Source organism: Dermacoccus sp. GAS27A (assembly GCF_044909235.1).
Lineage (GTDB): Bacteria > Actinomycetota > Actinomycetes > Actinomycetales > Dermatophilaceae > Dermacoccus > Dermacoccus nishinomiyaensis.
Window position 1 is genome coordinate 173,015 of the sequence record NZ_JBIYDW010000001.1, and the last position, 57,671, is coordinate 230,685.

The 57,671-nt window shown below is 69.0% G+C and carries 49 protein-coding genes (2 of these 49 running past the window's edge); 29 read left to right on the top strand and 20 right to left on the bottom strand.

Annotation, left to right across the window (positions count from 1 at the left end; all coding sequences use genetic code 11):
- From lspA to ABH936_RS00755, 4 genes are all read left to right on the top strand, one after another.
- A protein-coding gene (gene lspA / locus ABH936_RS00740; RefSeq protein ID WP_404602114.1) for a signal peptidase II crosses the window boundary here: on the top strand, positions 1–502 show its 3' portion. 101 nt of this gene lie to the left of the window's left edge; only the last 502 of its 603 coding nucleotides appear in the window; its start codon lies beyond the left edge, outside the window; the stop codon is at positions 500–502.
- Positions 499–1,428 (top strand): RluA family pseudouridine synthase, encoded by a 930-nt coding sequence (locus ABH936_RS00745; protein ID WP_006946614.1) that lies wholly within the window; start codon positions 499–501, stop codon positions 1,426–1,428. The genes lspA and ABH936_RS00745 overlap by 4 nt, the downstream gene beginning before the upstream one ends.
- A 102-nt stretch (positions 1,429–1,530) precedes the next feature.
- Complete coding sequence (dnaE, locus tag ABH936_RS00750; RefSeq protein WP_404602116.1) at positions 1,531–5,079, top strand: DNA polymerase III subunit alpha; 3,549 nt, start codon at positions 1,531–1,533, stop codon at positions 5,077–5,079.
- 29 nt (positions 5,080–5,108) lie between these two features.
- Positions 5,109–7,265, top strand: coding sequence for a S9 family peptidase (locus ABH936_RS00755; protein WP_404602118.1), 2,157 nt, complete (start codon positions 5,109–5,111; stop codon positions 7,263–7,265).
- Between the two features lie 165 nt (positions 7,266–7,430).
- Here the strand turns inward: ABH936_RS00755 and ABH936_RS00760 are convergent, their stop codons facing one another.
- Both ABH936_RS00760 and glnA read right to left on the bottom strand, forming a co-directional pair.
- On the bottom strand, positions 7,431–7,898 hold the full coding sequence (locus ABH936_RS00760; protein WP_404602120.1) for an SRPBCC family protein: 468 nt from the start codon (positions 7,896–7,898) through the stop codon (positions 7,431–7,433).
- Positions 7,899–8,148: 250 nt separating this feature from the next.
- Positions 8,149–9,573, bottom strand: a complete 1,425-nt coding sequence (gene glnA / locus ABH936_RS00765) for a type I glutamate--ammonia ligase (protein WP_006946569.1) — start codon at positions 9,571–9,573, stop codon at positions 8,149–8,151.
- Positions 9,574–9,819: 246 nt separating this feature from the next.
- Here glnA and ABH936_RS00770 point away from each other — a divergent pair, with 246 nt between their 5' ends.
- Positions 9,820–10,245, top strand: coding sequence for an RDD family protein (locus tag ABH936_RS00770; protein ID WP_404602123.1), 426 nt, complete (start codon positions 9,820–9,822; stop codon positions 10,243–10,245).
- 220 nt (positions 10,246–10,465) lie between these two features.
- On the opposite strand, the gene ABH936_RS00775 is transcribed toward ABH936_RS00770, so the two are convergent.
- From ABH936_RS00775 to lipB, 3 genes are all read right to left on the bottom strand, one after another.
- On the bottom strand, positions 10,466–11,275 hold the full coding sequence (locus ABH936_RS00775; RefSeq protein WP_006946616.1) for a DUF4191 domain-containing protein: 810 nt from the start codon (positions 11,273–11,275) through the stop codon (positions 10,466–10,468).
- Between the two features lie 4 nt (positions 11,276–11,279).
- Positions 11,280–12,305, bottom strand: coding sequence for a lipoyl synthase (lipA, locus tag ABH936_RS00780; protein WP_006946581.1), 1,026 nt, complete (start codon positions 12,303–12,305; stop codon positions 11,280–11,282).
- 115 nt (positions 12,306–12,420) lie between these two features.
- Positions 12,421–13,062 (bottom strand): lipoyl(octanoyl) transferase LipB, encoded by a 642-nt coding sequence (lipB, locus tag ABH936_RS00785; RefSeq protein ID WP_006946636.1) that lies wholly within the window; start codon positions 13,060–13,062, stop codon positions 12,421–12,423.
- A 143-nt stretch (positions 13,063–13,205) separates the two neighbouring features.
- Here lipB and ABH936_RS00790 point away from each other — a divergent pair, with 143 nt between their 5' ends.
- Positions 13,206–14,891 carry a serine/threonine-protein kinase gene (locus tag ABH936_RS00790; protein ID WP_074041239.1) on the top strand — a complete coding sequence of 562 codons (1,686 nt, stop codon included), beginning with the start codon at positions 13,206–13,208 and terminating at the stop codon, positions 14,889–14,891.
- A gap of 68 nt (positions 14,892–14,959) precedes the next feature.
- Here the strand turns inward: ABH936_RS00790 and ABH936_RS00795 are convergent, their stop codons facing one another.
- The 3 genes from ABH936_RS00795 to ABH936_RS00805 form a co-directional block, all read right to left on the bottom strand.
- On the bottom strand, positions 14,960–15,868 hold the full coding sequence (locus ABH936_RS00795) for a TIGR01777 family oxidoreductase (RefSeq protein ID WP_404602127.1): 909 nt from the start codon (positions 15,866–15,868) through the stop codon (positions 14,960–14,962).
- 23 nt (positions 15,869–15,891) lie between these two features.
- Entirely contained in the window at positions 15,892–17,742 is a 1,851-nt protein-coding gene (sucB, locus tag ABH936_RS00800) for a 2-oxoglutarate dehydrogenase, E2 component, dihydrolipoamide succinyltransferase (RefSeq protein ID WP_404602129.1), read from the bottom strand.
- Positions 17,743–17,930: 188 nt separating this feature from the next.
- The gene (locus ABH936_RS00805; protein ID WP_006946582.1) at positions 17,931–19,415 is read right to left on the bottom strand and encodes a leucyl aminopeptidase; all 1,485 of its coding nucleotides are present in this window, start codon (positions 19,413–19,415) and stop codon (positions 17,931–17,933) included.
- Between the two features lie 101 nt (positions 19,416–19,516).
- Here ABH936_RS00805 and gcvT point away from each other — a divergent pair, with 101 nt between their 5' ends.
- Positions 19,517–20,620 (top strand): glycine cleavage system aminomethyltransferase GcvT, encoded by a 1,104-nt coding sequence (gene gcvT / locus ABH936_RS00810; protein ID WP_404602131.1) that lies wholly within the window; start codon positions 19,517–19,519, stop codon positions 20,618–20,620.
- A 122-nt stretch (positions 20,621–20,742) separates the two neighbouring features.
- On the opposite strand, the gene ABH936_RS00815 is transcribed toward gcvT, so the two are convergent.
- Positions 20,743–21,372 carry a DUF3043 domain-containing protein gene (locus ABH936_RS00815; protein ID WP_404602133.1) on the bottom strand — a complete coding sequence of 210 codons (630 nt, stop codon included), beginning with the start codon at positions 21,370–21,372 and terminating at the stop codon, positions 20,743–20,745.
- A 72-nt stretch (positions 21,373–21,444) separates the two neighbouring features.
- On the opposite strand from ABH936_RS00815, the gene ABH936_RS00820 reads away from it, so the two are divergent.
- The 8 genes from ABH936_RS00820 to ABH936_RS00855 all read left to right on the top strand — a co-directional run bounded on the left by ABH936_RS00820 (position 21,445) and on the right by ABH936_RS00855 (position 28,959).
- Positions 21,445–22,812 carry a dipeptidase gene (locus tag ABH936_RS00820; protein WP_404602135.1) on the top strand — a complete coding sequence of 456 codons (1,368 nt, stop codon included), beginning with the start codon at positions 21,445–21,447 and terminating at the stop codon, positions 22,810–22,812.
- A gap of 126 nt (positions 22,813–22,938) precedes the next feature.
- Positions 22,939–23,622, top strand: coding sequence for a M50 family metallopeptidase (locus tag ABH936_RS00825; RefSeq protein ID WP_404602137.1), 684 nt, complete (start codon positions 22,939–22,941; stop codon positions 23,620–23,622).
- 94 nt (positions 23,623–23,716) lie between these two features.
- Positions 23,717–24,079 (top strand): iron-sulfur cluster assembly accessory protein, encoded by a 363-nt coding sequence (locus ABH936_RS00830; protein WP_006946562.1) that lies wholly within the window; start codon positions 23,717–23,719, stop codon positions 24,077–24,079.
- A 78-nt stretch (positions 24,080–24,157) separates the two neighbouring features.
- On the top strand, positions 24,158–25,144 hold the full coding sequence (locus ABH936_RS00835) for a carbohydrate kinase family protein (RefSeq protein ID WP_239303840.1): 987 nt from the start codon (positions 24,158–24,160) through the stop codon (positions 25,142–25,144).
- The gene (gene aat, locus ABH936_RS00840) at positions 25,141–25,842 is read left to right on the top strand and encodes a leucyl/phenylalanyl-tRNA--protein transferase (RefSeq protein WP_239303839.1); all 702 of its coding nucleotides are present in this window, start codon (positions 25,141–25,143) and stop codon (positions 25,840–25,842) included. The genes ABH936_RS00835 and aat overlap by 4 nt, the downstream gene beginning before the upstream one ends.
- Before the next feature lie 65 nt (positions 25,843–25,907).
- The gene (coxB, locus tag ABH936_RS00845) at positions 25,908–26,837 is read left to right on the top strand and encodes a cytochrome c oxidase subunit II (protein ID WP_241724662.1); all 930 of its coding nucleotides are present in this window, start codon (positions 25,908–25,910) and stop codon (positions 26,835–26,837) included.
- Positions 26,837–28,561: a cytochrome c oxidase subunit I gene (ctaD, locus tag ABH936_RS00850; RefSeq protein ID WP_239303837.1), complete on the top strand. Its 1,725-nt coding sequence runs from the start codon at positions 26,837–26,839 to the stop codon at positions 28,559–28,561. The genes coxB and ctaD overlap by 1 nt, the downstream gene beginning before the upstream one ends.
- Positions 28,558–28,959 (top strand): cytochrome c oxidase subunit 4, encoded by a 402-nt coding sequence (locus tag ABH936_RS00855; RefSeq protein ID WP_038567787.1) that lies wholly within the window; start codon positions 28,558–28,560, stop codon positions 28,957–28,959. Before ctaD ends, ABH936_RS00855 begins: the two co-directional genes overlap by 4 nt.
- 96 nt (positions 28,960–29,055) lie before the next feature.
- Here the strand turns inward: ABH936_RS00855 and ABH936_RS00860 are convergent, their stop codons facing one another.
- From ABH936_RS00860 to ABH936_RS00880, 5 genes are all read right to left on the bottom strand, one after another.
- Positions 29,056–30,306, bottom strand: coding sequence for a transposase (locus tag ABH936_RS00860; RefSeq protein WP_404602142.1), 1,251 nt, complete (start codon positions 30,304–30,306; stop codon positions 29,056–29,058).
- A 1,011-nt stretch (positions 30,307–31,317) separates the two neighbouring features.
- Positions 31,318–32,979: a cytochrome bc complex cytochrome b subunit gene (locus ABH936_RS00865; RefSeq protein WP_404602144.1), complete on the bottom strand. Its 1,662-nt coding sequence runs from the start codon at positions 32,977–32,979 to the stop codon at positions 31,318–31,320.
- Positions 32,976–34,085, bottom strand: coding sequence for a ubiquinol-cytochrome c reductase iron-sulfur subunit (locus tag ABH936_RS00870; protein WP_006946571.1), 1,110 nt, complete (start codon positions 34,083–34,085; stop codon positions 32,976–32,978). The genes ABH936_RS00865 and ABH936_RS00870 overlap by 4 nt, the downstream gene beginning before the upstream one ends.
- Before the next feature lie 50 nt (positions 34,086–34,135).
- Positions 34,136–34,915 (bottom strand): c-type cytochrome, encoded by a 780-nt coding sequence (locus ABH936_RS00875; protein WP_006946652.1) that lies wholly within the window; start codon positions 34,913–34,915, stop codon positions 34,136–34,138.
- Positions 34,916–34,976: 61 nt separating this feature from the next.
- The gene (locus tag ABH936_RS00880) at positions 34,977–35,630 is read right to left on the bottom strand and encodes a heme-copper oxidase subunit III (RefSeq protein ID WP_006946553.1); all 654 of its coding nucleotides are present in this window, start codon (positions 35,628–35,630) and stop codon (positions 34,977–34,979) included.
- A 246-nt stretch (positions 35,631–35,876) separates the two neighbouring features.
- Between ABH936_RS00880 and trpD the strand changes: the two genes are divergently transcribed.
- Both trpD and ABH936_RS00890 read left to right on the top strand, forming a co-directional pair.
- On the top strand, positions 35,877–36,962 hold the full coding sequence (gene trpD / locus ABH936_RS00885) for an anthranilate phosphoribosyltransferase (RefSeq protein ID WP_006946543.1): 1,086 nt from the start codon (positions 35,877–35,879) through the stop codon (positions 36,960–36,962).
- Positions 36,959–37,240, top strand: coding sequence for an Lrp/AsnC family transcriptional regulator (locus ABH936_RS00890; RefSeq protein WP_038567799.1), 282 nt, complete (start codon positions 36,959–36,961; stop codon positions 37,238–37,240). The genes trpD and ABH936_RS00890 overlap by 4 nt, the downstream gene beginning before the upstream one ends.
- On the opposite strand, the gene ABH936_RS00895 is transcribed toward ABH936_RS00890, so the two are convergent.
- Complete coding sequence (locus ABH936_RS00895) at positions 37,189–38,844, bottom strand: DEDD exonuclease domain-containing protein (protein WP_240742484.1); 1,656 nt, start codon at positions 38,842–38,844, stop codon at positions 37,189–37,191. The two genes, ABH936_RS00890 and ABH936_RS00895, sit on opposite strands and share 52 nt — an antisense overlap.
- 503 nt (positions 38,845–39,347) lie before the next feature.
- On the opposite strand from ABH936_RS00895, the gene ABH936_RS00900 reads away from it, so the two are divergent.
- Both ABH936_RS00900 and ABH936_RS00905 read left to right on the top strand, forming a co-directional pair.
- Positions 39,348–39,515 carry a hypothetical protein gene (locus tag ABH936_RS00900; protein ID WP_006946593.1) on the top strand — a complete coding sequence of 56 codons (168 nt, stop codon included), beginning with the start codon at positions 39,348–39,350 and terminating at the stop codon, positions 39,513–39,515.
- 20 nt (positions 39,516–39,535) lie between these two features.
- A complete protein-coding gene (locus ABH936_RS00905) occupies positions 39,536–40,390 on the top strand; it encodes a hypothetical protein (protein ID WP_006946609.1) in 855 nt (284 codons plus the stop codon).
- A 35-nt stretch (positions 40,391–40,425) separates the two neighbouring features.
- Here ABH936_RS00905 and ABH936_RS00910 read toward each other — a convergent pair whose 3' ends face one another.
- Positions 40,426–42,231: a long-chain fatty acid--CoA ligase gene (locus tag ABH936_RS00910; RefSeq protein ID WP_074045446.1), complete on the bottom strand. Its 1,806-nt coding sequence runs from the start codon at positions 42,229–42,231 to the stop codon at positions 40,426–40,428.
- A 107-nt stretch (positions 42,232–42,338) separates the two neighbouring features.
- Here ABH936_RS00910 and ABH936_RS00915 point away from each other — a divergent pair, with 107 nt between their 5' ends.
- The 4 genes from ABH936_RS00915 to ABH936_RS00930 all read left to right on the top strand — a co-directional run bounded on the left by ABH936_RS00915 (position 42,339) and on the right by ABH936_RS00930 (position 45,574).
- The gene (locus ABH936_RS00915; protein ID WP_006946556.1) at positions 42,339–42,827 is read left to right on the top strand and encodes an SRPBCC family protein; all 489 of its coding nucleotides are present in this window, start codon (positions 42,339–42,341) and stop codon (positions 42,825–42,827) included.
- Between the two features lie 121 nt (positions 42,828–42,948).
- Positions 42,949–43,914: an ROK family glucokinase gene (locus ABH936_RS00920; protein ID WP_062258365.1), complete on the top strand. Its 966-nt coding sequence runs from the start codon at positions 42,949–42,951 to the stop codon at positions 43,912–43,914.
- Positions 43,911–44,897, top strand: a complete 987-nt coding sequence (locus ABH936_RS00925) for an ROK family glucokinase (protein ID WP_006946529.1) — start codon at positions 43,911–43,913, stop codon at positions 44,895–44,897. The genes ABH936_RS00920 and ABH936_RS00925 overlap by 4 nt, the downstream gene beginning before the upstream one ends.
- Positions 44,894–45,574 (top strand): endonuclease/exonuclease/phosphatase family protein, encoded by a 681-nt coding sequence (locus ABH936_RS00930; protein WP_006946560.1) that lies wholly within the window; start codon positions 44,894–44,896, stop codon positions 45,572–45,574. The genes ABH936_RS00925 and ABH936_RS00930 overlap by 4 nt, the downstream gene beginning before the upstream one ends.
- Before the next feature lie 71 nt (positions 45,575–45,645).
- Here the strand turns inward: ABH936_RS00930 and ABH936_RS00935 are convergent, their stop codons facing one another.
- The gene (locus tag ABH936_RS00935; RefSeq protein WP_136788331.1) at positions 45,646–46,206 is read right to left on the bottom strand and encodes a hypothetical protein; all 561 of its coding nucleotides are present in this window, start codon (positions 46,204–46,206) and stop codon (positions 45,646–45,648) included.
- 175 nt (positions 46,207–46,381) lie between these two features.
- Between ABH936_RS00935 and ABH936_RS00940 the strand changes: the two genes are divergently transcribed.
- Together ABH936_RS00940 and ABH936_RS00945 are read left to right on the top strand one after the other, a co-directional pair.
- On the top strand, positions 46,382–47,407 hold the full coding sequence (locus tag ABH936_RS00940) for a 1-acyl-sn-glycerol-3-phosphate acyltransferase (protein ID WP_074045443.1): 1,026 nt from the start codon (positions 46,382–46,384) through the stop codon (positions 47,405–47,407).
- Between the two features lie 190 nt (positions 47,408–47,597).
- Complete coding sequence (locus tag ABH936_RS00945; protein WP_074045442.1) at positions 47,598–48,938, top strand: class II 3-deoxy-7-phosphoheptulonate synthase; 1,341 nt, start codon at positions 47,598–47,600, stop codon at positions 48,936–48,938.
- Positions 48,939–49,015: 77 nt separating this feature from the next.
- Here ABH936_RS00945 and pknB read toward each other — a convergent pair whose 3' ends face one another.
- Both pknB and ABH936_RS00955 read right to left on the bottom strand, forming a co-directional pair.
- A complete protein-coding gene (gene pknB / locus ABH936_RS00950) occupies positions 49,016–51,037 on the bottom strand; it encodes a Stk1 family PASTA domain-containing Ser/Thr kinase (protein ID WP_404602152.1) in 2,022 nt (673 codons plus the stop codon).
- Positions 51,038–51,086: 49 nt separating this feature from the next.
- Positions 51,087–52,001, bottom strand: a complete 915-nt coding sequence (locus ABH936_RS00955) for a transglycosylase SLT domain-containing protein (RefSeq protein ID WP_404602154.1) — start codon at positions 51,999–52,001, stop codon at positions 51,087–51,089.
- A gap of 86 nt (positions 52,002–52,087) precedes the next feature.
- Here ABH936_RS00955 and ABH936_RS00960 point away from each other — a divergent pair, with 86 nt between their 5' ends.
- A complete protein-coding gene (locus ABH936_RS00960) occupies positions 52,088–52,462 on the top strand; it encodes an Rv2175c family DNA-binding protein (RefSeq protein WP_006946890.1) in 375 nt (124 codons plus the stop codon).
- Between the two features lie 15 nt (positions 52,463–52,477).
- Here the strand turns inward: ABH936_RS00960 and ABH936_RS00965 are convergent, their stop codons facing one another.
- A complete protein-coding gene (locus ABH936_RS00965; RefSeq protein ID WP_404602157.1) occupies positions 52,478–53,572 on the bottom strand; it encodes a polyprenyl synthetase family protein in 1,095 nt (364 codons plus the stop codon).
- A 166-nt stretch (positions 53,573–53,738) separates the two neighbouring features.
- On the opposite strand from ABH936_RS00965, the gene ABH936_RS00970 reads away from it, so the two are divergent.
- The 3 genes in view from ABH936_RS00970 to ABH936_RS00980 are tightly spaced (at most 51 nt apart) and all read left to right on the top strand, a layout consistent with a single transcriptional unit that may run on beyond the window.
- Positions 53,739–54,044 carry a DUF6504 family protein gene (locus tag ABH936_RS00970; RefSeq protein WP_156444987.1) on the top strand — a complete coding sequence of 102 codons (306 nt, stop codon included), beginning with the start codon at positions 53,739–53,741 and terminating at the stop codon, positions 54,042–54,044.
- Positions 54,045–54,095: 51 nt separating this feature from the next.
- Positions 54,096–54,572, top strand: a complete 477-nt coding sequence (locus ABH936_RS00975; protein WP_062258230.1) for an SAV_6107 family HEPN domain-containing protein — start codon at positions 54,096–54,098, stop codon at positions 54,570–54,572.
- 3 nt (positions 54,573–54,575) lie between these two features.
- On the top strand, positions 54,576–57,671 hold the 5' portion of the coding sequence (locus ABH936_RS00980) for a DNA polymerase III subunit alpha (protein WP_115296325.1). It continues 651 nt past the right edge of the window; 3,096 of the gene's 3,747 nt are visible here — the first part of the coding sequence; the start codon lies at positions 54,576–54,578; its stop codon lies beyond the right edge, outside the window.

The window sequence follows — 57,671 nt, forward strand, 5'->3', positions numbered from 1 at the left end:
GCTCGGCGTCATCGCGGCCGACCAGGCCAGCAAGCAATGGGCGCAGGACGCCCTGAGTGACGGCCGCCCGCGTGATCTGCTCGGCTCGTTCCTGCGGCTGCGGTTGACGTACAACCCCGGCGCCGCGTTCAGCCTCGGCACGAATTCGACGCTCTTCATCACCGCGATCGCGGTGGTCGTGGTCGTCGTGCTCGCCGTGACCGCGCGCAAGCTGCGTAGCCTCCCGTGGGCCCTCGCCTTCGGGCTGATCATCGGAGGAGCCGTCGGCAATCTGATCGACAGGTTCTTTCGTGAGCCGGGTGGGGGGCGTGGCCACGTCGTGGACTTTCTCGAGCTGCCGCACTGGCCGATCTTCAACCTGGCCGATTCGGCGATCTGCGTCGCCGCGGCCCTCGTCGTGTTGCTGACCTTCCGCGGTATCGGTCTCGACGGAACGCGCGAGGGCGCCCACGACGGCGCAGATGATGGCGCGTCGCCCACCACCGAGGAGGCTCAGCGATGAGCGAGGTCAAGTCGTTGTTCGTCCCCGAAGGGCTCGAGGGAGAGCGCGTCGACGCGGCCATCGCCCGCCTGCTGGGTTTCTCCCGCACCCGCGCCGCCGAACTCGCGGCCGAGGGCGCCGTCAGCGTCGACGGCAAGCGGGTTGCGAAGTCCGAGCGCGTGAGCGCCGGCGCGTGGCTCGAGGTCGCGATGCCGGAGCGTACCGGGCCGCGTGAGGCGACGCCCCGCGTCGAACCCGTGCCCGGCATGAACATCGTGCACGACGACACCGAGATCGTCGTCGTCGACAAGCCGGCCGGCGTCGCCGCGCACCCGAGCGTCGGCTGGGACGGCCCGGATGTCGTCGGTGGCCTCGCCGCTGCGGGGTACCGCATCTCCACCTCGGGCGCACCGGAGCGTCAGGGCATCGTGCAGCGCCTCGACGTCGGCACGAGCGGTCTCATGGTCGTCGCCAAGAGCGAGCGTGCGTACACCCTGCTCAAGCAGGCATTCCGTGACCGCACGGTCGACAAGACGTACCACGCGCTCGTGCAGGGCCTGCCCGACCCGATCGAGGGCACGATCGACGCGCCGATCGGGCGCCATCCCAACCACGACTACAAGTTCGCCGTCATGGATTCCGGCCGCGCGTCGGTGACGCACTACGAACTGCTCGAGGCGTTCCGGTCGGCGTCGCTGCTCGAGATCCATCTCGAGACGGGGCGCACCCACCAGATCCGTGTCCACGTCTCAGCGATGCATCATCCGTGCGTCGGCGACCCGCTGTACGGCTCCGACCCGACGCTCGCGAAGAAGCTCGGGCTGGAGCGTCAGTGGCTGCACGCCGTCGAGCTCGGATTCGACCACCCCGGTAGCGGCGAACGTGTGACGTTCACCTCGCCGTACCCGGCCGACCTGCAGCGCGCGCTCGATCGCATCAGCGCCTGACGCGGAATTCCGCGACGTTCCGCCCGGCTCCCGGCTCGCCCCGGGAGCCGGGCGTCGCGCATCCGGCGGGGTTGTCGGTGGCCGGTCGTAGACTTCTGGGCGATGTCCAGTCAGTCGAAGAGCTTCGTCCATCTGCACAACCACACCGAGTACTCGATGCTCGACGGTGCAGCCCGTATCGATGACATGTTCGCGCGTGCGCAGGAGTTCGGCATGCCCGCGATCGCGACCACCGACCACGGGTACCTGTTCGGTGCCTACGAGTTCTGGTCGAAGTCGCGCAAGTATGACGTGAAGCCGATCATCGGCCTCGAGGCGTACATGACGCCGGGCACGCACCGCACCGACAAGACGCGCACGACGTGGGGCGAGCGCGGCCAGGAGGCCGACGACGTCTCCAACCGGGGTCTCTACACGCACATGACGCTGCTCGCGAAGAACAACGAGGGCATGCACAACCTCTTCCGCATGGGCTCGCAGGCCTCGCTCGACCAGGTGTACTCGAAGTATCCGCGACTCGACCGAGAGCTGCTCAACACGTACGGCATGGGCATCATCGGCACGACGGGGTGCCCGTCGGGGGAGATCCAGACGCGCCTTCGTCTGGGGCAGTACGACAAGGCGCGCGAGGCCGCGGCGGAGTTCCGCGACATCTTCGGTGACGGCAACTTCTACTGCGAGCTGATGGAGCACGACCTCGACGTCGACATCGAGCGGCGCGTGCGCAGTGACCTGCTCAAGCTGGCGAAGGACCTCAACCTGCCGCTGCTCGCGACGAACGACCTGCATTACACGAACAAGGAGGACGCGGTCCACCACGATGCGCTGCTGTGCATCAACTCGGGTTCGCGCCTGACCGACCCCAGCCGCTTCAAGTTCGGCAGCCACGAGTTCTACCTCAAGTCGGCCGACGAGATGCGTCACCTCTTCCGGGACCACCCGGACGCGTGCGACAACACCCTGCTCATCGCCGAGCAGTGCGAGGTGTCCTTCACCGAGGGCGAAGGGCGCTACATGCCCCGCTTCCCCTGCCCCGAGGGTGAGGACGAGACGTCCTGGTTCATCAAGGAGGTCGAGACGGGGCTGCGCCGTCGCTTCCCCGAGGGCGTGCCGGACTACGCCGTGAAGCAGGCGAAGTACGAACAGGACGTCATCATCGGCAAGGGCTACCCGGGCTACTTCCTCGTCGTCGCCGACTTCATCAACTGGGCGAAGCGCAACGGCATCCGCGTCGGGCCGGGGCGTGGTTCGGGTGCCGGTTCGATGTGCGCGTACGCGATGGGCATCACCGACCTCGACCCCGTCCCGCATGGTCTGATCTTCGAGCGCTTCCTCAACCCCGAACGTCAGTCGATGCCCGACTTCGACGTCGACTTCGACGAGCGTCGGCGCTCGGAGGTCATCCGGTACGTCGTCGACAAGTACGGCGAGGATCGCGTGTCGTACATCGTCACGTACGGCACGATCAAGGCGAAGCAGGCCGTCAAGGACGCCTCGCGCGTCATGGACTTCCCGTTCGCCATCGGCGAGCAGATGACGAAGGCGATGCCGGCCGACGTCATGGGCAAGGGCGTTCCGCTGGCGAAGATGTACGACGAGAGCCACCCGCGCTACGCCGAGGGCGGCGAGTTCCGTGAGCTCATCGCCTCCGACCCGACGTTCAAGAACATCTTCGACGCGGGCGTCGGCCTCGAGGGGCTGAAACGTCAGTGGGGCGTGCACGCGGCCGGCGTCATCATGTCGAGCGAACCGCTCATCGACGTCATCCCGATCATGCGTCGCCTGCAGGACGGCGCCGTCATCACGCAGTTCGACTACCCGAGCTGCGAGACGCTCGGCCTCGTCAAGATGGACTTCCTCGGCCTGCGCAACCTGACGATCCTCGACGACGCGCTCAAGAACATCAAGGCCAACCGTGACGAGGACATCGACCTCGACGCGCTGAGCAAGGACATGACGGACGCGAAGACGTACGACCTGCTCGCGCGAGGTGACACGCTCGGCGTGTTCCAGCTCGACGGCGGCGGCATGCGCCAGCTACTGCGTCTCATGCAGCCCGACAACTTCGAGGACATCTCCGCCGCTCTCGCGCTGTACCGTCCCGGCCCGATGGGCGCCAACGCGCACACCAACTTCGCGCTGCGCAAGAACGGCAAGCAGCAGATCGACTACATCCACCCCGAGCTGACCGAGGCGCTCGAGCCGATCCTCAACATGACATACGGCCTGATCATCTATCAGGAGCAGGTCATGGAGATCGCGCAGAAGCTCGCCGGGTACACCCTCGGCAACGCCGACCTGCTGCGGCGCGCGATGGGCAAGAAGAAGAAGGAGGTGCTCGACGCCGAGTACGTCAACTTCGAGAAGGGCATGCTCGACAACGGCTTCTCGAAGGAGTCGGTGCAGACGCTGTGGAGCATCCTGTTGCCGTTCTCCGACTACGCGTTCAACAAGGCGCACACCGCGGCGTACGGGCTCGTGTCGTACTGGACGGGCTATCTCAAGGCGAACTACCCGGCCGAGTACATGGCGGCGCTGCTCACGTCGGTGCGAGACGACAAGGACAAGTCGGCGCTGTACCTCAACGAGTGCCGTCACATGGGCATTAAGGTGCTGCCGCCCGACGTCAACGAGTCGATCGGCAACTTCGCGGCCGTCGGCGAGGACATCCGTTTCGGGCTCGAGGCGATCCGCAACGTCGGTTCCAACGTCGTCGCGGCGATCATCGCGGCGCGTGAGGAGAAGGGCCGCTTCACCTCGTTCGAGGACTTCCTGCGCAAGTGCCCCGCGACGGTGCTCAACAAGCGCACGGTCGAGTCACTCGTCAAGGCGGGCGCGTTCGACGACCTCGGCCACCAGCGTCAGGGGCTCGTGCAGATCCATGAGTCGTACGTCGATGCGCTCATCGACGAGAAGCGCAAGGAGGAGCACGGGCAGGATTCGCTGTTCGCCGGTTTCGGTGACGACGCGCCGGGCATCGAGTTCGCCGCGCTACCGCAGATTCCGCCGATCGAGTGGGACAAGCAGACGAAGCTCGCGTTCGAGCGCGAGATGCTCGGCCTGTACGTCTCCGACCACCCGCTGTTCGGCATCGAGGCGGCGCTCGCGCAGTTCTCCGACACATCGGTCGCGCGCCTGCTCGCCGAGGACGCGCTGCCCGACGGCGCGACGGTGACGATCGCCGGGCTCATCACGGGCCTGCAGATCAAGCGCACGAAGAAGGGCGATCTGTGGGCCATCGCGACCGTCGAGGACATGGACGGCGCGATCGAGTGCCTGTTCTTCCCCTCGACGTACGCGACGGTTTCGACGATGCTGAGCCAGGACGTCGTGTGCGCTGTCAAGGGGCGCGTCAACCGTCGTGACGAGTCTGTCGCGCTCAACGCGATGGAGCTGACGCTGCCCGAGCTGACGGACGGCCCACGCGGCCCGGTGCTGCTGCACCTGCCGTACGCGCGGGCGACGCAGGGGTTGGCCGAGCGGCTCAAGGAGGTACTGGGGGAGCACCCCGGCATCACCGAGGTGCACCTCAAGCTCTCGCGGCCGGGGCGCACCCTCACCGTCAAGCTCGACGACAGCCTGCGCGTCAACGCGACGCCCGCGCTGTTCGGTGACCTCAAGGCCCTCCTGGGCCCCTCGTGCCTCGGCTGACGCACGACGACCGTTCGGAAGGAACACCCATGACCGACACCACGGCGACTCAGCCGAATCAGCCGATGCCGCCGATCGCTCGTCGCGTGCCGACGCAGCGCACCCACCACGGGGACGTCTTCGTCGACGACTACGAGTGGCTGCGCGACAAGAGCAACCCCGACGTCATCGCTCATCTGAACGCGGAGAACGCCTACACCGACGCCGTGCTCGCGGCGCAGGAGCCGCTGCGCGAGCGTCTCTTCGACGAGATCAAGTCGCGCACCAAGGAGACCGATCTGTCGATCCCGGTGCGCGACAAGGACTGGTGGTACTACACGCGCACCCTCGAGGGAAAGCAGTACGGCATCAGCTGCCGCGCACCGTACCGTGACGGTGAGGCCCGTCCGACGCCGCGGCCGGGGGAGGCGCTCGTGGGGGAGCAGGTGCTGCTCGACGGCAACGTCGAGGCCGAGGGCAAGGAGTTCTACTCGGTCGGCGCACTCGCGCTGACGCCCGACCAGAACCGGCTCGCCGCGCTCATGGACTTCGCGGGTGACGAGCGCTACGCCGTCACGGTGCGCGACATCGCCACGGGCGAGACGATCGAGGAGAGCGTCACCGACGTCGGGTACGGCCTCGTGTGGTCGGCTGCGGGGGATGCGTACTTCTACACGCGCGTCGACGAGTCATGGCGCCCGCACCAGGTGTGGCGCCACGTCGTCGGCACCGACCCGAGCGAGGACGTGCTGCTCTACCAGGAGGACGACGCGGCCTTCTGGCTCGGCATCGGTGGCACGCATGACGATCGGTGGCTCATCCTGTCGATGGGGTCGAAGAACACCTCCGAGTTCTACCTCATGGATCTGCACGACGAGGCCGCCGGCTGGCGCGTCGTGCAGCCGCGCACCGAGGGGCTCGACTACGACATCGAGATCGACGGGGACCGGCTCTACATCGTGCACAACCGTGACCGCGTCGACTTCGACGTGGCCGTGGCGCCGCTCGCCGACCCCGGCGTCGACAACTGGCAGCCGTTGCTCGTGGGCGCCGAGGGCGAGCGCATCCTCGGGGTCTCCGCCTACCGCGACTTCATGCTCGTCGGGCTGCGCGCCGGCGGCCTGCCGACCGTGCGGCTCTTGCCCAAGGAGGGCGATGGTTTCGGGGCGGCGCGCGAGCTGCCGTTCGCGGGGGAGCTCACCGTCGTCGGTGTCGGGGCGAACCCGACGTACGAGGCGACGACGCTCATGGTCGCAACAGAGTCGTTCATCGAGCCGCGCGCCATCTACGACTGGGACACGACGACGGACGAGGTGACGCTGCTCAAGCGTCGCGAGGTGCTGGGCGGCCACGACCCGGCCGACTACCAGCAGCACCGTCTGTGGGTGACAGCTCCCGACGGCGCCCAGGTGCCGGTCTCGCTCGTGGCGCACCGCGACGTCACGCCCGACGGGACGAACCCCGTGCTGCTGTACGGGTACGGCTCGTACGAGTCGTCGATCGACCCGTATTTCTCCGTCCTGCGGCTCAGCCTGCTGCAGCGCGGCGTCGTGTTCGCCATCGCGCACGTGCGCGGTGGCGGTGAGATGGGCCGATCCTGGTATCTCGACGGGCGGCTCGAGCACAAGAAGAACACGTTCACCGACTTCGTCGCGGCGGGGCGTCACCTCGTCGAGACGGGGTGGGCGGCCCCCGATCGCCTTGCGGCCGAGGGGGGTTCGGCCGGTGGCCTCCTCATCGGCGCGGCGCTCAACGAGGCGCCTGAGCTGTTCTGCGCCGTGCACGCGCAGGTGCCGTTCGTCGACGCGTTGACGACGACGCTCGACCCGTCGCTGCCGCTGACGCAGGGGGAGTGGGAGGAGTGGGGCAACCCGCTCGCCGACCCGGACGTGTACGCGTACATGAAGAGTTACACGCCGTACGAGAACGTCCGCGACGTCGACTACCCGTCGGTGCTCGCGACGACGAGCCTCAACGACACGCGCGTGTTCTACGTCGAACCCGCGAAGTGGGTGCAGATGCTGCGCCGCACCGTCACGAGTGACCAGAACGAGCGGCCGATCCTGCTCAAGACCGAGATGGTCGCGGGCCACGGCGGCGTCAGCGGGCGGTACGAAGCGTGGAAGGAAGCGGCGTTCGAGACCGCGTGGATTCTCGACCGTCTCGGCGCGTCCGAGATCGTGCACCCGGCGTCCGTCAACGTCTGACTCACGCCCTGAGGAAGCGACACCCTGGGGAAGTGAACCCCGTTCTTGCGCCCAAGTGCACGCGGGTGCACTCGGGCGCAAGAACGGGGGCTGCGTCTCTTGGGCACGACGCGAGTCGCGCCGGCTCGGGTCGAGGACGGGCCCGCTGCGCCGAGCCGTCGGCTGTCACTCCTGAGCTGAGCGCGCCTCGACGGCTGCGCGGATGCGCTGCAGCGTCGTGTTCATGCCAGCGACGAGGTTGGCCTCGAAGTGGTCCTCACCGCCGAGCACCTTGTCGACGAGCAGCGCCGACACCTTCGACGTACCGCTCGGCGGCACGTCACGTCGCTGCGTCAGCACGGTGCCGCCGTCCTGCGGCGTGAGCGTGAAGCTCCACGTCGTGCCGTTGTCGAGCACCCGGAAAGCGACGCGCTGCAGGTCGTGAAAATCAGTCACCTTGGCACGCGTCGGCCACCACAGATTGCCGTCACGATTGACGTTGAGCATGAACGTGCCACGGCGGATCGGGCCCCGCGCAATCACCTTGCGACACTGCGGTGACCACTGCGGCATCCGCCGCAGGTCACTGACGAGCGACCACACCTGCTCCGGGGGAGCAGCGATGAAGATCTCAGATTCGAGGTTGTCAGCCATGACGCCCACCGTAGCTGGCCGTTGGTCATCCTCCTCGGCTACGGCGGGGCTGGCGTTGAGGATCGGTTCAGATGACCATTTTTTCTCCGGCATCTGAACCCGCTCGGCCACGACAGAGGGCCCGGGGGGACAGCTCGCTCACGCTCGCTGCCCGCCTCGGGCCCTCAACCTTCGCCTCCAGATGCAGAGGTGGTTCAGATGACCATTTTTTCTCCGACATCTGAACCCGCTCGGCCTTTGCCTCCCAGGCTCAGATGTCGTAGTACATCTCGAACTCGTGCGGGTGCGGACGGAAACGAATCGGGTCGATCTCGTTCAGACGCTTGTACTCGATCCACGTCTCGATGAGGTCCTCCGTGAACACGTCACCCTCGAGCAGATACTCGTGGTCGGCCTCGAGCGCGTCGAGCACGTCACCGAGCGAACCCGGAACCTGCTGAATGGCCTCGTGCTCCTCGGGCGGCAGCTCGTACAGGTCCTTGTCGACCGGCTCCGGCGGCTCGATGCGGTTCTTGATGCCGTCGAGGCCCGCCATCAGCTGCGCCGCGAAGCACAGGTACGGGTTCGCCGACGGGTCCGGGACACGGAACTCGACACGCTTCGCCTTCGGCGATGTGCCCGTGATCGGGATACGCACGCACGCGGAACGGTTGCGCGCGGAGTACACGAGGTTCACCGGCGCCTCGTAACCCGGTACGAGACGGTGGTAGGAGTTGACCGTCGGGTTCGTGAACGCGAGCAGCGACGGCGCGTGCTTGAGCAGACCACCGATGTACCAGCGAGCGATGTCCGACAGGCCACCGTAACCACGCTCGTCGTAGAACAGCGGCTCGCCGTCCTTCCACAACGACTGGTGCGTGTGCATACCCGAACCGTTGTCGCCGAACAACGGCTTCGGCATGAACGTCGCCGAGCGTCCGTTCTGGAACGCGACGTTCTTGATGACGTACTTGAACTTCATGACGTCATCACCCGACTGCAGCAGGGTGTTGAACTTGTAGTTGATCTCCATCTGACCGGCCGTGCCGACCTCGTGGTGGCTGCGCTCGACCTCGAGGCCGACCTCGTGCAGCTTCAGCACCATCTCGTCGCGCAGGTCGGCGAAGTGGTCGACGGGCGGGACGGGGAAGTAACCTCCCTTGTACCGGGTCTTGTACCCCAGGTTGCCGCCCTCTTCGACGCGGCCCGTGTTCCAGGCCGCCTCGATCGAATCGATGTAGTAGTAGCCGGCGTTCTGCTTCGTCTCGAAACGCACGTCATCGAAGACGTAGAACTCGGCCTCGGCGCCGAAGAACGCCGTGTCGGCGATCCCCGTCGACTTCAGGTACGCCTCGGCCTTCGCCGCGATGTTGCGCGGGTCGCGCGAGTACTGCTCGCCCGTGAACGGGTCGACGATCGAGAAGTTGATGATGAGCGTCTTGTACTCACGGAACGGGTCCAGGTAGGCCGTCTGCAGGTCCGGGATGAGCTTCATGTCGGACTCGTGGATGGCCTGGAAACCGCGAATGGACGAGCCGTCGAACATCTGGCCGGTCTCGATCGCCTCAGCGTCGAAGCTCTCGGCCGGGATGTTGAAGTGCTGCATGACGCCCGGCAGGTCGCAGAAGCGGATGTCGACGAATTTGACGTCCTCATCCTCGATGAACTTCACGACCTCTTCAGCGGTCTTGAACATGGATCCTCCTGACTGGGGTGTGCGATGCCGGTCGACACCACACCACGTGTTGCCCATGATGCTAGGACCCCCCGATTACCCGGGCATGGCCCTCATGTTTCGTCGGTGTTACGAAACATGTGAACAGTTCACGCCGGTCGGCGCACGGCGCGCGACCACCCCTCCAACCTATCCAGGCACCTCACCTCTAGTCTTGGAGGGCGCGCTACTACTCACAGTGCGAGACACCACCGAACGGAAACGAACGTGCCCCCAGCTGCCCCCCTCGCCGATGCCGACCCCGCCGAGAACCGCCCCGTCGAGGGCCCCGGCTCCATCGCGCGGCTGGCCCCGCGCGCCGTCGCGCTGCTCATCGACTGGGCGCTCTGCTCCGTCATCGCCATGGGGTTGCTGGGCTACCGCTGGGGCGGGAGCGGCGCCGAGGGCTTCAAACCGCTCGCCGTCTTCGCCGTCGAGAACCTCCTGCTCGTCAGCACCCTCGGGATGACGCTCGGGCACCGCGTCATGGGGATGCAGGTGCAGCGCGTCAGCGACGGCGCCGCCCCCGGTCTGCTCGCCGGCGCCGTCCGCACCGTGCTGCTCTGCCTCGCGATCCCCGCCGTCGTCACCGACTCGAGCGGACGCGGGCTGCACGACAAGCTTGCCGGCACCGTCATCGTCCGTACGCGCTGAACTCGATGCGACATTGACGCTCGCCGCGCGCACGCCCCAGGCAGCATGACCTTCATGGCACGACCCATGCGGGTTGCCCCGCCTCACGCCCCGTCACCCGGATGGGACGACATGCATCGCCGCGTCGCACCACGTGGGCGCGGGAACAAGCGACAAGCCCCAGAACACACGAGAGCCCGCCACCTCGAGGTGGCGGGCTCTCGTGTTCGTGCGTGGAGGCTCAGCGGCCACGCATCGCGGCGCGGTTGACGCGTGCCTTCGTGGGGTCGATACCGGCCGGAGCTGCGGGGCGGCCCGACCCAAGGGCGCGCAAGCGCTTGGTGATGCGAGCGGCCTCGTCGTCGGTGAGCACCTTGGGCATCTTCTGCATGTCCTTCTGCAGACGCTCGACGGGGACGGAGCCCTCGTCGGTGCCGACGCGCAGCGTGTGCACCGGAACCTCGGGGCCGAGCACCCGCGTCGTGCGCTTGTTCTCACTGGAGAGCAAACGCTCGGCCATGCCCTTGGGGCCTTCCGCGACGAGCACGACGCCCGGCTTGCCGACGGCGCGGTACACCATCGCGGCACCCGAGAGGTCGCGCACCTGGCGGTTGCGGCCCATGTCGACGCCGACGGGCTCCTGCTCGACGAACCAGCCCTTGCGCAGCGACGACATGACGGCGACGCTCGCGCCCGGCTGACCCGAGATCGACTTGTAGATCGCGGTGTTCGCGCGGCGGGCGAGCACGAGCAGTGCGGCGAGCACACCCAGCAGCACGCCGATGATGCCGAGGTAGATCGGGTGGCCGATACTGAAGCCGATGATGAGCAGCAGCACGAACACGAGCGCGAACGCACCGATCATCCACGCCAGCAGCGCGGGGTCGTTGGCGCGCGCCGTCTCGAACACCTGACGGAACTGAGCGGAGCGGCCCGGCTCCTTGGCCTCGCCTCTCGTGCTCGACGCACCGTCGGCCTTCGTGGCGCCGCCGCTCGAACCGCGGCGGAACCGCGACTTCTTGGGCTCGTTGGTGGGGGAGGTTGATGCCATGGGGTCAGGATACGCGGGTCTCGGCGCGGGCCACCAAAGACGCAGCTTCCTGACGCGCCGGCGACGACGCCGCCTCCGCGAGGTGCAGCAGGTTCTCCGGCAGCTCCTGGCCGCGCTTGGCCATGACCTGGGCGTACAGACGGCCGGCTCGGTAGGAGGAACGCACGAGCGGACCCGCCATGACGCCGGAGAAACCGATCTCCTCGGCACGCTCGGACCAGTGCACGAACTCCTCCGGCTTGACCCACCGGTCGATCGGGTGGTGCAGCTTCGAGGGGCGCAGGTACTGCGTGATCGTGATGATGTCGCAGCCCGCCTCGTGCAGGTCGACGAGCGCCTGGTCGATCTCGTGCTCCTCCTCACCCATGCCGAGGATGAGGTTCGACTTCGTCACGAGCTCCTGTTCGCGCGCCATCGTCAGCACCTTGAGCGACTTCTCGTACGTGAACGCCGGGCGGATGCGTCGGAAGATGCGCGGTACCGTCTCCAGGTTGTGGGCGAACACCTCGGGGCGGGCGTCAAAGACCTTGCCGACGAGCTCGGGGACGGCGCCGAAGTCGGGCGGCAGGATCTCGACACCCGTGTTCGGGTTGAGTTCGTGGATGAGGCGCACGGTGTCGGCGTACAGCTGCGCGGCACCGTCGGGCAGGTCGTCGCGCGCGACGCCGGTGACGGTGGCGTAGCGCAGGCCCATCTCACGGACGGACTCGGCGACGCGGCGCGGCTCGTCGAGGTCGAGGGCGGACGGCTTGCCGCTCGCGATGTCGCAGAAGTCGCAGCGTCGCGTGCAGGTGTCGCCGCCGATGAGGAACGTGGCCTCACGGTCCTCCCAGCACTCGAAGATGTTGGGACAGCCGGCCTCCTGGCACACGGTGTGCAGGCCGCCACCCTTGACGAGATTCTGCAGCGAGTTGTACTCCGGGCCCATCTTCGCCGTGGTGCGGATCCAACTCGGCTTTCGTTCGATGGGCGTTTCGGCGTTGCGCGCTTCCACGCGCAGCAGTCGACGGCCTTCGGGCGCGACGGTCACAGAAAAGCACTCCTCAGCTTGGCGATTGAGGGCGACACGGCGCGAAGATGCGCGCCAGCGCTCAGAACAACAGCGTACGCGGGTGAAAACTTCCCGGCGAGTACGCGGACGGCGCTCACGCCGCCTTCGACGGGGCGACGATCGCCGACAGGTGACGCTCCACGACAGGGAGCACCTCGGCGACGGTGACGTCACGACCGACCTCGCGGCTCAGTGTCGTCACCCCGGCATCGGCGATGCCGCAGGGCACGATCGTCTGCGTCCACGACAGGTCGCAGTCGCAATTGAGCGAGAAACCGTGCATCGTCGCGCGCTTCGAGACGCGCACGCCGATGGCGCCGATCTTGCGGTCGGGGCCCTTGTCGTCGGCGAGCACCCAGGTGCCGGAACGTCCCTCCACGCGGTCGGCGTCGACGCCGAACTCGGCGCACACGTCGATCATGAGCTGCTCGAGGCGACGCACGTGCGCGACGACGTCGATGGGGATGGGCAGCGCCATGATCGGGTAGCCCACGAGCTGACCTGGACCGTGCCACGTGATCTTGCCGCCGCGGTCGACGTCGACGACGGGCGTGCCGTCGAAGGGACGCTCGTGCGCCTCGGTGCGCTTGCCCGCCGTGTAGACGGGGGAGTGCTCGAGCAGTAGCACCGTGTCCTCGCCGCCCGCGACGACGTCGGCGTGGACCTGACGCTGCACCTCCCACGCCTGCTCGTAGTCGACGAAGTCAGGGGCGAAGCCGAGGTGCTGGATACGCATCCCCCGAGCCTACTCTCCGACACGCCGCGACGGCCGCCGGCCTGCCTGTGGATAACTCGACGCACGCTTCGGCCCGCCTGGGCGATGGTGGAACCAGTGACGCCGACCGCGGCGCCCCTCGCACGCCGAACCCAGGAGTCACCATGCCCGACGCCACCGCACCCACGATCGCCGGATACACCATCGAAGCGCGCATCGGGCAGGGCGGCAGCTCGTCGGTGTGGCGCGCCACCGGGCCGCAGGGCACCGTCGCGATCAAGGTCAGCACGGAACCCGCGATCACCGCGCGTTCGGAATGGCGGATGCTGCGGCGCCACGCGGGGCCCCACGTCGTCGAGGCCCTCGATCTCACGACGAGCGCCGAGGGCCACAGCGCGCTCGTGCTCGAGTACATGGCCGGCGGCAGCCTCGACGACGTCGTGCGAGGACGCGGCGGACTCACCGTCGGCGAGTGCGTGACGGCGCTCGCTCCGGTCGCGGCGACCATGGCGGGTTTCCACGACCGAGGATGCGTGCACGCCGACCTCACCCCGTCCAACATCCTCTTCGATCACCAGGGACGCCCTGCGATCGCAGACCTGGGGGCCACGCGTGTCGCGGCACGCGCCGACGGGGCCGACTGGGCCACCTACGGGTTCGTCGCACCCGAGATCGTCGACGGTGAACCGCCCAGCGCTGCGGCCGACGTGTACTCCTTCGGGGCGCTCGCCTGGTTCTGTCTCCTGGGGACGCCGCCGCCCGTCGCAGCCCTGCGGCCGCACCTCGTCGACGTCCTGCCCGACGCGCCGGACGCGCTCGTCGACCTCATCACGGCGTGCCTCGCACAGACGCCGTCGTCGCGCCCGCACGCCGCGGAGCTGGCGACCCGGCTGCGCGGTGTCGCCACCGCACGCCCGGTGCCCGTGCCGACCGCCGTGCCGATCGGAGAGGGGAGTGACACCCCTGCCGTTGGTGAGTCGATCACGCGACGACTGCGGGACGAGGCGCAGCGGCGGCAGTTCCTCGAGCCGGCCGACGCGGAGCGCCATGGGTCGTCACTCAGGGGCGGACGTCGTGGGCGACGGGGGCGTCGTGGCGCTGAAACCCGCGGCGAGGTCGGGGGAAGACGGACGTGGCGTCCAGGGGCCGTCGACGCTGGGCGACGTGCTGACGCGGCGGGCGCGCGCTGGAGAGCTGGTCGCTGGGTGCCCGCGGCGCTGCTGGGGGCGTGCGTCGTCACAGCAGCAGCGATGTGGCCCGTTCACGCAGGCGGAGACTCGGCGAATGACGCCGGATCTTCGACGAGCGCGGCCTACGCGCGCGCCAACCCTGGTGTGACACCGGCGAACTCGACCTCGTCCTCGACGACGGTGACGCCCGCACCGCCGTCGAAGACGATGCCGAACGCGGTGTCGCCCTCGACCAACCCGGAGGCGGGGACGGCGGTGCCCGCGTCCGGTGCGAAGACGCCCACGATGACGGCTCCGACGCGTCAGGAGGTCGTCGCGCTGCTCGACTGCCGGGCCAAGGCCTGGTCGACGTTGGATCGAGAAGGCCTGGGCCGGTGCCTCGTGCCGGGCTCGGCTGCTCACACGCACGACCTGCAGGCCTTCACGCGGGCGAGCGCGCAGGGCGCGTCGTACGACGGCCTCGGCTACGCGATCGGCGCGCTGACGCCGACGTCATGCAGCGGTGGCCAGGTGTGCCTGACGAGCCGAATCACGACGTCGGGGTACGACGTCCGCACCAAGACCGCGAGCGAGCGTGTTGCTGCGCGTCACGATGACGTCCGGCTCGTCCTCAGCCACGACGGCACGGGCTGGCGCATCTCGTCCTGGTCAGCGAGCTGAGGCGCATCTCCGCCATGAACCGGACGAGAGCGCGCCACGCGCCCGATCAGCCTCCCGACGCGCGCCGGTCAGAGCGCCGACGCGACGAGCCGGTCGAGCGCCTGGTCCTGGTTCTCGTCCTGCCAGTCGAACCCGGCAGCTTCGAGCACGTGGGGGCGTACCCGCGTCGACGCGGTCACCTGGTCGGCCATCTCACCGAGGACGAAGCGCAGTGCCCCCTTCGGTACGCGCAGGGCAGCGGGGCGCCGCAGCGAGCGCGCGAGTGCCTGTGCGAGATCGGCCTGCCGACTCGCGCGCGGTGCGACGAGGTTGACGGGCCCGACGACGTCGGGGTGGTCGAGAAGAAACACCAGCGCGCGCACCTCGTCACGCAGCGTGATCCAGCTCCACCACTGCCGCCCCGAACCCAATGGGCCCCCTGCGCCCAGCCGCGTCGTCGTCAGGAGGGGAGCGAACGCTCCGGCCTCGCCCGTCATGACGAGACCGGTGCGCGCGAGGGCGACGTCGTGGCGCTTCGCAGCCCTCATCGCCGCAGCTTCCCACTCGATGCAGACGCGAGCGAGGAAGTCTTCCCCGGGTGCGCTCGTCTCGTCGAGCACCTCGTCGCCGCGATCGCCGTAGAAGCCGATCGCCGAAGCCGAGACGAGACGAATCCGTTGGGGCACCTCCGCCAGTGCGTCGGCGAGCCTCGACGTCGTCTCGATCCGCGACTCGCGAATCGCGTCCTTGTACGCGCGGCTCCACCGATGATCCCCGACGCCCGCCCCGGCCAGGTTGACGACCGCATCGACGGTGGCGAGCGTCTCGACCAATCGGCTGTTCGGGCTGCGGGCCTCGGGCAGCGTCACCTCGCCGGGTGTGACCGCCGGTCGTCGGACGATCCGGATGACGGTGTCGCCGCGGCGACGCAGACATGATGACAGCGCACCGCCGATCACTCCGGAGGAACCGGTGATGGCGATGCGCTGTCCAGTCATGCGGTCAGACTAGCCCGCGACGATCACACCTCGAAGGCGCCCTCTTCCAGGCGAGCCTTGATGGCCGAGAGGAAGCGACCGGCGTCGGCGCCGTCGACCACGCGGTGGTCGTAGGTGAGGACGAGGTTCATCATCTGACGGATCGCGATCGAGTCGTTGCCGAACTCATCGGTGACGACGACGGGACGCTTGACCATCGCGCCGGTGCCGAGGATGGCGACCTGCGGCTGGTTGATGATCGGGGTGTCGATGAGCGAACCGTTCGAGCCGATGTTCGAGATCGTGAACGTGCCGCCACCCAGCTCGTCCGGCGTCACCTTGTTGTCACGCGTGCGAGCTGCGAGGTCGGCGATCTTCTTCGCGATGCCGGCGATCGACAGGTCACCCGCGTCCTTGATGACGGGCACGAGCAGGCCGCGCGGCGTGTCGACCGCGATGCCGATGTGCTCGGCGTTGTGGTAGACGATGTTGTCGCCGTCGACCGAGGAGTTGACCTGCGGGAACGCCTTGAGCGCCTCGACGACAGCCGTCGTGATGAACGGCAGGTAGGAGAGGTTGACGCCCTCGCGAGACTTGAAGCTCTCCTTGTTGCGCGCACGGATGCTCGCGACCTTCGTGAGGTCGACCTCGACGACGGCCGTCAGCTGCGCCGAGACGGCGAGCGACTCGACCATGCGCTGCGCGATGACCTTGCGCAGACGCGACATCTTCTCCGTCGTGCCGCGCTTGGCCTGAGCCTCGGCGGACGGCTGCGGCGTCGTCGTCGACGCGGCCGGGGTGGAGGATGCTGCCGGAGCCGCGGCGGAAGCCGCCGGGGCGGCCTCCTGCTTCGGCTCCTGGGCCTTCTTCGCAGCGTCGAGGACGTCCTGCTTACGGATGCGGCCACCGACGCCGGTGCCCGTGATCGTCGACAGGTCGATGTTGTTCTCGGCCGCGATCTTGCGCACGAGAGGCGTGACGTAGGTGCCGGAGTTGTCGACCTTCGTCGACGTCTCCTGCTGCTTGTCGGAGCCGGCGCCGGCCTTGGGGGCCTCGTCCTTGGGCGCCTCGCTCGCCGACGACTCGGCCGTCGGGGCTTCCTTCTCGGCGGCCTCGTCGTCCTTGACCGGGGCCGGCGTCTCGTTCTTCGACTCCGCGGCCTCGACGGCCTCGTCCTGCTTCTTCGAGTCGACCTCGTCCTGGTTCTTCTGCGCCTTCTCGGCCTCGGCCGAGTCGTCGGAGGAACTCGAGCCGGCCGAGCCGCCGATGACGGCGAGGTCGGCGCCGACCGGCACCGTCTCGTCCTCGGCGACGAGGATCTTCGTCAGCTTGCCCGCGACGGGGGAGGGAACCTCGGTGTCGACCTTGTCCGTGGAGACCTCGAGCAGGGGCTCGTCAACGGCGACGTCGTCGCCCTCGGACTTGAGCCAGCGCGTGATCGTGCCCTCGGTGACGGACTCGCCGAGCGCGGGCATCGTCACCTTCTCGCCGCCGGAGACCTCAGCGGCGGAGTCGTTCGAGGAGTTCGAGCTCTCGGACGCCTGCCGCGCGCTCTCGGCGGCCTCGTCCTTCTTCTCGTCGGCCTCGGCCTGCGGCTCGGCCTCCTGCGAGTCGTCGGAGGAGGAGTCGGAACCGGAGTCGGACGACGCGGGAGCGTCGCCGTCACCGATGACGGCGAGGTCGGCGCCGACCGGCACCGTTTCATCCTCTTCGACGAGGATCTCCTGCAGCGTTCCGGCGATCGGCGACGGAATCTCCGTGTCGACCTTGTCCGTGGAGACCTCCAGCAGCGGCTCGTCAACGGCGACGGTGTCGCCGACGTTCTTCAGCCAGCGGGTCACGGTGCCTTCGGTCACCGACTCGCCGAGGGCCGGCATGGTCACGCGGTCAGACATGGGTGGAGGTCTCCTCAATCCAAAATTCACTTTGGTTTCGCGGATGAAGTTGTGAACTCCGGGGCACTTCGCAGCGAGCGGATCTCCCCGATCAAGGCCATCTTGTCACTCGCGGACGGGGTTGCGGAAACCCGCCCCGAATACCCGCGGGTAGGAAAACGGCCGTTCCCACCCGCGGGCCTGCTCGATCAGGCGCGAGCCAGCTCGACGAGGGTGCGGACGGCGAAACCGGTGCCGCCCTTGGGGTTGACGCCGTAGGGGCTGCCCTCGTTGAACGCGGGCGCCGCGATGTCCATGTGGATCCAGTCGATCTGCTCGCCGTTCTTCTCGCCGACGAACTCCTTGAGGAACATCGCCGCGGTGATGAGCCCACCCATGCGCTCGCCGGTGTGCTTGAGATCGGCCACCTCGGAGTCGATGCTCGGGCGCAGGTGCTCGAGCAGCGGCATCGGCCACATGTGCTCGTCGACGCGCTCGGAGGCCGCGATCAGTTCGTCGCGCACCTCGTCGTTGTTGCCGACGATCGCCGCCGTGCGGTTGCCGAGCGCGAGCACGGCCGCGCCGGTGAGCGTCGCGATGTCGATGATGAGATCGGGCTCCTCCTCGGTGGCGTAGCACAGGCCGTCAGCCATGACGAGGCGCCCCTCGGCGTCGGTGTTGTCGATCTCGACGGTCGTACCGTCGTGCATGCGGATGACGTCGCCGGGACGCTGCGCGTCGGCGCCCGTCATGTTCTCGGCGAGGCACAGGTAGCCCGTGACGGCGACCGGCAGCTCGAGCGCGGCGACGGCCTCGAGGAAGGCCGCGACGGCGGCGGCGCCGGCCATGTCGCACTTCATCGTCGCCATGCCGTTGGCGGGCTTGATGCACAGGCCGCCGGAGTCGAACGTGATGCCCTTGCCGACGATGGAGATGTGCTTCGTCGCCTTCGCGGGTTTGTACGTCAGCGTCACGAGGCGCGGCGGACGCGCCGAGCCGCGGCCGACGCCGATGAGGCCGCCGCACTCGGCCTTCGCGAGGGCCTTCTCGTCCATGATGTCGACCTTGACCTTGGTGCCCGACATGCGCTTGCGGACGATGTCGGCGAACGAGGCGGGGTTGAGGTCGAGCGGCGGCATGTTGACGAGGTCGCGCGCCCAGTTCTGCGCGGTCACGACGGCCGCCGCGGTCTCGACGCCCGCGAGGGCGCCGGACGACTTCGCGTCGGTGACGAGCAGCGTTGCCTTGGCGAGGGCGTCCTTCGGCTTGCTCTTGTACGCGGTGTAGGCGTACGCGCCGAGGGCGATGCCCTCGCAGATGGCCTGGACGAGGTCGTCGGCGACCGCGGGGAAGGCGAAGACGGCGCTCGAGGTGCCCGTGAGCGAACGCGCGGCGGCACCGGCGGCGTCACGCAGCGCGGAGGCCTTCGTAGGCGCCTGCTCGGCGTCGACGCCCGAGCCGACGGCGATGACGAGGCCGCTCAGGTCGCCGGCACCCGACAGGCGCAGCACCTCGTCGGCGCGACCCTTCGCCTCGAGCGTCGCGAGAGCCTCGTTGAGCGCCTTGACTGCGGCGGGGGAGACTCCGACGGGGTCGATGACGCGGGCGCCGTCCTTCGTCGGTGCGGTGAGGACGACGGTGGCGTCGGCTGCGATGGCGTCCGCGCTCTTGTCGCTGAGGGTGATGTCGACCATGTGGGGCCCCTTTCGTGGGTGATGCCGAGGTCATCGGCGTGCGTGCTGCTGGGGCGAGCTTAACGGCCCGTAGGACGTGGTGGGCGCGGTAGGTTCGAGGCATGACTGAGAACAAGCTCTCGCCCCTCGACGAGCGTCACCGCGCCCTCGGGGCGAAGATGGCCGACTTCGGAGGATGGGACATGCCCATCGAGTATCCGGGCGGAGGTGTCGTGCGCGAGCACACCGCGGTGCGTGAGCGCGTCGGCATCTTCGACGTGAGCCACCTGGGCAAGGCGACGGTGAAGGGTGCCGGCGCGCTCGACTTCGTCAACTCGTGCCTGACGAACGACCTGCGCAAGATCGGGCCCGGCCAGGCCCAGTACACGATGTGCTGCGACGAGAGCGGCGGGGTCGTCGACGACCTGATCGTCTACGTCAAGGCCGAGGACGATCTGTTCCTCATCCCCAACGCCGCGAACACGGCCGAGGTCGTGCGCCGCCTGAAGGAGGCCGCGCCGGAGGGTATCGAGGTCGCCGACGCGCATGAGGAATACGGCGTGCTCGCCGTCCAGGGTCCCAAGTCCGACGAGGTCGTCTCCGCACTCGCTCTGCCCGTCGACCACGACTACATGAGCTTCGACGAGGCCGACTGGCAGGGCCGCCCCGTCACCGTGTGCCGCACCGGCTACACCGGTGAGCGCGGCTACGAACTCGTCTGCCGCTGGGACGATGCCCTCGCGCTGTGGGACGCCCTCGTCGAGGCCGCGGCCCCCTACGAGGGTCTGCCCTGTGGCCTCGGGGCGCGCGACACCCTGCGCACCGAGATGGGATACCCCCTGCACGGGCAGGATCTCTCGCTCGACATCACGCCCGTGCAGGCGCGCTCCGGCTGGGCCGTCGGCTGGAAGAAGGACGCGTTCTGGGGCAAGGACGCCCTGACCAAGGAGAAGGCCGAGGGCCCGCGCCGCATCTCGCGTGGCCTCAAGCTCACCGGCCGCGGCATCCCGCGCGCGCACTGCATCGTGCGTGACGCCGAGGGCGCTGAACTCGGCGAGGTGACGTCCGGGACGTTCTCGCCGACTCTCGGCATGGGCGTCGCGCTCGCGCTCGTCTCGCCAATGCTCGCCGAGGGCGACCAGGTCGTCGTCGACGTGCGTGGTCGCATGCTCGAGGCCGTCGTCACGAAGCCGCCGTTCGTCGAGGTGCAGACGCGCAGCAGCTGACGCGATGAGCGTCTCCCGCCTCGGCGGCGTCTCCTCTGACGGCATGACGAAGGGGGCTCGCACCGGATGGTGCGAGCCCCCTTCGTCATGCGTTCGTTCTGGACGTGCCGAGGTGAGGCGCGTCAGGCGACCGTGTCGCCCCGCTGCACCGTCGGACGGGGGAAGCGCAGGCGGCGCATCTGCATCGAGCGCGTCACCGCATAGAGGGCGCCGCCGCGCGGCACGGCACCGAACTTGGCGATGAGGTCCTTCTTGATGCGGCGCCACAGCAGGGCAGAGTCGATGAGGCCCGCGAGGACGATGACCCACACGAGCGCCAGGGTGATGGCGGCCAGCTTGGGCAGCAGGAACCACGAGAAGATCAGGATGAACATGAGCGGCATCGCGACCTCGCCGAGGCTGAGGCGGGCGTCGACGCGGTCACGGATGTAGCGCTTCTCGGGGCCGCGGTCGCGCAGCGGCAGCGCGGATTCCTCGCCACGACCGGCGGCTGCGCGCTGCTGGGCGCGCGCCTCGCGTGCGCGCTCCTTCTCTGCCGCCTTGGCTGCCTTGCGGTCGGTCTCGACGAGGGGGCGCCGACGAGCGGCCTCCTGGTCCCTGCGCTTAGGCGTCGGGCGGTTCTTCGCACCGGGGCGCGGAGTGTGCGCCGCATCATTCGTCGGGGCGGCCAGCTCGCGCGTCGCATCCTTCTCGACCGCGGTGGCTCCGACGGCGGTGGCGCCGCTGCTCGTCTTCTTCTTCACTGCTCGCACCCGCGCCACTTTACGTCACGCCCGCGCGCCTCCCATCCCCGACGCGGGCGCGCGGGGGATACCGTGGCGGCTGTGACTGCCACCGTGAACGCGGGCGCCCCGGAGGATCTCCGCCAGCGCATCGCCACCCTCATGCCCGGCGTCGTCGAGGACCTCAAGGCCCTCACGCGCATCCCCAGCGTCTCCCTCGGATCGTTCGACCAACAGCACGTCGACGACTCCGCGCGCGCCGTCGCGAAGCTGCTCGAGGCCGAGGGGATGGACGTCAAGGTCGTCTCCGAGGGCGGCCGCCCGGCCGTCATCGCGCACAAGGAAGGACCCGCAGGGTCGCCGCGTGTCCTCATGTACGCCCACCATGACGTCCAGCCCCCCGGTGACGACGCCGACTGGCAGAGCCCGCCGTTCGAACCGACCGAGCGCGACGGTCGCCTCTACGGCCGCGGCGCGGCAGACGACAAGGCCGGTGTCATGGCGCACATCGCCGCGATCCGCGCCTGGGGTGACGACCTGCCCTGCACCGTCACCCTCTTCATCGAGGGGGAGGAGGAGGTCGCCTCCGACTCCCTGCCCGCGCTGCTGCGCACGTACGCGGACGAGCTGACGTCCGACGTCCTCGTGCTCGCCGACTCAGCGAACTGGGCCGTCGGCACGCCGGCGCTGACGACGACCCTGCGCGGCACCGTCCGCGCCGTCGTCACCGTCCGCACCCTGGCGCACTCGGTGCACTCGGGCATGTTCGGGGGCGCCGTCCCCGACTCGCTGACGACGCTGTGCCGCCTGCTCGCAACGCTTCATGACGACGCGGGCAGCGTCGCCGTCGCCGGGCTCGACTCCGACGAGAATGTCGACATCGACTACACGCCCGAGGAGCTGCGCCGCGACGCCGGCATGCTCGAGGGCACGCAGCTCATCGGCACGGGCCCGCTGACCGCGCGGTTGTGGCGTGGGCCGAGCATCACCGTCATCGGGCTCGACGCGACGGGCGTCGACGTCGCGAGCAACACGCTCGCGGCGAGTTCGCGAGCCAAGCTGTCGCTGCGCGTCGCCCCCGGGCAGGACCCGCAGGCCGCCTACGAGGCGCTCGCCGAGCACCTGCGCTCCCACGCACCGTGGGGTGCGCAGGTGGAGGTGGAGCTCGAGGAGATCGGTTCCGGTTTCGACGCCGACGCCACCGGCCCGCTCTACGACGAGGCCCGCGCCGCCTTCCGTGACGCCTGGGGCAGCGACCCCGTCGACGTCGGCATCGGCGGCTCGATCCCGTTCGTCTCCTTGTTCGCGGAGATGATGCCCAACGCCGCGCTGCTCGTCACCGGTGTCGAAGACCCCGACACCCGCGCGCACGGCGCGAACGAATCGCTGCACCTCGGCGAGTTCGCGAAGGTTTGCCTCGCCGAGGCGGTTCTCCTGCAGCGCGTCGCGAAGGCCTCGGACGGCGCGTGACACCGGGCGCTCGACGACGACGGGTGAGGCCTGCGTGATGGCGCGTGGCCTCACCCGCTGTCGGGTGCCTGTGGTGGAGGCCGGGGGTCGAGAGCCTCATCCATCCCGAGGGGGCGATGTCGGGACATGAATGACGACCTCATGCTGCTGAGTGCCGTCGTCGGTGCCGTGTGCGCGCTGGCAGGCTGGTTGTTCGGCCCGTTGCGTCATGCCGTGACCGCGGTCCACGAGGCGGGGCACACCCTCGTCGCTCTTCTGGCGGGGCGCAGCGTCCGCTCGGTGCGGCTCAACCGTGATTCGTCAGGTGAGGCGGTAAGCGTCGGCCGACAGGGTGGGCTCGGCGTCGTGCTGACCCTCCTGGCCGGGTACCCGGCGCCCGGGATCGTCGGGCTCGGGGGTCTGATCGCCCTGCGCGCCGACCAGGCGCGGATCTGGCTCGTCGCCGGCGCCGTTGTCGTCGCACTCATGGCACTGCTCCTGCGCAACGCGTTCGGCGTCGTCGTCATCGCGTGCGTCGGGGCGTTGCTCGTCGCGACGCTACGTTGGGCCTCCGATCCCGTCACGAACGTCGTCGTGGCGAGCGCGTCGTGGTTCCTGCTCGTCGGCGGGCTGCGCTCCGCGCTCGAGCTGTTCCGCCCCCACGTCGGGCGTGACGACGCGATGGAGCTCGCGCGCGTCGGCCACGTCCCTGCGTTCGTCTGGCGGTTCGTGTTCTTGCTCGCCGCCATCGCGTGCCTGACGGCGGCTGCCGCCGTCGTCGGAGTGCTCGAGCCGGTCCGCTCGTCACTGGCGCGCCTCGGCGGCGCGTAAGGTGGGGCGGGAACACGGCGGGCCGCCGCGGTGTTGCACGAAGAACGGCCTGGAGACCACCAGGACCGAAGACGTGAGAGAGGATCGATCCACGATGACGGTGGAGACGAACACCCAGGCCGAGACGGCCACCCACGGCGTCATTCTGACGGACGTCGCCGCAGCCAAGGTGAAGAGCCTGCTCGAGCAGGAGGGCCGTGACGACCTTCGCCTGCGTGTCGGCGTGCAGCCGGGCGGCTGCTCGGGCCTCATCTATCAGCTCTACTTCGACGAGCGCACCCTCGACGGTGACCTCGTGCGCGACTTCGGTGGCGTCGAGGTCGTGGTCGACCGGATGAGCGCGCCGTACCTCGACGGCGCCTCCATCGACTTCGCCGACACGATCGAGAAGCAGGGCTTCACGATCGACAACCCGAACGCGGGCAGCTCCTGCGCGTGCGGTGACAGCTTCAGCTGATCCGATCGGCTCCGCCTCGGCGCCCACTGCTGCGATGGCAGCGTGGGCGCCGAACGCGTTTCACGGTAGGTTGATGCGGTGAAGATCGCAGTGACGGGTTCCATCGCAACCGACCATCTCATGACGTTCGACGGGCGTTTTGCTGATTCGCTCGTCGTCGAGCAGCTCGACAAGATCTCGGTCTCGTTCCTCGTGAACGACCTGCAGATCCGCCGCGGAGGCGTGGCGGGCAACATCGCGTTCGGCCTCGGCAACCTCGGCCTGCGCCCGATTCTCATCGGGTGCGTGGGCGCCGATTTCGCCGATTATGGCTCCTGGTTGGAGCGTCATGGCGTCGACACCTCTGAGGTGCGCATCTCGCAGACGCAGCACACCGCGCGTTTCGTCTGCACGACCGACAACGACATGGCGCAGATGGCGTCGTTCTACCCGGGTGCGATGTCGGAGGGGCGCGAGGTCGAACTCGGCCCGATCGCCGAGCGCCACGGGGGTTTCGACCTCGTCCTCATCGGCGCGCACGACCCGGAGGGCATGCGTCGCAACACGCAGGAGTGCCGCCGTCGGGGCATCCCGTTCGTCGCGGACCCCTCCCAGCAGCTGGCCTTCGGCGACGGCGCGTTCATCCGCGACATCATCGACGGCGCGCAGTACCTGTTCACCAACGAGTACGAATCGCACCTCACGGAGCAGAAGACGGGCTGGAGCGCCGACGAGATCCTCGACCGCGTCGGGGTACGTGTCATCACCCGCGGCAAGGACGGCGCGAGCATCCACCGCCGCGGTGAGCCGACGATCGACGTGCCCGTCGCCCAGATCGCGCAGGCGGTCGACCCGACGGGCGTCGGCGACGCCTTCCGCGCTGGATTCCTGGCCGGGTTGTCGTGGCAGCTCGAGCTGGAGCGCTGCGCCCAGCTGGGTTCGGTGCTCGCCGCTCACGTCATCGAGACCGTCGGCACCCAGGAGTACGTGCTGAAGGCGCCCGCCTTCCTCGACCGCTTCCGCGCGGCTTACGGTGACGCCGCGGCAGGCGAGGTGGCGGCGCACCTGCGTGATCGGCGGTCGTGAACCCGCTCGAGCTCGAGTGCCGGTGGAACTTCGCCGACGCCGACTTCGACGCCGATGACGACCTCGTCGCCCTCGGCGCCGACCTCGAACCGGCGACGATCGTCGGGGCGTACGCCCAGGGCGTGTTCCCGATGGGCCTGGGGGAGGGCGGCGGCGAACCGCTCGGCTGGTGGTCGCCGCTGGAGCGTGGCGTCCTGCGTCGCGATGCGTTCCACGTCTCCCACAGCCTGCGTCGCTCGTCCCGGACGATGGAGGTGAGCATCGACACCGCGTTCGACGACGTCGTCGCCGGCTGCGCCGACCCGAGCCGTGACGGCGCGTGGATCACCCCCGCCGTCGCCTCGGCCTACGGCGCCCTCCACCGCCTCGGGGTGGCGCACTCGATCGAGGTGAGGAAGGACGGCGAACTCGTCGGCGGCCTCTACGGGCTCGCGCTCGGTGGGTTGTTCGCCGGCGAGTCGAAGTTCCACGTCGCGACTGACGCATCGAAGGTGGCGCTGTGGGCGCTGAGCGAGATCGTCTTCGCCGAGCCCGGGCCGCGTCTGATCGACGTGCAGTGGCGCACGGACCACCTCGCGAGCCTGGGCGTCACCACCATGGAGCGTCCGGCGTACCGCGACGCCGTCGCGCACCTCGTCGCCTCACCGCCGATCGCCGGTCTGGTGCCGGGCGCGCGCGTGCCGTTAGGCAATCGTTAGAGCCAGGAGACACCCCCGACCCTTGGCGAAGTCTGAGCCTGGGATAAGGTTTGAATGTGCCTGGTATGGATCTGAGGAAGGTGGACGCTGTGCGTCGGCCCTTACGGAAGACGAGCCCCTCGTGGCGTCGTCGAATTGCTGCTGTCGGTGTCGGTGGAGCGGTACTGCCGCTTACCGCGTGCTCCGGAGAGGTCAGCCGCGGCTGGCTGCCCGAGGGCGTCACCGAGAACTCTCACCATGTGATCGATTTCTGGATGGACACCTGGTACTGGGCGCTCGCCGTCGGCGTGCTCGTCTGGGGCCTCATGCTCTGGTGCATCCTGCGCTACCGCCGTCGCAAGAGCGACACGGGCTTCCCGGCACAGATGCAGTACAACGTGCCGATGGAGATCCTCTACACGGTCGTGCCGATCTTCATGGTCGCCGTGCTGTTCGGCAAGACGGTCGGGCTGGAGAACAAGCTGCTCGACACCAAGCCGAAGCCCGACGTGACGATCAACGTCGTCGGCAAGCAGTGGAGTTGGGACTTCAACTACGTCGACGCCAAGACCTACGACACCGGCGTGATGGGTGACATGAAGGCCGGCAAGCCGGGCGCCGAGGCCGGACTGCCGACCCTGTACCTTCCGGTGAACAAGCGCGTCGAGTTCGTGCTGACGACGCGCGACGTCATCCACACGTTCTGGGTGCCGCAGTTTCTGCAGAAGCTCGACATGATCCCGAGCAAGGTGAACAAGTTCGCCGTCGACACGACGGAGGAGGGCACCTTCAAGGGCAAGTGCGCCGAGCTGTGCGGTGCGTACCACTCTCAGATGCTCTTCAACGTGAAGGTCGTCTCGCAGGCGGAGTACGACAAGCACATGGACGACCTGCGCAAGCAGGGCAAGTCCGGCTTCCTGTCGAACTCCCTCAACCGTTCCAGCGTCGCCCCGCAGGACCAGCAGTACCTGCCGGAGGGTGTCGGCGCGTCGGACATCGTCAAGGAGGGTAAGTAATGGCTACGGCTACGACTCCCGCCGCAGGCCTTCAGCAGCGCCCCGAGGCACGGCGTCCTGAGGACTTCAACGCGGGCCGAACCATCGTCAAGTGGTTGACGACGACCGACCACAAGGTCATCGGCAACCTGTACTTCATCACGTCGTTCATCTTCTTCCTGCTCGGTGGTGCGATGGCTCTGATCATCCGTGCCGAGCTGTGGTCGCCCGGCCTGCAAATCGTCGACAACCCTGAGCAGTTCAACCAGCTGTTCACCATGCACGGCACGGTGATGCTCCTGATGTTCGCGACGCCGCTGTTCTCGGGCTTCGCGAACGCGCTCATGCCGCTGCAGATCGGCGCGCCCGACGTCGCCTTCCCGCGACTCAACATGTTCGCCTACTGGCTCTACCTCTTCGGCAGCCTCATCGCAGTGGCCGGCTTCCTGACGCCGCAGGGTGCGGCCTCGTTCGGTTGGTTCGCGTACGCGCCGCTGTCGAGCACCACCTACAGCCCCGGTCTCGGCGGCAACCTGTGGGTCTACGGCCTCGCGCTGACCGGTTTCGCCTCGATCATGGGTGCGGTCAACTTCGTCACGACGATCGTCTGCATGCGCGCTCCCGGCATGACGATGTTCCGCATGTCGATCTTCGTATGGACAGTGCTCATCACCTCGATCCTCGTGCTGCTCGTCTTCCCGGTCCTCGCCGCCGCGCTGTTCGGCCTCGGCCTCGACCGCACGATGAATGCGCACGTGTTCGACTCGGAGACGGCCGGAGCCATGCTCTGGCAGCACATGTTCTGGTTCTTCGGGCACCCCGAGGTGTACATCATCGCGCTGCCGTTCTTCGGCATCATCTCTGAGGTCCTGCCGGTCTTCTCGCGCAAGCCGATCTTCGGTTACAAGACACTGGTCTTCGCGACGATCGCCATCGGCGCGCTGTCGGTCTCGGTGTGGGCTCACCACATGTACGCGACCGGCCAGGTGCTCCTGCCCTTCTTCGCCGTCATGACGATGCTCATCGCCGTCCCGACCGGCGTGAAGTTCTTCAACTGGATCGGCACCATGTGGGGTGGCTCGCTCACCTTCGAGACTCCGATGCTGTGGGCGCTCGGCTTCCTCGCGACCTTCCTCTTCGGTGGTCTGACGGGTGTCATCCTCGCCAGCCCGGCGCTCGACCTGCACCTGTCCGACTCTTACTTCGTCGTGGCGCACTTCCACTACGTCGTCTTCGGCACCGTCGTGTTCGCGATGTTCGCGGGGTATTACTTCTGGTGGCCGAAGTTCACCGGCCGCATGCTGAACGAGACGATCGGCAAGATCCATTTCTGGCTGCTGTTCGTCGGCTTCCACCTGACGTTCCTCGTTCAGCACGTGCTGGGTGTCGAGGGCATGCCCCGTCGTTACGCCGACTACCTCCCGGAGGACGGGTTCCAGTCCTTGAACCAGGTCTCGACCGTTGGCTCGTTCCTGCTGGGTGCCTCGATGCTGCCGTTCCTCTACAACGTGTACATCACGTGGAAGAAGGCGCCGCTCGTCACGGAGGACGACCCGTGGGGCTTCGGGGCCTCGCTCGAGTGGGCGACGTCCTGCCCGCCGCCGCGTCACAACTTCAACAGCATCCCGCGCATCCGTTCCGAGCGCCCCGCGTTCGACCTGCACCACCCGGAGGTCGGGGTCTTCTCCGTCCTGCCGGCGCAGGACACGGTTGACCAGCTGGGTGGAAAGGCTCACACCGCATGAAGACGTCATACAAGCTCTTCCTCGTGCTCGGCCTCTTCTACTTGCCGCTGATCTTCATCTACGGTCACTTCAGCCACTGGGACGAGCCAGTGGGTGTCGTCGGCCTCGCGCTCAGCACCGGCTTCGGCCTCATGATCGCCGGTTACTTCGCGGTCACCGACCGCAAGCTGGGTGCGGGCCCGAGCGACCGCCCCGAGGGCGAGATCAGCGAAGTGTCCGGCGAGCAGGGCTTCTTCTCGCCCCACTCGTGGACGCCGCTGTGGCTCGCCGCTGCGATTGCGCTGCTCGCGTTCGGGATGGCTGTCGGCTGGTGGATCGTGTTCATCGCCGCTCCGCTCGTCTGCGTTGCAGTCGTGCTGTGGACGTTCGAGTACTTCAGTGGTGAGCACGCCATCTGATCACTCGCACCAAGGATCGCCCCGCCCTTCCTCTGGAAGGGCGGGGCGATCTGCATGTCGGGGGTGGGGTTGACTCGCTAGTTCGGCTGTGCGACGTCACGGGAGCGTGCGGTGATGACAGTGGCGGGGCCGGCAAAGCCGCCCGGGCGCACCACAGCGGGCCCGTGCGTACCTGCGATTTTCGTCCACGTTTGCGATTTCCGTCCCCCTTTCGCCAATGAGGTGCCCATCTGCGAATCGCGTCGACAACTGCGAAGCACGATCAAACTCACGCAGCGGATCTTGCGAGAGTGCGGGGATCGCGGCGACTCGCTCGCGCTCGCGCGCGTCGCCCTGGGCGCGCCGGCGGTCAAGTCTCTGACAGTGGTGCAACGGTGTGTTCCTTCGCGGGGTGGGTTCAGGCGGTGAGTGCGGGCATGGGTTCGTGTCCTGGCTCGGTGGGCGGGTCGGTGAGGATGGCCGCGCGTGCGCAGGCGAGGACGTCGAGGCCGAGGTAGCGGCGTCCTTCGGCCCGTTCACCGGTTTGTTCGGACAGGACGGCGCCGACGAGGTGCACGATCGCGTCGTGGTTGGAGAAGATCCCGACGAGTTCGCGGCGTCGTGAGTGCGGCATGGTTGCCAGCTCGCGCCGGGCAGGTTCGCGCTGAGCGCTTTGCGCAGACCGGCGTGGGCGTCGCGGGTGACGAGCAAGACACCGCTCAGGCCGCGGACGACGAGGTCGGCGAAGAACTCGTTCCACGCTGACCCGGTTTCGCTCGTGGCCACGCGCAGGCCGAGCACTCCGCGGTGGCCGTCATTGTTGACCCCGGTGGCGAGCGAGACGACGGTGTTGATCACGCGGCGTCCTTCACGCGCGTTCATCGTGAGGGCGTCGGCGGTGACGAACGTGAACGGGCCTGCATCGTCGAGGGGGCAGTGGCGAAAGTCGTCGTGGAGCTGGTCGAGGTCGGCGGCCATACGGCTGACCTGGGACTTCGACAGCGCGTTGGTGCCGAGGGTTTTCACCAGCTTGGGGGTACCACCCGTGGCGATCCCCGCGTCACGCGCGGCGGGGAGCCATGCGGGCCGTGGACAACGCCGGCGAGGTAGCAGGCAGCGACGATGGTGATGAGTGCGGACTCGGCTCGTTTGCGTCGTTCCATGAGCCAGTCGGGGGAAGTAGGTGCCTGAGTGCAGCTTCGGCACACCCATGTCGAGGGTGCCGACGCGGGTGTCGAGGTCGCGGTGGCGGTAGCCATTGCGGTGGGTCGTGCGTGTCGGGCTGGGTTGGCCCCACTCGGCGACCATCACGGCGTCAGCGTCCGCGGACAGCAAAGCGTTGAGCATGGTTTGCAGCAAGTGGCGCATCAGGCCCGGGCTTGCTTCGGGCAGGGCTTCGCCCAGAAGGCTGGCAGGGTCGACAATGTGAGGTGCGGATATCGGGATGACTTTGTTCGAGGATTCTGTAGGAGGTTGACTCGAAGGATCACGCGGTGGCTGCGCCCACGTCCAAGAGGCCGGGGGCGCGACGACCGGTGTTTCACCACAATCAGGGACTCATCTGCGCCGCGGCTACGCTGCCGGCACAGCAGGCCAGGGCCAATCGCCGCCGTCATCGCAGGGCACCGACGGGCGACTTGCTGGGCGCGCCGCCGTCAGCTCAGGCGCAGGACCATGCAGAGACGCTGCTGGGCGCCCGCCGCCTCTCACAGCGTGGTGCGCGCTCCTTGCCTCCCGAGGCGGCGCCCTCATGCCCGCTTGTAGGGGTGCCCGGTCGCAGGCGGGGGGCAGGGAAGGCTGGTAGGGCGTCGGCTGCCTCCCCACGGCCTCCAGCCGTTGAGCGACGACCGGGGCCGGGATGAGAGGACGAAACGGCCCCGGGCACGATGGCGACATTGTTCTGACGTGAGTATGAGGCGGCTCCGGGCACGATGGCGACATTGCCCTGACGTGAGCACGAGGCGGCTCCGGGCACGATGAGCGAACGGCTCCGGCCGCCGAGCGAGGCACCGCTGTACGGCACGATGAGACGGGGGAGAATCCCTCCGGACCACGTGGACGCATGAGCTGATGCGTGGGCGACACCCTCACGACCGGTGACGAATGCGAGACAAACGCGGGCGAGGGGGATCGAGGCGATGCGGTGCGTCCAGCGCACCATCCCCGGGCGAGGCCGGGAGCATCGCGGAGCGCCGTCACCCGAACCGCGTGGCGACCTGGCACCCGCAGACGCCTGCACCCGTCAAGCGGCCCTTCCTCCGTGGCCGGCCCACCTGAGGTGGCCATGGAGCGTCGTCCTGACGCCTCCCGGCCGAGATACGCCGAAGGCCCCCGACATCAGTGATGTCGGGGGCCTTCGGCGTTACCGTCTCGGGCGACTTAGTGAGCGCCCTCGAGAGCGTGGTCGTCACCGTGGTGGTGAGCTGCTTCGAGCTCGGCCGGAGTGACGGGGGCGATGCTGTCCCTGTAGTAGAAGTTGGTCCAGCGGTTGCGACGCTTCGCCTTCTTCCGTTCCTTGCCAGAAAGACCATCGAGCTCGATCTGGCTCGGCGTGCCGGCCTCGTAGCTCACGAGCTGCCAACGCGTGTACTCGTCGAGCGGCTCGTGCGCCTCGAAGAATCGACCCTCCGGCGTGCGGATGACGCGTCCGGACTCGCGACCGTGCAGCACGAGGTCGCGGTCGCGACGCTGCAGGCTGAGGCAGATGCGCTTCGTCACGAGGTAGGCGAGGATCGGGCCGAGGAAGACCATGACGCGGAAGAAGTACGTGATGTCGTTGATCGACATGTGCAGCTTGATCGCCATCAGGTCGTTGCCGGCTGCGAACATGAGGACCGCATAGAACGTCGCGAACGCCACACCGATCGCCGTGCGCGTCGGAGCGTTGCGCGGACGGTCGAGCACGTGGTGCTCACGCTTGTCGCCCGTGACCCATGCCTCGATGAAGGGGTAGACCGCGATGGCGCCGAAGAACAACGGCAACAGGGCGATCGAACCCGGGAAGATGTTCATGCTCCACGTGTGGCCGAACAGCTGGAACTCGAACACGCCGGGCAGCAGACGGAGAGCACCGTCGGCGAAGCCCATGTACCAGTCAGGCTGCGAACCGGCCGTCACCTGCGTCGGCTCGTATGGTCCGTACATCCAGATCGGGTTGATCGTGATGAGACCCGAGATCAGCGCCGTGATACCGAACACGACGAAGAAGAAGCCACCGGCCTTCGCCATGTACACCGGCATGAGGGGGAAGCCGACCACGTTCTTGTCGGAGCGGCCCGGGCCGGGGTACTGGGTGTGCTTGTGCACGACGAGCAGGATGAGGTGCGCGGCGAGCAACGCGACGAGAATCGCCGGGATGATGAGGATGTGGAGCGTGAAGAAGCGGGGGATGATCATCTCGCCGGGGAAGCCGCCGCCGAACAGCGCGTACGAGATGTACGTGCCGACGATCGGGACCGAAAGGATGAAGCCCTCCATGGCGCGGATACCTGTACCCGAGAGCAGATCGTCCGGGAGCGAGTAGCCCATGAAGCCCTCGATGATCGCGAGCATGAAGAGCAGGGTGCCGATGACCCAGTTGATCTCGCGGGGCTTGCGGAACGCGCCCGTGAAGAACACGCGGAACATGTGCATCATGATCGACACGATGAACAGCAGCGCCGCCCAGTGGTGGAGCTGACGGATCAGCAACCCACCACGGATGTCGAACGAGATGTCGATCGCGGAGGCGTAGGCCTCCGACATCTGGATGCCCTGCATCGGGACGTACTGACCGTTGTAGATCGTCTCGCCCTGCGACGGCACGAACCAGAACGTGAGGAACGTACCGGTGATCATGAGGATGACGAAGGAGTACAGCGCGACCTCACCGAGCATGAAGCTCCAGTGGTCGGGGAACACCTTCTTCATGAGGAAGCGAACGCCCTTGGCGCCGCCCGTGCGCTCGTCCAACCAGTTGGACATGCCGGCCAGGCCGCCCTGCGGGTCCTGACGCTGTGTCGTGGGGTGCGTTGCGCTCGCGGAAGAGGCAGCGGTGCTCATGACTTGAGTTCCTTCCCGTTGTCTTCCCAGAAGCTCGGGCCGACCGGGCGCTTGAAGCCCTGGTCAGCAACGAGGTAGCCCTCGTCGTCGACCGAGATCTTCAGCTGCGGCAGCGGACGCTTGGCGGGGCCGAAGATGACCTTGCAGTCATCCGTCATGTCGAACGTGGACTGGTGGCACGGGCACAGCAGGTGGTGCGTCTGCTGTTCGTACAGGCCGACGGGGCAGCCGACGTGTGTGCAGATCTTGGAGTAGGCGACGATGCCGTCAACACCCCACTTGCGCTGACGCTCCGACTTGATCTTCTCCTCGTCGAGCCGCACGAGCAGCACGGAGGCCTTCGCCTTCTCGTTGAGGGGGTGCTCCGTCGTGTTGATGCCCTCCGGCAGGACGTGGAAGACCGAACCCAGCGTGACGTCCGAGGCGCGGATCGCGGTGCCCTCGGGGTCGCGCATGAGGCGGCGGCCGCGGCCGTTGATCTTCTCGTCCCAGAGCGTCGTCGCGAGGTCGTTCTTCGGCATGGGGCCGAGACCACCGAGCAGCGGAAGAGCCACCGGGACGGCGAACAGACCGAGAGCGCCACCGAGCGTCCACTTGAGCAGCGGGCGACGCTTCAGCTGCGCGGCCTCCGCGCCACCCGTCATGATCTTGGCGGCGGCTTCCCAGGCCTCGTCGTCGGACTTGAGCTCGTGCCGCTCCTCGACGACCTCTTCGTCGGGCATGATCGTCTTAGCCCAGTGGATGGCACCCAGGCCGATGCCCAGCATGGAGATCGCCATCGTGAGGCCGAGAGCGAAGTGCAGCGCCTTCATCGGGCCGATGAAAGGAACCGAGATGATCGACTCGCGGCCGACCGCGAAGTAGCAGACGACGAACGCGATCGTCGCGATCATCGAGAGCAGGAACAGCATGGCGACCTGGCGCTCGGAGCGCTTGGCCGCAGCCGGATCCTCGTCACCGAGACGGTGGACGTGCGGGGGCAGGCCCGGGTCGGAGAAGTGCTCGGGTAGTGCGCCCGAACGCTCGACGTGCCCGTCGTTCGGGCTCACCGGAGCGTTGTCCGGGTGGCCGTCACCGGGGAGCGCATGCGCGCCGGTTTCATTCATTTCGTTGCGTTTCCTGTCTGACGAGTCAGAGCCGAAGCGGGGAAATTTCATCACGCTGCCTTACGTCCGAGCCAGACAGCCACCGCTATGCACAGGCCGATGCCGAACGTCCACACGAACAGACCCTCGGAGACCGGGCCGAGGTTGCCCAGGGTGTGACCACCCTGCGCAGGCTGCTTCTCGATGTCCTTGAGGTAGGTGATGATGTCCTTCTTGTCCTGCGGCGACAGGTTCGTGTCGTTGAACACCGGCATGGACTGCGGGCCCGTCTGCATGGCCTCGTAGATGTGCTTGCCCGAGACGGACGTCAGCGGCGGCGCGTACTTGCCTCGCGTCAGCGCGCCACCCGAGCCGGCGAAGTTGTGGCACATGGCGCAGTTGACGCGGAACAGTTCGCCACCCTTGGCCGAGTTGCCACCCGGGGTCGTGTACTGCTTCTCGGGGACGTTGGGACCGGTGCCGAGCGAGGCCACGTAGGCGGCCATCTGGGCGATCTCCTTGTCGCTGAACTGCTTCGTGTTGCGCTGCGCCTGCGTGTTTGGCGCGGCGAGCGGCATGCGGCCGGTGCCCACCTGGAAGTCGACGGCGGCAGCGCCGACGCCCACGAGGGAGGGGCCGGCGGACGTGCCGGTGGCGTTCGTGCCGTGGCAGGTCGAGCAGTTCGCGAGGAACAGCTGCTTGCCAGCGTTGACGTCACTGGCGGACGTCGTCTCGGCCTTGGCGCTCTTCGGCGCGAAGGCTGCGTACAGGCCACCGGTGACGACCAGGGCCAGCAGCAGGACGACGAACAGGGAGGCCGGGTGTCGGCGGCGGGCGGCGAGAGTGCTCACAAGGACATCCTGTCGGCGGTCGGGGGAGTCAGGGTTCGGGTTCTGCTAGTGGTGTCGCGCATCACTTGAGGAGGTAGATGGCAGCGAACAACGCGATCCACACGACGTCCACGAAGTGCCAGTAGTAGGACGTCACGATCGCGCCCGTGGCCTGGTGGTGGCTGTAGGTGCGCGAGGTGAACGTGCGTCCGATGATGAGCAGGAACGCGAGAAGGCCACAGGTCACGTGGATGCCATGGAAGCCGGTCGTGATGTAGAACATCGAGCCGTAGGCGTCGCTGTCGAGGGAGATGCCCTCCTCGTGCAGCGTGGCGTACTCCATGATCTGGCCGGAGACGAAGATCGCGCCGAACAGGTAGGTGAGGGAGTACCACTCACGCATTCCCCACTTGCCGACCTCGAGCAGCTTGCCCGTGCGGTGGGGGATGCCGTGCTCCGCCTTGAACACGCCGAGCTGGCACCACACGGACGAGATCACGAGGATCGTCGTGTTGATGGCCGCCAGCGTCACGTTCAGGTGCGACGTGCGTTCGTGCCACAGGTCGCCTGCCACGGAGCGGATCGTGAAATACATCGCGAACAATCCGGCAAAGAACATGAGTTCGCTCCCGAGCCACACCATCGTGCCTACGGCAGTCAGGTTGGGTCGGGTCGCCGGTGCGTGCCCGGCGGGGATGCCGTGTTCGCTCGTCTGAGCTGTAGTTGCGGTCGCCACCCGGACATTATGTCCTGCCCTGGCAGCGATCATGACAGCGGCCCCCCAATTGGACACATATTCGTTATCTGCTCTGTGTGCTCGCTGGGTGTTGAAGGGTGTTCTTCCTGTGTGTGTTGACGCGGTTGCAACCCCGCACGTCAGCGCCTAGCACGGTGACGCGGGACGTCGGTGGACGCGCCTGTCGCACGGTCACGGCGCCGCTTAGGGTGGTGGTACGACGAACGACGTGCAAGGAGATCCGTCATGAAGTGGCCGAGCCTCGTGGCCCAGCTCATGCGTGGGGAGGACCTGACGCCAGAGCAGACCCACGCCGCGATGACGGCCGTGATGAACGGGGAGGTCGCCCCCGTTCCGCTCGCGGCGTTCCTCGTCGCACTGCACAGCAAGGGCGAGACGGTGGAGGAGCTGCGGGGGCTCGCCGACGTCATGGTCGAGCACGCCCGGCCGTTCAGGCTCGACGTGCCGGCCCTCGACATCGTCGGCACGGGCGGCGACATGGCACACACCGTCAACATCTCGACGATGGCCGCGCTCGTGTGCGCCGGTGCCGGGGTCAAGGTGGCCAAGCACGGCAACCGAGCCAGCTCGAGCTCGACCGGGACGGCTGACGTTCTCGAAGCGCTCGGGGTCGACCTGAGCGCGGACGTCGACGAGCTGCAGCAAGACGTGACGCATGCCCCGATGACGTTCCTGTTCGCCCAGAGCTTCCACCCCGCCATGCGGCACGCCGCCGCGACGCGGCGGGAGCTCGCCGTCCCGACCGCGTTCAACTTCCTCGGCCCCCTGACCAATCCGGCGCGCCCAGCCATCGCTGCTGTGGGTTGCGCGAACCGTAGGATGGCACCGGTCATGGCTGGCGTCTTCGCGCAACGCGGCGCCGATGCGGCGGTCTTCCGGGGTGACGACGGCCTCGACGAGCTCACCCTGGCGACGACGTCGAGCCTGTGGTGGGTGCACGACGGCGAGGTCATCGAAGAGAGCATCTCGCCCGAGCAGGTCGGGCTGTCGCCAGCCCCGATCGAGGCGCTGCGCGGCGGAGACGCGTCGTTCAACGCTCAGGTCGTCCGTGACGTCCTCGCCGGGAAGCGCGGGCCCGTGCGCGACGCCGTCCTGCTCAACGCCGGCGCGGCTCTCGCACTCGTCGCCCAGTACGAGCGCGGCAGCCTCTTCGGTGGCGCGGACGACCTCGCGTCCGGCATCCGTGCGGGCATGACGCGCGCTGCCGAGGCCGTCGATTCCAGCGCCGCGCAACGCACCCTCGACGTCTGGATCCACGGTTCGAGTGCCGTAGACGCCGATTCCGAGCCCCTCATGAAGGAGACCCGATGATCACCGCCATCGTCCTCATCAAGGCGGACGTCGCACGCATCCCCGAGGTGGCCCAGCACGTCGCCGACGTGCCCGGGGTGACGGAGGTCTACTCGGTGACCGGAGGCGTCGACCTCATCGCGATGGTGCGCGTCACGGCGTACGAGCAACTCGCCGAGGTGATCTCCGGAAGCATCAACAAGGTCGACGGCGTGCTCGAGACCGACACGCACCTGGCCTTTCGCACCTACTCCCAACGCGATCTCGACGCGGGGTTCGATCTGGGGCTCGACGACTGACGGGTCGTCGCCCGCCCCTGTCCGGGATGCGCGAGCACGCCGGATTCGACGGCTGCCGCTTCGTGCGCGCGGCGGACGACGGGATCGAGATCGTCGAGGTAGCGTGTCGCGGCATCCCGCGGGCTGACCCACGGCGCGTCCGTCTCGACGATGCGGGTGCCTGCGCGCGCGATCCAGCGCAGGAGCACCTCCGTCTCCTCCTCAAGCGCTGCGGAACGGTGTGCAGGCGGGGTCGCGACGGCCTCGGCCGTCGCCCGCAAGGCCTCGATCGTCAGCCGTGGATCCTGACCGGGTCGTGAGGCACCGCTCGCCGCGAGCCGACCGTGTCGGATGACGGCGAACTCCCAGCCGCCGCCCCGACGTGGCCGTGCCGCCATGAGATGCGGATTGTTGACGATGGGTGCCCGGCGCTGGTGACGGTCGAGCCCACGCAGGAGCTCGATGAGGGCGTCGCGCCCAGCGCGGGCCTCCTCGAAGCGTTCCTGCCCCGCGAGGCGGGCCAGGCGCGCCTCGACGTCATTGACGATGGACCCGGGCTCGTTGAGCAGTTCCTGCCTCAACCTCGACACGAGGTCGAGGTAATCGCGCTGGGTGATGCCTCCGATACAGGGCGCATCGCACCGATCCATCTCCGCCAGGACGCACGCCGTGCCGCCCTTGGCGCGGATGGGCGTGGTGCACTGGCGAATGCGGCGGACGTCGTGCACCGCATCGCGGGCGAGCCGCGCGGCGACCATCGTGCGGAACGGGCCGAGGTACGTCGCCTCGTCGGCTCGCTGCTCGCGCACGACGGACAGGCGCGGGAACTTCTCGTCGGTGATCTTGAGCCATGCGATCTTCTCCGGCCGGCTCGAGCGTCGGTTGAACCGTGGCCGATGCTCGGCGATGAGCCGGATCTCACGCACGTGTGCCTCGAGCGCCGTCGCGCAGGGGATGGGCGTCACGCGGGCGGCGAGATCGACCATGAGCCCCATCTCGCGACGCTTCTCCGACGCGGTGAAGTACGAACGCACGCGGGTGCGGAGGTTGCCGGACGTGCCGACGTACAGCGGCTTTCCGTCCTCGTTCTCGAAGACGTAGACGCCGGGCTCGGCGGGCAGGCCGTCGGCCAGGGTGGCCTTGCGGCGCCGCGCCGCCGGCACCTTCGCGCTGAAGGAGAGCAGTTCCTCACGCGAGGTGACGCCGAGACTGCCGGCTCGCGAGAGCAGGGCGTGCAGGACGTCGACGGTGGCCTGGGCGTCAGCGAGGGCGCGGTGATTCGGGTTGACACTTGCGCCGAAGTGGGCCGCGAGCGTGCCGAGGCGGTGATTGCGGACCTCGTCGCGCGGCACGAGGGCGCGGGCGAGCTTGACCGTGTCGACGACCGCAGGAGCGGGCCACGGGACCTCGAGATCCCGTGCGGCCGCCGTGAGGAAGCCGACGTCGAAGGGTGCGTTGTGGGCGACGAGGACGGCGTCGGGCCCGAGGAACTCGAAGAATGCGGGCAGCACCGATGCCAGCTTCGGCGCGTCGTGCACCATCGCCGTCGTGATGCCGGTGAGCCGCTGGATCTGCGGTGGGATCGCGCAGCCGGGGTCGACGAGGGTGGCGAACTCGCCGAGCACCTCGCCGCCACGGACCTTGACGGCGCCGATCTCCGTGATGCCCTGCGCGCCCGGGCGACCCTAGGCGGTCTCGAGGTCGACGATGACGAAGGTGACGTCGTGCAACGGGGTGCCGAGATCGTCGAGGCAGCCCTGCACCGCGGTCGGATTCGTCTGCGTGTTCGTCACCATGTCGCGAACGCTAGACGGCGGTGGTGACAACCCCCGGATGAGGCGGTGGCCGGTGCCTTTCAAGGGGGTGGGGACGGGCAGGCGGCGCGGCGGGGACGAGGCGCGCCGCGACGGGCGGTCGCGGAGGTCGGACGCGGGCGATCTTCGACCGCGACGAACGTGTCGATGACCCCCGAATCGCCCGGGACGGCGGGGTTGTCGGTGCTCGAACCTAGCGTGCGAAACACATCGAGACCCGTTGGGGAATCGACCGATCAGCGCTTCGAGGAGGCGTCATGCTCATCACCTGTGATTCGTGCCCGGCACGAGGTCGTGCGTGCGACACGTGCGTCATGAAGACGTTCCTGGACATGCCCGCCGTCACCAGCGGCCCCGTCTGGGAGGAGGAGGACCACCGTGTTCTCGACATGCTCTGCAGCGCCGGTCTCGTCGGTGATGAGGACGCGGCGTCAGCGCTGCTGGAGAGCGCTCCGTTCGCCGGTCTGCGCGCCGCCGTGTGAGAACCTCCTACGCTTGCGCCATGCTGTCGAGACGCCACTTCGTCCTGGGAGGCGTCATCGCGCCCGCGGGGGCGATCCTGGGGCTCGCAGGGTGCGAGCGCCGACCCGGGGGCACGTCGTCGTCAGCCGAGGCAAGTGGCGGAACCGATGGCGGGGTCTCCAGCCTCACGATCGACACCGTCCTCGGGCGCGTGGTGCTGCGGTTGCCGAACGCGCTCGACGAAGGCGCGTCCTCGCCATCAGGGGCCGGGGACGATGCCTCGGCGCAGTGGCGCGCGCGCGTCGAGGCGGCCGCGCACCGGATCGCTGAGGTGTGGGGCACCACGCGGCCGGCGGGTCTCGAAGGTGATCTGCGGGTGACGCTCTGCCGGGACGACGCGGAGTTCGCGGCGAGTGCCGACGGGTTGGACGCCGACACCGCGGGCGTCACCACGAGGCAGGGTGTGTTCCTCGCGCCCTCTGTCGCCTCGTCGCTGACGGAGGGCGGCCGCCGGGTCGTTCTCGCGCACGAGCTGACGCATCTGTGGCTCGGGCAGTTCGGCGCGGACGCGACGCAGTGGTGGCTGAAGGAGGGAGCCGCCGAGTGGACGGCCGCACCTCTCGTGTCGGTGCCTGAACGCAGCCGCTGGCCGACGCTCGCCCAAGCGGCGCCGCAGAAGAAGATCGGGGATTCACCGCCCCCGCAGGAGCAGGTGGGCACCGAGCTCGGATACGAATGGGCGCACGCCTACGTCACGTATCTCGCCGATGGTGCAGGCACCGCACGGGTCGTCGCCCTAGTGCGCGCCCGACCGCGTGACGCGACCGCAGGCGCGGCGCCACTCGTCGCGGGTCGAGAGAGCTTCACCACCTGGCTGTCAGGTCGGCTCCGGTGAGGGGTGACGACGGCGACGAGGCGGCGTGAGCTGTCTCAGGTGCGGGGAGAGGAGTAGATCGAGTCGATGACGTCGGCGTAGTCGTCGAGCACGACGTTGCGCTTGACCTTGAGCGACGGCGTCAGGTGCCCGGATTCCTGAGTCAGAGGCGTGGTCAGCACCCGGAAGGCGCGGATCGACTCGGCGCGGGAGACGAGGGTGTTGGCCTGGTCGACGGCCTTCTGCAGTTCGTCGAGTACCCGCTGATCCTGTGCTGCGTCTGCGGGGTCCAGGTCGGTGATGCCGTGCGCGCTCGCCCAGCCGGGCAGCATCTCCTCGTCGAGGCACAGCAGCGCCGCGATGAACGGTTTGGCGTCGCCCACGACGACGGCTTCTGCGATGAGGGGGTGCGAGCGCAGGGAATCCTCCAGCTTGGCGGGGCTGACGTTCTTGCCGCCCGCCGTCACGAGGATGTCCTTCTTGCGCCCCGTGATCGACAGGTAGCCGTCGGCGTCCAGTTCACCGAGGTCGCCGGTGCGGAACCAGCCGTCGATCTTCGCCTCGTCGGTGGCCTCGGGGTTGTGCAAGTACTCGCGGAAGACGTTGATGCCCTTGACGAGGATCTCGCCGTCGTCGTCGATCCGCAGGCCGACGCCGGGGCAGGCGGGGCCGACGGTGCCGATGCGCAGCGCCTTCGGCGGGTTGACGCAGGCGGGAGCCGTCGTCTCGGTGAGTCCGTATCCCTCGAGAACGGGCAGGCCGATGCCGTTGTAGAAGTGCGCCAACCGGGCCGACAGGGGAGCGCCCCCGGAGATGGAGTAGCGCAGATGACCGCCGAACGCCGAGCGCAGCTTCGCGTAGACCAGTCGATCGAACACGGTGTGCTTGACGCGCAGGGTGAGCGGCGCGCGGCGTCCGGCGTTCGTCGCCTCGCTGTAGGCGATCGCGGTGTCGGCGGCGGCGGCGAAGATCTTGCCGCGGCCGTCGCCCTGCGCGCGCTGCTCGGCGGAGTTGTAGACCTTCTCGAACACGCGCGGCACGCCGAGCAGGTACGACGGCGCGTACGTGCCGAGGTCGTCGACGAGCGTCCCGATCGTCGTGTGGGCGAGGCGTGTGCGTGAGGCGATCGCGACGAACTGGATGAGGCGGGCGAAGACGTGGGCGAGCGGCAGGAACAGCAGGGTGCCGTTGTTCTCCTCACCGCCGTTGACGAGGTCGTCCATCAGCGCGAGGCAGTTCTGCGACAACGACACGAAGTTGCCGTGCGTCAGCACGCATCCCTTCGGCAGGCCGGTCGTGCCCGAGGTGTAGATGATCGTTGCGACGTGGTCGGCGTCGACGGCGTCGCGGCGCGCACGCATCTGCGCGTCACTGACCTCCGGGGCACCCTCGAGCAGTTCGTCGAGGTGGCCGGCGTCGATCTGCCAGACGTCGCGCAGATGGGGGCAGCGCTCGCGTACCTGCGAGACGGTGAGCGCCATCTCCTGGTTCTCGACGACGACGGCGACGGCCTCGGAATCGGCGAGGATCCAGGCGACCTGGTCGCTCGAGGACGTCTCGTAGATCGGCACGACGACAGCGCCGCACGTCAGCAGCGCGAGGTCGGTGAGCGTCCACTCGTAGCGGGTCGTGCTCATGAGCGCGACGCGGTCACCCGCTTCGACGCCCGCCGCCATGAACCCCTTGGCGAGCGTCTCGACCTGCGCGAGGAATTCCTCGTGTGTCACCCCGGCCCACGTCGCGCCCTCACGCCGGGCGTAACCGATGCCTCGCGGATCCTCGGACGCGTTGCGCACCACGATGTGCGGAAGCGCGAGCTCCTCGTCGAACGGCACGAGCAGCTTCGTGCTCACTTCACGCATTGCGGATCCTCGCTGGGTCGGTACTGGGTCGGTGGCGGCGGTCGGTGAGGCCCGTCGTCATGCGTACCTTACGACCCTGCCGCCGCTCGGCGCATACCCTCGGTGTCATGACGACGAACAGCGACGCCCTCAGCGAGGGCCGCATCCGGATCGAGGCGAGCTGCGCTCGGGTGCTCGACGTGGTGCTCGACCTGCCGGCCTACCCGCAGTGGTCGAAGGACGTCGCGCGAGCCGTCGTGCTGAGTCGAACGCCCTCCGGCGACGTCGACCAGGCACAGCTGACGTTCGCCTCCGGCCCGTTCAAGGACGTCGTGACGCTCGCGTACACGGTGGCTCGTCGCGCCGACCGCGCACGGGTGGCGTGGCAACTCGTCGAGGCGCAGCACATCGAGGCGATGCAAGGCCACTACGACCTGCGTGCTGACGGCGACGCCACCGACGTCGCGTATGCCCTGCACGCACGGCCCGGCTTTCCGCTGCACACGGCGTTGCGCCGGAAGGTCGAGACGCAGATCATCACCGCGGCCCTCGATGCGTTGAAGGCGCACGCCGAGGCGCCGGATCTCGATCACGGTGGGGCGAACGCCACCGCCTGAGGCGCCGCATGTACGGCCCCGCCACCGGGGCGCCACCCGATTTGGGCTCGGCGCCCCGCCCCGTCAGGATGATCGTGACGGCCCATGCGCCGTCGCCGTCCGCGAGCAGTGAGGAACGAGCGTGACACTCAGCATCGGCATCGACATCGGTGGAACGAAGATCGCCGGGGGCCTCGTCGACTCCGGCGGCACCATCGTGCGCCGCGCGCGCCGCGACACGCCCGCGCAGGAGCCCGACGCCATCGTGGCCGCCACCGTCGAACTCATCGACGAGCTGGGCGCCGCGGCGCGTGCCGAGGGCGTCGAGGCGCCCAAGGTGGGGGTCGCGTGCGCCGGATACATTGACAAGCAGGGCGCGAACGTCCTGTTCGCCCCCAACATCGCCTGGCGGCACGAGCCGCTGCGCGCACGCCTCGAAGAAGCGACGGGGCACGCCGTCGTCATCGAGAACGACGCGAACGCGGCCGCCTACGGCGAGTTCCTCCACGGTGGCGGCGCGGACGTCGACGACATGGTCATGGTGACGCTGGGCACCGGTGTCGGCGGCGGCATCGTCCTCGACGGCGAACTCATGCGCGGCAGCCACGGCATCGCCGCCGAGATCGGGCACATGCGTGTCGTGCCGGGCGGTCACCTGTGCGGTTGCGGCAATCGTGGTTGTTTCGAGGTGTACGCCTCCGGGTCCGCGCTCGTGCGTGAGGCGCGCGAGCTCGTTGCTTCGGGCGCGACCGAGGCCGCGCGGCTTCGCGAAGCCTGCGCGGGCGATCCGGAGGCGTTGCGCGGCGCGCACGTCACGGCAGCGGCACAAGAGGGCGACGCGGCAGCCCTGGCGCTGCTGAGCAAGATCGGCCGTTGGGTCGGCGAGGGCTGCGCGTCACTCGCGGCCGTGCTCGACCCGGCCGTTTTCGTCATCGGCGGGGGGCTCGCGGAGGCGGGCGACCTCGTCCTCGAATCGGCTCGCATCCACTTCGCCGACGAGCTGACGGGCGGCGGGCACCGTCCGTCGCCGCGTTTCGTCGTCGCACAACTGGGCAACGACGCCGGCGTCATCGGCGCCGCAGCGCTCGCAGAGAGGGGGCGTGCATGAGTCTCGCCATCGGAATCGACATCGGCGGCACGAAGGTCGCGGGCGGCCTCGTCGACGAGCGCGGCACCGTCATCGCGCGCGCTCGCCGCGACACGCCGCACCGCTCGACGAAGGCCGCCGTCGTCGAGGACCTACTCGTCAGCGTCGTCGATGAACTGCAGGATGCCGCCGAACGCGACGACCTCGGCGAGGTCAGCGCCATCGGCATCGGCGCGGCGGGATTCGTCGGCGCCGACCGCTCGACCGTCGTCTTCGCGCCGCATCTGTCGTGGCGCAACGAGCCGTTGCGCGAGAACCTGCGCGCCCGTTGCGCGTTCCCCGTCTTCGTCGACAACGACGCCAACACCGCGTGCTGGGCGGAGTGGCGTTTCGGCGCGGTGGCGGGGGAGAGCCACGTCATCATGGTCAACCTCGGCACCGGCATCGGCGGCGCGATCCTCGTCGACGGGGTGATGCAGCGCGGCCGGTACGGCATCGCGGGCGAGTTCGGCCACATGCAGGTCGTGCCCGGCGGCATCCGTTGTGAGTGCGGCAACCGCGGCTGCTGGGAGCAGTACGCCAGCGGTAACGCGCTCGTGCGCGAGGCGCGCTCGCTGCTCGCGGCGCAGTCGCCGATGGCGCACGACATCGAGGCCGAGATCGGCGGCGACCTGACGAAGCTGACCGGGCCCATGATCACCCAGGCCGCGGCTGCAGGGGACGCGACGGCGGCCGAACTGCTCGCCGAGATCGGTTCGTGGCTCGGCACCGGCCTCGCGAACCTCGCGAGTGCGTTCGACCCGGGCGCGTTCGTCATCGGCGGCGGCGTGTCGGCAGCCGGCGAGATGCTGTTGACGCCGGCGCGCGAGGCCTTCCGCAAGCAGCTGCCGGGGCGCGGGTACCGCCCGGAGGCACGAATCGTGCAGGCGCAGCTCGGCAACGAGGCCGGGCTCATCGGCGCGGCCGACCTGGCGCGCAGCGCCGTCGAGGAGGACATCGCATGACCACCCGTCTCATGTCGTACAACGTGCGCGGCCTCAAGGACGACCGTGCGGCCCTGCTGCGCGTCATCCGGCACGCCGCGCCCGACGTGCTGTGCCTGCAGGAGATGCCGCGCCATCCGTTCTCCGACCATCGCATCGCCGAGTTCGCCGAATCCGTCGGGCTCGTGTGGGGCGGAGGCAACCGTCACCGCATGAGCACCGCGATCGTGACGGCGCCGCGCCTCGACGTCGCCGCGAGCGGCCACGGCCTCTACACCGTGCCGCGTCCGCAAGAGCCGCGCGGTTACGCATGGGCCGAGGTGTGCCTGCCCGGCGAGGCGAAGTGGCTCGCGATCAGCACGCATCTGTCGCTCTACAGCTCGATGCGCGCCGGGCACGCGCGTGAGCTCATCGCCGACCCGAACCTGCCGGGCGACGTGCCGTGGGCGATCGCCGGCGACTTCAACGAGCTCGAGAACGGGCCCGCGGGGCGGGAGTTCAAGGCACACGGGCTCGTCGACGCAGGGCCGCGCATCAACACGTTCAACGCCGCCGAACCGCACAAGCGCATCGACTTTGTCTACGCCTCGCCGTCGCTGACGCTGGAGACGGTCGACATGAGCGCCGTGGAGCACGACATGACGGTCGCGACCGATCACCGCCCGCTCGTCGTCGACGTCACGGTGACGTCGCACTGACGACCGACTGACGTCCGCTGGGAGGGCCCGGGGGATCGGACGAGGCCGCTCGGGCCGGCAGTCGCAGAGGCTCAGACGCGGGCGCCGTCGTCGTCATCGTCGTGCTCGTCGCGGTTCTTCGGCTGCCTCGCGACGGCGAGGGCGAAGCCGCCGACGAGCAGCCCCGCCGCGACGAGCCACCACAGCGTGGCCGCCTCACGATCGAACAGGGTGAGGTAGAGCAGCCACACCGGCCCGAGGACGAAGCAGGCGAGCATGATGACGCTCGCCGGGTCACCGGTCTCGAACGGTGCGGGCTCAGGCGGGACGAAGGGTTCCTCGTCCAGGTCATCGAGATCGTCGTGGTCGTGTTGACCTGCAGCGCTCCCAGCCTGCCCGTGAGGCGGCGGCGTCATCACCCATGGCTGCTCGTCCGGCATGCGCCACTGCGGCCGGAAGCCGGGTACAGGACCGTCGTCGGCCGGGGCCGGCGAGGCGGGCGTCATGGGCGTGGTCTCGTCGGATGTGGGCTCGAAGAGATCCCGGTGGGCGCCGCGGCGCGTCGCGGATTCCGACGCTGCGTCGAGGTCGAGATGCCGGGTGATCTGGGCGAACTCGGCGTCCCAGTCGCGGTCGCGGGGCTCGGTGCTCATCGCAGCGCCTCGCCGATGCGCGAGGTGGCCCGCCCGGGCGCGGACGTCGGTGGGCAGGTGCGGGGCCGGGTTCGCATGTGCTCATCCTGGCACGCTGCGTCGCCGTGGCGGCATGTGCAGGCCGGTGTGACCCAGTAGAGTGAAGCCGTCCTGCACCCCGAGAGGAAGACTTCCCGTGCTCTACTGGCTTCTCAAGAGGGTTCTCGTCGGGCCTGCGCTTCGAACGGTCTTCCGCCCGACGGTCGAGGGCCTCGAGCACATTCCCGACGCCGGCCCGGCGATCCTGGCGATCAACCACCTCTCCTATTCGGACTGGCTGTTCGTCCCGCTCGTCGTCGAACGCCGCGTCACGTTCGTCGCGAAGTCGGAGTACTTCACGACGCCCGGCGTCAAGGGGCGCCTGCAGAAGGGCTTCTTCTCCGGCACGGGTCAGGTGCCCATCGATCGCACGAGCGGTTCCGCCGCGGCCGGTGCGCTCGCGACCGGCAAGCGCATCCTCGCCGCCGGTGAGCTGTTCGGCATCTTCCCCGAGGGCACGCGCTCGCCCGACGGCCGTCTCTACAAGGGCAAGACCGGTATCGCGCGTCTCGCGCTCGAGAGTGGCGTGCCCGTCATCCCGGTCGCCGTCATGGACACCGACACCGTCGCACCTCCCGGCGAGAAGTTCGGCCGTTACGCGCAGCCGCACGTGCGCTTCGGCGCGCCGCTCGACTTCTCGCGTTTCGACGGCATGGGCTCCGACCGTTTCGTGCTGCGCTCCATCACCGACGAGATCATGTATGAACTGATGCTGCTGTCCGGCCAGGAGTACGTTGATGAGTACGCCGCGTCGCGCAAGAAGTCGGTCGGCGAGCGTGCCCGCTCCCTCGGTGAGGGCGCCGTGCAGGTGGCCAAGGAGATCCAGGGCAGCGCCACCGCGGCCCTCGAAGACGCTGCCGCCCGCCTGCCGCGCAAGGGCTCGGACAAGGACGGCAAGGACATCAAGAGCAACGACGCGCCCGCCGGCGAGGCAGCCGACGTCACGGCCGACGTCGAGGACATCGCGGTCCACGACGCCGCTCGTGACGCCCCGGCTCATGACGCCGTCACGATCGATGAAGGCGAGACGTCCGTGTCCGTCGAGCGTGTCGAATCTGCCGAGCGCGTCGAATCCATCACGACCGACGGCGACGCGCACGGCGCTCGCGACGCCGGCGGCTGACGATCGCCGACGCTGTACCGGGCATCGCCCCGGGCTCTCGGGCCGGGGCGTCGACCTGGCATCGCCGCCCCGAGTCCGGCTCGCACGTCGCCCGTGATGTCTCACAGTCAGGGCCGATGTGCGCCATCGTGGTTCGGCGCCTAGGCTCGCTCGGGTGAGTACCACGCCCGAAACGCATAACACCCCGTCCGTGCCCACGCGTCCTGTGGGTCTCGAGTGGCCGCAGTTGCCTGCCAAGCAGCAGCCGTCATGGCCGGATGACGGTTCGTTGGAGCGCGTGCGCGAGACGTTGGCCACCTATCCGCCGCTCGTCTTCGCGGGCGAGTGCGACGATCTGCGCACCCGCCTCGCGGCGGCGTCGCGGGGTGAGGCGTTCGTCCTGCAGGGCGGTGACTGCGCAGAGATGTTCGCCTCGGCGACGGCCGACAACATCCGTGACCGCGTCAAGACGATCCTGCAGATGGCTGCGGTGCTGACGTACGGCGCGAGCACGCCCGTCGTGAAGCTCGGCCGCATCGCCGGGCAGTTCGCCAAGCCGCGCTCGAAGGACACCGAGACGCGCGGCGACGTCACTCTGCCGGCCTACCGCGGTGACATGGTCAACGATTTCGCGTTCACGCCCGAGGCGCGTCGCCCCGACCCCGAGCGACTGCTGCAGGCCTACAACACGAGTGCGGCGACGCTCAACCTCGTGCGCGCGTTCACCCAGGGCGGTTTCGCCGACCTGCGCAACGTCCACGACTGGAACAAGGGCTTCATCGCCAACGCCGCGAACGCGCGCTACGAGAAGACGGCGAAGGACATCGACCGCGCGATGCGGTTCATGGCCGCCTGCGGGGTCGACTTCGACGCCCTGCGCGCCGTCGACTTCTTCTCGAGCCACGAGGCGCTGCTGCTCGACTACGAGCGTCCGCTGACGCGCGTCGACTCGCGTTCGGGCCGCCCGTACGCGACGTCCGGGCACATGCTGTGGGTCGGTGAGCGCACGCGCGAGATCGACGGTGCGCACATCGACTTCGTCTCCCGCGTGTCGAACCCGGTGGGCATGAAGGTCGGGCCGAAGGCCGACCCGGACGACCTGCTGCGTATCATCGACAAGATCGACCCCGAGCGTGAGCCGGGCCGTCTGACGTTCATCACGCGCATGGGCGCGGGCACGATCCGTGAGGCGCTGCCGCCCATCGTCGCGCGACTCAAGGCCGAGGGCGCGGCGCCGGTGTGGATCACCGACCCGATGCACGGCAACACGTTCGAATCCGCGAGCGGTTTCAAGACGCGTCGTCTCGACGACATCGTCGACGAGGTGCGCGGCTTCTTCGAGGTGCACGAGGCGGCGGGCACCGTCCCGGGTGGCCTGCACGTCGAGCTGACGGGCAACGACGTGACCGAGTGCCTCGGCGGCAGCGTCGAGGTGCGTGACGAGGATCTGGAGAGCCGGTACGAGTCGGCCTGCGACCCGCGTCTCAACCACCAGCAGAGCCTCGAACTGGCCTACCTCGTCGCGGAGATGCTGAGCGCTCGCGCGCAGTGACGTCCGTGTCGAACTGACGACGATGCCCGCTCGCCTCATGGTGGGCGTGCATCGTCGTATGTTCCGACGGTGCGCCGTCAGAAGCTCAGGGTGACGCTGCTCCCCTTGGGGGTGCGCGAGCCGCCCGACGGCGTCTGCGAGCTGACGGTGGAGCTGAGCAGCTCGTCGAGCCAGGACGCCCCGTCGACGTGGAAGCCCGCGTCCTCGAGGCGAGAACGGGCCTCGGCTGCCTTCATTCCGGTGACGTCGGGCACGTCGGCCATCTCGACGCCCTTCGAGACGCGCAGCGTGATCGTGTCACCCGTCTTCACCTGGGTTCCACTCGTCGGGTCGGTGCCGATGACCGAGCCGGGAGGGACGTCGGGGGAGAACTCCTCGCGCGTCGTGACCGTCAGGCCGCGCTCCTGCAGTGCCGTTGTCGCGTTCTCCTGCGTCTGCTTCGCCACGTCGGGCAGGTGGAACTCCTCCGGCCCCGAGCTGACGACGAGGGTGACGGTGGTGTCGTGACGGATGTGGGCGCCCGCCCCGGGAGAGACCGACAGTACCGTTCCCGCCTCACGGACGTCGTGCCGTTCGGTGTGCGTCACGTGGCCAAAACCCTCACTCTTGAGTTTGGCTTCAGCCTTGTCGCGCTGCAGGCCGGCCACGGCGGGGACGTCGACCATCTTCGGTCCGTTGCTCACGACGAGGGTGACGTCGGTGCCGCGACGATGGCTCGAGCCCTGCTCGGGTGAGGTCGAGATGACGCGGCCGGCCGGGACGGAGTCGGAATCAGCCAGCGTGACGCGCGTGTCGAATCCGGCGGAACGGAGGGTCGAAATGGCCTCACCCTGAGGTCGAGCGTTTACCTCGGGGATGTCGGTCGACGTCAGCGGCCCCACCGTCAGGGCGAGCGCGAGGCCGCCGGCAGCGATCGCCGTCGCGGCTGCGGCGACCCACGGCCAGCGACGACGACGGCGCGGGCCGCCCGCGGGTGTCGCGCCGAGCGTCTGGGTGGTCGTCGCCGGGATGACGTGCGTGTGGGCAGGGCGCAGCGCCGCGCTCCGGCCTTCGTCAGCACCCTGTGGGCCGGTCGGGGCACCGGTCGGCCTGCCGCCGTCCTGGCCGGTGGCTGGAATGGCACCAGGAGCGATCGTGCCCTCGACGCGATAGGCGTCCGGCGAGGCAGCCGGCACGTCGAGCTGGGCGGTTGGCGCGGTGACGTGGGCGGCCGGCGGGGCGGGGTGCCCCAGGGCCTCGGGCGTCAGCCGGGCGCGCGCGGCGTGCAGTTCGTGGGCGGAGGCGGTGGCGTCGGCCGGACGATCGGCGGGCATCTTGCTCGTCGCGCGGGTGAACCAGGCGTCGAGGGGGGCCAGGGACGCGTCAGCGCTCGAGGGTGGATGCGGCGCTTCGTGGACGTGGCGGTAGGCGACCTGGACCGGGGAGTCGCCGTCGAACGAGCGACGCGCCGTCAACATCTCGGCGAGGACGAGGGCGGAGGCGTAGACGTCGCCGCGCGGACCGGAGTGGCCGAATCGGGCGGGTTCCACCTGCTCGGGCGCGAGGTAGGAGGCGGTGCCGATGAGCATCTCGTTGTCGGCGCTCACGGACGAGCGCGCCGACGAGACGGCGCGCGCTAGACCGAAATCGGCGATCTTCACGACCCCGCGCGAGCTGATGAGGATGTTCTCGGGCTTGATGTCGCGGTGGACGAGGCCCGCGTGATGGGCGGCGCCGAGCCCGTCGAGCACCTGCTCGAACAGTGCGAGCAGCTCGCCGGTGGGGCGTCCGCCACGGTTGATGACGTCGCGCATCGTGACGCCGTCGACGAGTTCCATCGCGAGGAACACGACGTCACCGTCGCGCCCCTGGTCGTGGACGGCGACGACGTGCGGGTGGCTGAGCCGTGCGGCGGCGCGCGCCTCGCGCTGGAAGCGGGTGACGAAGGCGGGGTCGCGTGCGAGGTCGGCGCGCAGCACCTTGAACGCGACGTCGCGCTCGAGGCGTGTGTCGTGCGCGACGTAGACGCGCCCCATCCCGCCGTCGGCCAGGTGGCTTCTCACCTGATAGCGGCGTTCGATCAGCTGCCCGATGAGGGGGTCGGCTTGGATCGGCTCCACGAGCGCAGTCTAGGCGGCTCCGCGTGTGCGTCGGCTGTGCACGCCCGCGTCAGGAGAAGCGTTTCATGTGGGTATTGACGCTCGCGACGTACCGGCGGGTGTCGGGGTACATGCCGTGCGCGCGCACTGCTCCAAGACCTTGGTAGTAGGCGGCGATGGCCTCGTTCTGATCGTGCGCGTGCTCGGTGAGGAAGCGCAGCGTCACGACGCCGGCGGTGATGTTGTCCTGCGTGTCGAGCAGGTCGAGGTGGCGATGCACGATGGAGCCGGCCCACTGCCCGGTCGTGGGCATGACCTGCATCGTGCCGAGGGCGTCGCAGACCGAGACGGCGCTCTGCCGGTGACCCGATTCCTGCCAGCCGATCGCGAGGGCGAGCTTCGGGCTGACGCCGTAGCGCTTCGCGGTCGAGGTGATCATCGCGCGGATCTGCGCCTGCCCGGGCAGGTCGGCCGCGGCGAGCTGTCGGCGGTGGCGGTCACCGGAGGCGACGAGGGACGCCGGATAGCCGCGCGCCGCCGCTGTCCCGGCGTAGCGGACGACGTGCTTCGGCTTCGGGGCGTGCGTCGAGGGGCCCGGGTGCGGCGTGGCTGCGGGTTTCGTCGCCGGGCGGGTGGGCTTCGTTGCCGGGCGGGTGGGCTTCGTCGCCGGGTGGGGTGACGGCGTGTGCGCGGCGGAGGTAGCGACGGGGACGTGCAGCGTCGTGCCGGGGAGCAGGCGGCGCACCTCGATGCCGGGATTCGCCTTGACGATGGCGGCGACGCTGGAGTGCATGCGTCGCGCGATGCCGTAGACGGTGTCGCCGGCGCGCACGCGCGTCGTCGCCATCCTGCGCACCGGCTTCTTCGCGGCGTTCGCGCGGTGTGACGTCGGCGTCTCGGCGTGCGACTGCGGGCCGCGCAGCTGGTGGTGCACGGGCTGGGCGGCGCTGTGGACGGCGACGGGCAGGGCGAGAAGGGCGGGCATGTGTCCACGCTAGGTCGCGGCTGTGACGTTTTGGTGGAGGCGCGCTCGACGTGCGCCGATGAGAGAGTCTCTGGCACTCTGTGAGGGTGAATGACGCAACCGCACCTGACCTCGAGACCCTCGTCGGCGACTGGCTGACCGTACCCGACCTCGCCGAGGCGCTCGGCATGTCGCTGCGCCAGGTGCGTCAGATGATCGCCGACCGCGAGATCATCGCGAGCCGCGTCGGGGAGCGCAACGTCGTCGCGGTGCCGGCCGCCTTCATCCAGGGCGGCGGCGTGCTCGCCTCGCTCATGGGCACCGTCACGGTGCTCAACGACGGCGGGTTCGACGACGACGAGGCCATCCGCTGGCTGTGCACGCCGGACGAGACCCTCCCGATCGACGGGGCACCGATCGACATGCTGCGCGCGGGCCGCAAGGCCGAGGTGCGCAAGCGCGCCATGGAGGACGCGTTCTGATCGCGAGCTGCCGCGTCAGAACGTGCGGGCCGTCGTCGACTCGATGAACGCCTCCAGCGCGGCGTAGGCGTCGACCGGCACCTGGCTGCGCACGCCGTCCAACGCCGCGCGGGCGCGCTGAGCGCCCTCGGCGATGCGCGCTTCGACGGCGTCGACGGCCCCTGATTCGCGAGCGAGCACGCGAATGCGTTCGACCTCGTCCTCGCGCAGGTCGTCGTGGCCGAAACGCTCGGCGAAGAACGTGCCGACCTCCGGCTCGTCACCGGCGGCGTCGAGCAGGTGAGCGACGAGGACGGTGCGCTTGCCCTCGCGCAGGTCGTCGCCGGCGGGCTTGCCCGTCTGGGCCGGGTCGCCGAAGACGCCGAGCAGGTCGTCACGCAGCTGGTAGGCCTCACCGAGCGCGAGACCGTACTGCGACAGGGCCTGCGTGACGTGGGGGGAGGCGCCCGCGCTCGCCGCACCGATGAGCAGGGGGTGCTCCATCGTGTACTTGGCGCTCTTGAAACGGATGACGCGCAGCGCACGCTCGATGCGCTCGGGCGTGCCCATCGTCGCCCAGGGCGTCGAGGCCTCGAGGACGTCGAGGAACTGACCGCCCATGAGCTGCGTGCGCATGAGGTCGAAGATGGCGCGGCCGCGCGCGACCTCGTCGGCGGGCAGGCCGCTCGTCGCGTACATCTCGTCGGCCCACGTCAGGCACAGGTCGCCGGCCAGGATGGCGCCGGCCTCGCCGAAGCGGTCGGCGTCACCGTCGAGACCGCGGCTGCGGTGCGCGGCGGCCATCGCCCGGTGCGCGGCGGGCATGCCGCGTCGGGTGTCGCTCGCGTCCATGACGTCGTCGTGCAGCAACGCGGCGGCCTGGAACAGCTCCATCGACGCGGCGCAGCGCACGAGGGCGTCGCTGTCGGCTCCACCGGCGGCGCGGTAACCCCAGTACAGGAACGACGCACGCACACGTTTGCCTCCGCGCAGGAGGGTGGCGACGGCGTCGAGCATGAGGTCGGTCTGGCCGCCGAGGGGGGCGAGGACGTCGCGCTGATGGCTCACCTCGGCATCGAGGGTCTCCTGCAGTCGTTCGAGCAGGCGCGGCGCATCGAGAGAGTCGGGCACGGTGCGTTTCCTTTTCCAGATCGGCTACCCGTGAGCCTACGCGTAGCGGCGTGGGAACCGCGACCTGACGGGGTTGTCAGACGTCGGTCGTACATTCTTCTCATCGAACAGAAGTTCGATTTTTCGTGGGGAGGGCTCTGCCCTCCACCGAGGAGGAGGTCGTGTGATGCGCGAGTACGACGACGTCGTCGCCATGGGGGTCGACGCGTGCGGCAGGCCCGTGGTCTTCGAGTGGCGCGGGCGTCGCTACCGGGTGACGCAGGTGCTCGACACCTGGCGTGAACGGGTGCCGTGGTGGCGTGATCCGGCCCGTCCCACGACACCTGACGAGCAGGGCGTCCCTGACGTCCAGCGCCGGCTCGAGCAACGCACCTGGCGTGTCGAGGCGACGGCCGGGCGCCGCGCCTCGAGCGGGGTCTTCCACCTCGTGCACCACGGTGAGCGCTGGTCGCTGCGCGCCCTCACCGACTGAGCTCATCGACTGAACCGTCCGTTCCCGCCCCATCGACGAAGGAAGTGCCCCATGACGACCCTGACCACAGCCCCGACCACGTCGACGTCGGTCACCTCGACGAACGACGTCCCCGCCGTCTGCTCCACCGATCTGCTCGACCTCGTCGCGCGTTCCCACGACACCCTCGTCGAGGCCTGCACCGTCTCGACGAGTTCGCAGCGCTACGTCGCGGCGCATCTCGCGGCGCTGCGCGCCGCTGCTGGGTTGCTCGCGTGGAAGGCGCCGCGCAGCCTCAGCTCCAAGCCGCGCAGTGCGTGGGTGACGCTCGCCCAGCACGCGCCCGAGCTGGGTGAATGGGCGGCGTTCTTCACCGAGAGCGGGCGCCGCAGCCGCGCCGTGAGCGCAGGCATCCTCGTGCCTGCCGCACGAGAGGCCGACGATCTCGTGCGGCAGGCCGAGACGTTCCTGCAGATCGTCCTCGAGCACGCCGGTCTCCCGCCGCTCGCGCCGGTCGGTTCGCGCATGACCCCGGTCCAGGTGAGGTGAACCATGCAGTTCACGCACCTTCGGGTCGCCTCGTCGTACTCGCTGCAGTACGGCACGACCCCACCCGCGACACTCGTCGCCCGCGCCGCCGAGCTCGGGTACGGACGCCTCGCGCTCACCGACCGCGACGGTCTGTACGGCAGCGTCAAGTTCGTCGAGGCGTGCACCGCCGCAGGCCTCGAGCCGATCCTCGGCGTCGACCTCGCGCTGGCGCCCGAGCGCGTGCTGCGGGCGCGTACCCCCGCCAAGGGTGGCCCGGCGCGGGACGAGCGGAGCCCGCGCGTCACCGTCCTCGCCCGCGGTGCGGCGTCGGGGCTCGCGCCGGGGCTGGGGTGGGCCCAGCTGTGCCGTCTCGTCACCGATGCTCATCTGAGCGGTGAGCGCGGCGCGCCCGCCACGAGTCTCGACCGGGTGGCCGCGCACGTCACGCACGAGAGCGAACCGAACCAGCCGGCACTCACGGTGCTCCTCGGCCCGGATTCGGACGTCGGGCAGGCACTCCTGCGTGGTCGTCACGCCGAGGCCGAGGCCCTGGTGCGTCGCTGGCGAACCGCTCTCCCGCACGGCGCGCTCGCCCTCGAGGTGGCCTGCCACGACGGCCCGCCCGAGGCGATGGCCAGTCGGCGTCACGCGACGAACCTGTGGCGCCTCGCCCGTCGGTGCGGCGTGCCCGCCGTGCTGAGCGGCTGGGTGCGTCATGGTGAGGTCGACGAGGCGATTACTGCCGACGTCCTCGACGCGGCACGCCGTGGGGTGGCGCTCGACCTGCGTCACCTGGATCGCACGAGCGTTCAGGGCCATCTGCGCCCTGAGGCGCAGATGCTGACGCAGGCCGAGGCGCTCGCCGAAGGGCTGGGTGATCTCGGCGCCGCGCTCGAGCTCGTCGGGGCGAGCGACCGGCTGGCGCAGGCGTGCGTCCAGCACCCGTTCCGAGACATCGGCATCGGGGCGGTGCACCTGCCCGAGGTCGAGGTGCTGGGCCTGACGGGCACCGACCCGCAGCGGGTGCTCACCGAGCGCTGTCACGCCGCGGTGAACGGACGCTACCCGCACGCGTCGGAGGCAAAACGGCGCGAGGTTCTGGAGCGGCTCGAGGAGGAGCTCGACGTGGTGCGTCACCTCGGGTACCCGACGTATTTCCTCACCGTCGCGCAGGTCTGCGACCTCATCCGCGACATGGGCGGGCGCGTCGCGGCCCGCGGGTCGGGCGCGGGCAGCCTCATCACCTACCTGCTCGGCATCAGCGGGGTCGACCCCATCGAGCACCGACTGCTCATGGAGCGGTTCTGCACGAGGGCCCGCGCGTCACTGCCCGACATCGACATCGACGTCGAGTCGGCGCGCCGCACCGAGATCTACGAACGCATCATGGAGCGCTTCGGCGGGGAGCGGGTGACGTGCGTGTCGATGATGGAGACCTACCGGGTGCGCCACGCCATCCGTGACGCCGGTGCCGCGCTCGGGATGGTGCCGGCCGACGTCGACGTCATCGCGAAGGCCTTCCCGCACGTCGCGGCCCGTGACGTGCGGCATGCGATCGAGGAGTTGCCCGAGCTGCGGGCGCGCGGGCTCGCCGAACCGGAGCTCGACCGGCTGTTCGACCTCGTTGAGCGCCTCGACGGGCTGCCGCGGCACATCGCGCTGCATCCGTGCGGGGTGATCCTGTCGAACGCCGGGCTGGCGCAGCGCACGCCGATGGAGGCGAGCTGGCTCGGTTTCCCGATGAGTCAGTTCGACAAGGACGACGTCGAGACGCTGGGGCTGCTCAAGCTCGACGTGCTCGGCATCCGCATGCAGTCGGCCATGGCCCACGCCGTCGCCGAGATCGAACGCGTCGAGGGTGCCGTCGTCGACCTCGACGACCCCGAGTGCGTGCCGTTCGACGACGAGGCCACCTTCGAGCTCATCCGCACGACGCGCACCCTGGGGTGCTTCCAGATCGAGTCGCCCGGGCAGCGGGAACTCATCGGCAAGTTCGGGCCGCAGCGTTTCGAAGACCTCATCATCGACATCTCGCTGTTCCGCCCCGGGCCGGTCAAGAGCGACATGATCACCCCGTTCCTGCGCGCGCGGCAGGGGTGGGCGCCGCCCGAGTACCTGCACGAGAGTCTGCGCCCGGCACTGGAGGAGACGATGGGTGTCGTCGTCTTCCACGAACAGGTGCTGCGCATCTTCGCGCAGACGACCGGCATCACGCTGGCGCAGGCCGACGAGGTGCGACGGGCGATGGGCTCGAGCACCGGGCAGGAGAAGATCGAACTGTGGTGGCGCGAGGCCGCGCAGCACCGCGGCTACACGAGCGCGGAACGCGACCGCATCTGGGAGGTGCTCGCCGCGTTCGCCTCGTTCGGTTTCTGCAAGGCTCACGCCGCCGCGTTCGCCGTCCCCACCTACCAGTCGGCGTGGTTGAAGACCCATCACCTCGCCGCGTTCGTCGCAGGCGTTCTCACCCACGACCCGGGGATGTACCCCAAGCGACTCATCCTCGCCGACGTGCGGACGTTCGGCGTGCCCGTGCTGGGCGTCGACATCAACGCCTCGCGCCGCGAGTACCGCGTCGAGCGCGTGCCGGGCGAGGGCAGCGATGACGACCATCTCGGTTTGCGCATCGGTTTCCTCGACGTCAAGGGTATGAGCGAGCGCGAGATGACGTCACTCGTGGAGGGCCAGCCCTACACGAGCCTGACGGACGTGTGGCGCCGGGCGGGTCTGAGCCGGCCCGTCGTCGAGCGGTTGCTGCTCGTCGGCGCCTTCGACGCACTGCACGGCACCGGACGACCCGGCGTATGCGGCGCACCGACGCGGCGAGATCTGCTGCTCGAGCTCGACGACCTCGAACGGTTGGATCGGCACGCCTCGGCGCGTCTGACGCGTGGCGCTCGCCGTCGCATGATCAGTTCGGCCCCGGGCGTGGGCGCGTCTGTGAACGCGGACGGGGCCGCAGGAACGGTGATGGCTTTCGACAGCGTCGAGGCGGCGCGTCGTCAGGCGCAGGGGCGACGGCCGCACGAGCGGTACGAGACGCAGGGCTCGCAGCTGGCCTTCGACATGCTCGACGACGGTGAGGCGGTGAGCAGTGGCCTGCCCGAGTTCACCCCG

Bases quoted from the DNA above. Each gene is read 5' to 3' on its own strand.
- ABH936_RS00745 (WP_006946614.1), top strand. From the start codon at position 499: ATGAGCGAGGTCAAGTCGTTGTTCGTCCCCGAAGGGCTCGAGGGAGAG.
- dnaE (WP_404602116.1), top strand. From the start codon at position 1,531: ATGTCCAGTCAGTCGAAGAGCTTCGTCCATCTGCACAACCACACCGAG.
- ABH936_RS00755 (WP_404602118.1), top strand. From the start codon at position 5,109: ATGACCGACACCACGGCGACTCAGCCGAATCAGCCGATGCCGCCGATC.
- ABH936_RS00760 (WP_404602120.1), bottom strand. From the start codon at position 7,898: ATGGCTGACAACCTCGAATCTGAGATCTTCATCGCTGCTCCCCCGGAG.
- glnA (WP_006946569.1), bottom strand. From the start codon at position 9,573: ATGTTCAAGACCGCTGAAGAGGTCGTGAAGTTCATCGAGGATGAGGAC.
- ABH936_RS00775 (WP_006946616.1), bottom strand. From the start codon at position 11,275: ATGGCATCAACCTCCCCCACCAACGAGCCCAAGAAGTCGCGGTTCCGC.
- lipB (WP_006946636.1), bottom strand. From the start codon at position 13,062: ATGCGTATCCAGCACCTCGGCTTCGCCCCTGACTTCGTCGACTACGAG.
- ABH936_RS00790 (WP_074041239.1), top strand. From the start codon at position 13,206: ATGCCCGACGCCACCGCACCCACGATCGCCGGATACACCATCGAAGCG.
- ABH936_RS00795 (WP_404602127.1), bottom strand. From the start codon at position 15,868: ATGACTGGACAGCGCATCGCCATCACCGGTTCCTCCGGAGTGATCGGC.
- sucB (WP_404602129.1), bottom strand. From the start codon at position 17,742: ATGTCTGACCGCGTGACCATGCCGGCCCTCGGCGAGTCGGTGACCGAA.
- ABH936_RS00805 (WP_006946582.1), bottom strand. From the start codon at position 19,415: ATGGTCGACATCACCCTCAGCGACAAGAGCGCGGACGCCATCGCAGCC.
- gcvT (WP_404602131.1), top strand. From the start codon at position 19,517: ATGACTGAGAACAAGCTCTCGCCCCTCGACGAGCGTCACCGCGCCCTC.
- ABH936_RS00825 (WP_404602137.1), top strand. From the start codon at position 22,939: ATGAATGACGACCTCATGCTGCTGAGTGCCGTCGTCGGTGCCGTGTGC.
- ABH936_RS00830 (WP_006946562.1), top strand. From the start codon at position 23,717: ATGACGGTGGAGACGAACACCCAGGCCGAGACGGCCACCCACGGCGTC.
- coxB (WP_241724662.1), top strand. From the start codon at position 25,908: ATGGATCTGAGGAAGGTGGACGCTGTGCGTCGGCCCTTACGGAAGACG.
- ctaD (WP_239303837.1), top strand. From the start codon at position 26,837: ATGGCTACGGCTACGACTCCCGCCGCAGGCCTTCAGCAGCGCCCCGAG.
- ABH936_RS00855 (WP_038567787.1), top strand. From the start codon at position 28,558: ATGAAGACGTCATACAAGCTCTTCCTCGTGCTCGGCCTCTTCTACTTG.
- ABH936_RS00860 (WP_404602142.1), bottom strand. From the start codon at position 30,306: ATGCGCCACTTGCTGCAAACCATGCTCAACGCTTTGCTGTCCGCGGAC.
- ABH936_RS00865 (WP_404602144.1), bottom strand. From the start codon at position 32,979: ATGAGCACCGCTGCCTCTTCCGCGAGCGCAACGCACCCCACGACACAG.
- ABH936_RS00870 (WP_006946571.1), bottom strand. From the start codon at position 34,085: ATGAATGAAACCGGCGCGCATGCGCTCCCCGGTGACGGCCACCCGGAC.
- trpD (WP_006946543.1), top strand. From the start codon at position 35,877: ATGAAGTGGCCGAGCCTCGTGGCCCAGCTCATGCGTGGGGAGGACCTG.
- ABH936_RS00890 (WP_038567799.1), top strand. From the start codon at position 36,959: ATGATCACCGCCATCGTCCTCATCAAGGCGGACGTCGCACGCATCCCC.
- ABH936_RS00900 (WP_006946593.1), top strand. From the start codon at position 39,348: ATGAAGACGTTCCTGGACATGCCCGCCGTCACCAGCGGCCCCGTCTGG.
- ABH936_RS00905 (WP_006946609.1), top strand. From the start codon at position 39,536: ATGCTGTCGAGACGCCACTTCGTCCTGGGAGGCGTCATCGCGCCCGCG.
- ABH936_RS00910 (WP_074045446.1), bottom strand. From the start codon at position 42,231: ATGCGTGAAGTGAGCACGAAGCTGCTCGTGCCGTTCGACGAGGAGCTC.
- ABH936_RS00915 (WP_006946556.1), top strand. From the start codon at position 42,339: ATGACGACGAACAGCGACGCCCTCAGCGAGGGCCGCATCCGGATCGAG.
- ABH936_RS00925 (WP_006946529.1), top strand. From the start codon at position 43,911: ATGAGTCTCGCCATCGGAATCGACATCGGCGGCACGAAGGTCGCGGGC.
- ABH936_RS00930 (WP_006946560.1), top strand. From the start codon at position 44,894: ATGACCACCCGTCTCATGTCGTACAACGTGCGCGGCCTCAAGGACGAC.
- ABH936_RS00935 (WP_136788331.1), bottom strand. From the start codon at position 46,206: ATGAGCACCGAGCCCCGCGACCGCGACTGGGACGCCGAGTTCGCCCAG.
- ABH936_RS00955 (WP_404602154.1), bottom strand. From the start codon at position 52,001: ATGCCCGCCCTTCTCGCCCTGCCCGTCGCCGTCCACAGCGCCGCCCAG.
- ABH936_RS00970 (WP_156444987.1), top strand. From the start codon at position 53,739: ATGCGCGAGTACGACGACGTCGTCGCCATGGGGGTCGACGCGTGCGGC.
- ABH936_RS00975 (WP_062258230.1), top strand. From the start codon at position 54,096: ATGACGACCCTGACCACAGCCCCGACCACGTCGACGTCGGTCACCTCG.